The sequence below is a fragment of the Escherichia sp. TW14182 genome (genome assembly GCF_000208525.1).
GTDB lineage: Bacteria > Pseudomonadota > Gammaproteobacteria > Enterobacterales > Enterobacteriaceae > Escherichia > Escherichia ruysiae.
This window is the reverse complement of sequence record NZ_AEJZ01000094.1, coordinates 1-41,889: the sequence shown is the minus strand read 5'-3', so window position 1 is coordinate 41,889 and position 41,889 is coordinate 1. Positions and strand designations below refer to the sequence as shown.

The following is a 41,889-nucleotide window of genomic DNA, read 5'->3' as shown; positions in this document are numbered from 1 at the left end:
TCGCTTTCGGGACCAGGGTAAAGGTAAAGCGTGGCGTTTATCTGGTATTCAACAATGGCGGCAGACTGCACGGTCACGCGGTCGGCCACCGGCCTGACGTCCTCGCCATTAAGGGCGTTACGCACCACAGCCAGCAGGTCTTCGGATGCGACACCGTTATTTTCACGTGACAGCACAGAGATGGTGACGCAGGCCGGAGACGGACTGGTGACAGAAATATCCGCGACACGCCCGTCAGCACTGCGACCATGATACTGATAGGCTCCCACCGACCCGGCGACGCTTAAACCTTCAAACGCCTGCTGAATACGCAGACGATAATCGGTGTCAGATTCCATCACTGCCGGTGTCGGCGGGATGGTCGAATCATCTGCCGGGGTGATAGTCAGGCGCGTGGTGTTGTAATTGGCACCAATCACATCAAGGTCATTACCGGCAGCACAGGCCAGCATCACCGCCCGTGCGGCCTCATTCACACGCTGACGCCAGATAAGCTCACGATAAGCATTTTCCTCCAGCAGTTTGACGAGAGGCTCAGATTCCAGCATCAGGGTACGGGCGACCGCCTCCTGCTGGTCTTCCGGGTAAAGGGAAATCAGTGTCGCCTTGCGTTCGGCGAGAATGGTTTCAAAGTCCAGCTCCTCGACCACATCCGGTGCGGGTAGCTGGTTCAGGTCGATAATCGGCATGGTTTCAACTCACAGGGATGGTTAACGAAAGTGGCTGGCCGGTGTCGTTGTGCTGGCCGGTTAACGTGACCGTCATTCGCCCGTCAAAGCTGCGCGCCGTGGTGACAGATGACAGGGTGACGCGGGGTTCCCATTTCAGCACCGCCATGTAACAGGCGACCTTAATCTGCAACTCAAGCGCCGGGGTCTGCGGCTGGTCAATCATTGATGCCAGCAACGAGCCGTAATCACGACGCATCACCCGCGAGCCGACCGGTGTACGCAGGATATCGCCGATACTCTGGCTGATATGCTCAAGGTCAGTGACAGTCTGGCCATCACTGCGATTCATTCCGAGATAACGCGCTGTCATTTTGTCCCCTGTGTCCAGTTGTCTCCTGACTTAACACCACCGTGACCGTGGTCATCCACCTGAACGCCGTTAGACGTGAATTTCCCGTCGGTATGCTCGATGTTGCCGCACATCGTCCCGCCCTTCTGCACTTCCAGCGTGCCGGTAGTCAGTTTGTTGGTGCAGACCACTTCCGGTGTGTCCAGGGTGACACGGGTTGACGCTTTCACCGTGACCACCGGCACCGTGGCAGTAACAGAATCTGAAGCCGTCACGCTGGCCGTTTTAATTCCGCTTACCGTGAGTGCACTGGTTTCGGGTTCATACTCAATCACCGCCCCGTCAGGGAAACGGATATGCATGGCATCTGCCGACGCAGACGGCGGAGGGTTATCACCGGAATAAATCCCCGGCAGAACGAACGCCGTGTCGAGTTCACCGCCCACGGCCAGAATCAGCACCTGTTCCCCCACGGAAGGTGCCCACCATGTGCGCGAACGTCCGGCGCGATGGGTCAGCCACTGAAGCCAGTCAGTGCACATGCCGCCGGTCTGCACACGGCAGCGACCGACGTTAAGGTCGGTTTCGACGATAATGCCGGGGCGGATCATGTTGCGCAGTGCGCGCGCGAGTTCCTGAATATTTGCGAGAGTGTTCATAACGGGAAGGATGCCGCCGGGTCATACCGGCGGCAATGTGACGATGAGGTGTCGGGAATGGCACAACTAACGGTCGAGGTGAGCCAGGATAATCTCTTCAATCATCTGCACATCCTCACCGGTAAAGCCGAGCAGAGGACGCGCCGGATAATCAATTTTCTTACCGTCTTTCCGGGTTTCTTCCGACAGACCGAACTGATGCACACTGGCGATTTTCGGTGACTTCCCGCCGTAAAACTCCATTGATGCCTGTTCAGGGCTGGCGCGGATATGCAAAAAACGACTGGTGATAAGTTTCGCAAACATTTTTCGCTTAACGCGACCGGTCTTTTTTCTGGCGCTCTGCTGCTGGCGTGGCGCGTAGGGTGTGCCGTCCGGGGCTTTCTGTGCCATCACCCGACGCTGCTGACTCTGCCGCAGACGTTTCGCCAGTTCGGCACTCAGTCGCCGACGCCCTGACGGTGACAGCGATTCAATCAGTCCGGTCAGCCGGTCTTCAAAACGCTTAAACTCATTCATCCCACTTGCTCACCAGTTCGCCATTGATATAAAGCTCCATCGGGCGGGTGACCGGCTCCGGCGGCGGGGGTTCCGGGATATTATTCACATGCAGTGCGCCGTCAACCTCACTGACCAGCGTGCGCTCGGTCAGCATCAGGCTGATGCTGATATCAAAGCTGCTGTCATTGTTGATGTCTGCATAAAACGTGAAACCTTTTTTCTGGCCTTCGTCGGTGGTCATGATGTCGGGCTGATTTTCCCGCAGCCACGCCAGCACCGGCACGATGAGCAGGTCAAAATCACCGGTAAAGTCGGTCACAATCACATTGAGCGTGTAACGCTTTTCGAATGACAGCGACGTCGCCAGTGTGGAGGCAATACTCCCGTTATCCACGAATATCCGCAGCATCTCTGGACTGGTTTTCAGCACCGTGACGGCATCAGTCAGCGCCCTGCGCAGGCTGTCGGGTTTGAGCATCGTTTTCGTCCTGACAGTGTTTAATCATTTTTACCTGGCTGGCACAGCGTGCCAGCGCGTTCTCAAGCTGCCGGATATCGGCACTTAAATCGCCGTTCGTCTCCGGGTCACTGCCCGGCATCGGGCAAAGACTCACTTTCGGGCAGGCGTTGGCGACAATCACTGGCGTCGGTGCAGGCCGGGCGCTGGTGCAACCGGCGCACAGCATCAGGCAGGTCAGCACCGTACCAGCGGCGAAAATCTTCGTTTTCATTCAGTAACCTCGTGATGGTTTTCTCGCGCTGTGCTTCACGCTTCGCGGCGTTTTCCAGCTCCTGACGCAGTGCCACCTGCGCCAGCTCGTTTTTGTCTGCCCTGGTGAGGGCAACATGAAGCTGATTTTTCAGCATGGTGATGGTCGTCTGCTGTTCACTGGCGACGTTATTCGCCCTGTCCAGCGAGGCGCGCAGGCTGGCATTTTTGTGTTTCACCAGAAACAGACCGGACACCGCCAGCGATAACAACACGACCAGCACAATCATCAGCTTTGACATGGTTCCCGCTCCTCAAGACGCTGACGGCAGGCCGTACATATCAGCCGGAAGAACAGCGACGCCACGAGATAAATCAGCGCGGTAAAAATCCACCCGGCAGCGACCAGCGAGATAAACGTCGCCACCATCACCACCAGAGCCGCTGCCCGCCTGCGCCACGGCACCGGCTGCAAAAACAGCGACGTGACAATCTTCACGGCCAGCGATTCCGGCGGCAGCTCCCGCCCGTAGCGTTCCAGCACATACTCAGTGGCATACACGCCGACACCACCGGCAACCACACAGATAACCGTCGCCAGAATCGCCCAGGCAGCGACAAAACTGACGGCCACGCTCTGCGGATAAATCAGGGACAGTGCCAGCATCAGCGCCAGCGACACGTTCAGCATCAGTGAAAGGGATAATTTCTTCATGGTGTTTACTCCGTTTAAGCCGGTACGCCGCCAGCGGTACGCCAGACAGTGACCAGTTTTTCCAGTGAATGCTCACGCTGACCGTAACCGGCACCCGGCAGGGACGCCCAGATATTGCGACAGCGTGAAATGGCGCGCTCAATGCGTCCCGCCCGGATGTCATCCAGTGCACCGCGTTCGCGGATCAACTGAATGGCAAGTCTGTCCTGTGACAACGGACTGAAATCCGGCAGGGCAAGCTGTTTGCGGTAATGCGGCCAGAACAGGTAAAGCTGCTGATAGCGACCGGAGGCCGTGGATTTTTCACCGCGACGGTTAAACACCTTCGCCGGTCGGCCATGTGCGAACGGGTGGTCACTGTAGTCGGTGAAGATTTCCGGCTTCCCGTCCAGTCCGGTGACTATCACGTCATAGCCACGTTTTTTCGTCAGCGGATGGTTCGCCGTCCCTTCGGATACCGCCAGCATGTCGAGAAAGGCCGCGATATTCTGATGCGTGTTAATTACCGGCATTACTGTTTCCCCCTGCCCTTAAAACGGCGCTGAATGGCAATCTCAATCACCTGATAACCGGCGATACCCAGCATGGAGCCGATACCGCACACCGCAGGCAGTGACAGGTCAGGAAACTGCACCAGAACAACACCGGCAACCATCGAGACAAAACCACCGAGCAACATGCGCCCGATAAACAGACGCGGGGTGATGGGTTCACCACCGGCAAGCACCTTGCCGACAACAATCAGCACCCCAATCATGAAAAGCGACAGGACGCTTTTTTCTTCTGCTGTCATGCGTTACTCCCACAGATTGACAGTTTCAGCCACGGGCGCGGTCTGAACGTCGGGCAGTTCGACGGCGGTGCCGTGCGGCAGCACCGCACCCAGTTCAGCCAGTCCCGGATTTGCGGCGAGCACGGTCTCAACCACGCCCTCAGTGCGCCCGTAATACCGGACACAAATGGCGTCGAGCGTGTCGCCCTGTAGCGCAAAGGTCTTCATCAGATTTGACTCACGATGCAGCGCGGCTTGTCCTGGATGCGCGCCACTGCCCAGCGCATATCCCGCCACAGCTCATCAATGGTGCTGTCAATGCTGTCAGCCTTCTTGTCGCCTTTGGCACTGGCATCCACGCCGCGATAACGCTCATAAAGCGATGCGGTCGCCATCGCACACACGGCGCGCTCGTAGTAAAAAACTTTGATGCTTTCACCGTCGATGTCGTCCGCCGGGACGTCAGCCAGACGCGTAAAACCGGCGGCAATTTTCTGTTCGCGGTACTCGTACAGCTCCGCATTCGTTTCAGCCATGCCTGACTTGATGGCCTCACGCAGACGGGCAGGGGCGACGGTCTGCTCAAGGCGCATACGTTCCCGGACGCGCTTCGGGTCGATATCGGGGAAAAAGAACGTGTTTTTAATCACCGGCTCGTCGCCTGCCGGTTGCGGGATGACCACCGTACCCTCACCGGACACGGGAGCCTCCTTTCGCGGAATAATCAGCGTCATCATGACTACCTCTGAAAAGTCGGGCGGTGGACGCCGGTGCAGTGTCAGGTGATTCACCCTCACTGACCGGCGTGCCGCCCTGGCGCGGGGCGCATTCGGTTGTTAACTGGCTTTCTTTTTCGGGCGTCCACGTTTTGCCGGTGTCGCACTCCGGGTCTTACGCGGGGCGCGGGTGGCCGCTTTTGGCTGTGGCTCCGGCTTCGGTTTCAGTTCCCGCTCCAGTCGTTCAATCTCTTTTTTGACGCCTGCCTGACAGTCGAGCTGTGTCGCACGTTGCAGGTGCGCCAGCGCACCGGCGGCATCACCAGCGTCACGCAGAAACAGACCAGTGATTTTGTGCAGCTTTGCGCGCACTTCATCAGGCATGTCAGCCGTGGCGGTCAGTTCAAGGGTCTCCGTCAGCAGGCGGATATCCACGGATTCACCGGCAGCGTGAGCGCGCATGGCCGCGAGCGCCACCTCCTCGGTGAACATGTACGGCGGGGTGCGGCGGTGTTTACCCGGCATGGTCAGGCCGTACTTCAGGGCGTAACGGGCAATCTCCAGCGCACCGGCAATATCGCCGGTATCCAGACGCCACAGCATGACCGTCATCAGAATGTCATCCTGTGCACCTTTGCCCTGCTCCAGCACGCCGTTCACCCACGGCAACCAGAACGGCAGCAGTTCGCGTTTTTTTGCGGCCTTCAGCTCTTTTGAATAAATCGCTTTCAGTGTGCGCTGGTCTGCGGCGAGCTTAACCAGCATCTGCTCATAGACAGTTGCATGTCGCAGCGGGGCGGCTTCCCGCTGCGCGGTCATCGCTGCCGAGACCCGCATCATGTGGCGCTGTGCGGGACTCGTCATCGGTTACGCTCCCGGCTCTGCGGTCGCTTTAGCCGGTGTGGAGAAGTCATCGACCTTAATTTTTTCCACCAGACAACCGGCGGCGTAGTCTTCCACCACGTAATCAATGTTCATTGACTCGTAGTTCTCCACGCGGTCGAGTTTCGGGTTTTCCACAATCACGCGGCGATGGCTGTCATCCATGTAGTAGATGGACAGGTTTTCCAGCTTCGTAATGAGCATCGCATCCGCCGGGAAGTACGGGACGCGTACCGCCGGCAGGTTACCGATGCGTTTCTGACTGATGATGACGTCAGCGGCCAGCATTTCGCTGTTGTCCTGCTCTTTGTTGACGATGGGGAAATACTTGTCCGCCAGTAGCTGACGCCCCACAATCACCACAAGGTCAGGGTCTTCCTGATACCACGGTTCAATCAGGTTGTTGGTCGCATCCATCACCAGTGCATCGAGGCTTACATAATCACCGCCCTTACCCACGCGGATGACCTCAGAGGTGGTGCGGCCTTCCTCGTCAGTGACCTTGCTCATCACGCGCGCCGGGGCTTCATTGCGGTATTTCTGCAGCCAGCCGACCGCCACATCCTGCAGCATCGGATTGCTGCTGCGGTCAGAGGTTTCGGCACGCTTCACGCCGTTAAAACCGGCCATGATGAAATCAAGGGACTGGCGTTTGATAATGGCGTTACGGATACGGAGCTGGAAATCCTGATAACGCGCCCACAGGTCAAGCGTTTTGTAGCGGATATAAAAATCGAAGTTAATCTGGTCGCATTCGTACTTGTTTGACGCCAGCTTCGAGAAGTCCTTCGGCTGACGCTCGGTGCCACCGGCGGTGTCGGTGGTGCTGGCGATGGAGCCGGTGACACCAATACCAATTTTTTCCCCTTTCATTTCGCTGACCGGCACAATGTTGATGCGGGTCAGAAAGTCAGAGGACTCCTGCATGGTGTTCATCAGGGTCTGGGTGACCGAAGGTTCAACGGTGAATTTTTTCGACACATCACCGGCGTCGATGCCGTTCAGTTCGGCAACACGGGACAGGTAGGCATTAAATTTAAAGCGGGTTTCCTGGCGCATAGTTTTTCCTGAAATTAAGGGTTAATCGTGAAGGTTTTCCCGGACTGACTGACGCCGGTCAGCAGTTCGTCATCAGGGCGTCACCGCCACCACCGGTGGCCTTGCTGCGGCGCTGCTGGGTCAGACTTTCGGTGTTGTCGAGACTGTTTTTCAGGCGGGTGAATGCCAGGCTGGTTTCATCCGCCCTGTCAGTCACATCCTGCTTAAGTGCGGAAAAGGCGGTTTCCATCTCAGCAAGGCGTTGCTCAGTGGCGCTCAGTTTTTCCTGCACATGTTCAGCAACAGCGGTCACCGCTTCATGCACGTCATTCAGACGGGCATCATCGCTGGCCTGTTTGCGGCCAAAAATGGACTTCACCTTTTCGGTCAGGGCGGTGAACACGGTTTCAGGCAGGTCTTCAAATTCCAGCTCAACGGGCGTTGCCACTGAAATCAGGTTTTCAGGGCTTAATTTGAAGCGGTTCAGAGGGTTGTGTTTTGCCGTGCGGCAGAATTCCAGGTATTCCGTGCCGAGGCTCGCCGGGTCATCGGTGACGGCCAGACCCACCAGATAACATTTGCCGGTGTTGGCAAAGTTCGGCTGAATTTCCATTGAGGTGTAGACCTTCTGCGCGGCCTTGTTCATCGCGATAAGGTCATCGGTCGGGGTGATTTTCGCAAACAACGCCCATTTGCCCTTCAGCGCCGAATCATCGTCAATCTTTTCGGCCTTCAGTTCGGCCACATCGCCATAACGCTTAAAAATACCGTCAGGCAGGATGCCGCGCAGATGTTCCAGGTTAATGCGGCAACCATAGACTCGCGGGTCAAAGGTTTCGGCCATTTCCTGAATATCCTGCGCACTGATGACACGCCCGTCACAGGTGTCACCCTCAACGCCGATACGAAAGAATTTTGAGACTTTTTTTGCCATTGTCAGGAGTCCTGAATAGTGATTAGAGGAGTCACATGTCGGCATCAGTTTCCCGACGATGCGCATCCTCCGCCATCAGTCCCGGATGGCTTATCACTGACACAACAGCACCTTAGCGAATCGCGGGGCGCGACTCAGTAGCCTTGCCGTGTATTCATCACGGCGAGGTATTCATGACCATCACCACAGACACCACTCTTTTACACGACCCGCGTCGTCAGGCGGCGCTGCTGTACTGGCAGGGGTTTTCCGTGCCGCAGATTGCCGCCATGTTGCAGATGAAACGCCCGACGGTGCAGAGCTGGAAACAGCGCGACGGCTGGGACAGTGTTGCCCCCATCAGCCGTGTCGAAATGAGTCTGGAAGCGCGGCTGACCCAGCTCATCATCAAACCGCAGAAAACCGGCGGTGACTTCAAGGAAATTGACCTGCTGGGACGCCAGATTGAACGACTGGCACGGGTAAACCGTTACAGTCAGACCGGCAACGAGGCAGACCTTAATCCGAACGTCGCTAACCGCAACAAAGGCGCGCGTCGCAAACCGAAAAAGAATTTTTTCAGTGACGAGGCCATCGAAAAGCTGGAGCAGATTTTCTTTGAGCAGTCTTTCGACTATCAGTTGCACTGGTATCGCGCCGGGCTTGAGCACCGCATCCGCGATATCCTGAAATCCCGCCAGATTGGCGCGACGTTTTATTTTTCCCGCGAGGCGCTGCTGCGCGCCCTGAAAACCGGTCATAACCAGATTTTTCTGTCGGCCAGTAAAACGCAGGCGTATGTGTTCCGCGAATACATCATCGCCTTTGCCCGGCTGGTTGACGTTGACCTGACCGGTGACCCGATTGTCCTGGGCAATAACGGCGCAAAACTGATTTTTCTCGGCACCAACTCCAACACCGCACAGAGCCATAACGGCGACCTGTACGTCGATGAGATTTTCTGGATCCCGAATTTTCAGGTACTGCGTAAGGTGGCATCAGGTATGGCCTCACAGAGTCACCTGCGCTCGACCTATTTCTCCACCCCGTCCACGCTGGCGCACGACGCCTACCCGTTCTGGTCGGGTGAACTGTTCAACCGGGGACGCGCCAGCGCCGCCGAACGCGTGGAAATCGACGTCAGTCATAACGCCCTTGCCGGAGGTCTTCTCTGTGCGGACGGCCAGTGGCGGCAGATTGTCACCATTGAGGACGCCCTGAAAGGTGGCTGCACACTGTTCGACATTGAGCAGCTCAAACGCGAAAACAGCGCCGACGATTTTAAAAACCTGTTCATGTGTGAATTTGTTGACGACAAGGCGTCGGTATTCCCGTTCGAGGAGCTGCAACGCTGCATGGTCGACACACTGGAAGAATGGGAAGACTACGCACCGTTTGCCGCCAATCCGTTCGGCTCCCGTCCGGTATGGATTGGTTACGACCCGTCACACCGTGGCGACAGTGCCGGATGCGTGGTGCTGGCACCGCCGGTGGTGGCCGGTGGCAAATTCAGAATACTTGAGCGTCACCAGTGGAAAGGCATGGACTTTGCCACCCAGGCGGAATCCATCCGCAAACTCACCGAAAAATACAACGTTGAATACATCGGAATTGATGCCACCGGCCTCGGTGTCGGCGTGTTCCAGCTCGTGCGCTCGTTCTATCCCGCCGCGCGCGATATCCGCTACACGCCGGAAATGAAAACCGCAATGGTGCTCAAGGCAAAAGACGTTATCCGCCGTGGCTGTCTGGAATATGACGTCAGCGCCACCGACATCACCAGCTCGTTCATGGCTATCCGCAAGACCATGACCAGCAGCGGACGCAGCGCCACCTATGAGGCCAGCCGCAGCGAGGAAGCCAGCCACGCCGACCTCGCCTGGGCGACCATGCACGCCCTGTTAAATGAGCCACTCACCGCCGGTATCAGCACCCCGCTGACATCCACCATTCTGGAGTTTTACTGATGAGCAAGAAAAAAGGGAAAACACCGCAACCTGCGGCAAAAAAAATGACCGCCAGCGCCCCGAAAATGGAGGCATTCACCTTTGGTGAGCCGGTGCCGGTACTCGACCGCCGTGACATTCTGGATTACGTCGAGTGCATCAGTAACGGCAGATGGTATGAGCCACCGATCAGCTTTACCGGTCTGGCAAAAAGCCTGCGTGCTGCCGTACATCACAGCTCACCGATTTACGTCAAACGTAATATTCTGGCCTCGACATTTATCCCGCATCCGTGGCTTTCCCAGTAGGATTTCAGCCGCTTTGTGCTGGATTTTCTGGTGTTCGGTAATGCGTTTCTGGAAAAGCGTTACAGCACCACCGGTAAGGTCATCAGACTGGAAATCTCACCGGCAAAATATACCCGCCGTGGTGTGGAAGAGGATGTTTACTGGTGGGTGCCGTCCTTCAACGAGCCGACAGCCTTCGCGCCCGGTTCCGTGTTTCACCTGCTGGAGCCGGATATTAATCAGGAGCTGTACGGCCTGCCGGAATATCTCAGCGCCCTTAACTCTGCCTGGCTGAATGAATCAGCCACGCTGTTCCGCCGCAAGTATTACGAAAACGGCGCACATGCCGGATACATCATGTACGTCACCGATGCCGTGCAGGATCGCAACGATATCGAAATGCTCCGCGAAAACATGGTGAAGTCGAAAGGCCGCAATAACTTTAAAAATCTGTTTCTCTATGCCCCACAGGGGAAAGCCGACGGCATTAAAATTATCCCGCTCAGTGAAGTGGCAACGAAGGATGATTTTTTTAATATCAAAAAAGCCAGCGCCGCAGACCTGCTGGACGCGCACCGCATCCCCTTTCAGTTGATGGGCGGCAAGCCGGAGAACGTCGGGTCACTGGGCGATATTGAGAAAGTGGCAAAGGTCTTTGTCCGCAATGAGCTTATCCCGTTACAGGACAGGATTCGGGAAATAAACGGCTGGCTCGGTCAGGAGGTCATCCGCTTTAAAAACTACTCACTGGACACTGACAACGGCTGAACATCGCCGCCTGCGGGCGGCTTTTTTACATCCCGTCATCACGCCCTCACACGCTCACCACCGCACAAAATACCCCGCAGACACACCAACACCCCAACGGGCAGACTAAACGCTGCCACGACGCGCTCAGACGCTGAAAAAATAAAATCAGCACCACCGCCAGCGCGCAGTGCTTTCCCCGCCTCGCCCGCCCGCTTCGTGGGGCAATTTGAATGCAAATGCATTAGCATTCAAAAGCTATCCCCCAAGCAGCCTGTAAGAGTTTTTACCTCTACTTGTTTTGCATGCAAATTAATGCAATAGCATATACACCTACAGCATCTGACTACTTTGTAAAAAGAGGCCTATATTTTTCAAACAAGGAGGTTTCGGATGTATTAACATCAGTGACAGGCTGCATCTCAGCATGTTGCTTTTGTAAACGCTTAAATCTATCAATTGAATCTTTAATTAACCAAGACATTGACACCATTTCTAAAGGAGTGCGAAGCATCATTTGCCATGACACACCCCAAATCAATGAGCTACCAAATTCTTTAAATATCATCGAATAGTCTTCACCATCGACAAAAACAAGCTCAAACCCTTCATTCAAAGCTATTTGTTTAAAACAATCCAAATCAAGAACACAGAGAATAGTTAACTCCCCATTTATAAAGTCACACAAATCACGCGCATCATTTATAAGATTAACAAACGGAGTTAAAGGAACCCACAATTGATTATTTTTATATTCATTCAAAAATATAGGTGCAATTTTCCTCCCTCTAAGATCCAACTGTGATAATGCTATTTCCAGATCACAGCCACGATTAGATACCACATAAAATCCATCTTCTAGCCTTACCCATGAAATTCCTTTTTTCCTGCATACATTCAGATGCTCATTAAATTCTTTTTTATATGTAACTTCTGAAAAACACAGTTCTTTCCTTAACACTAATGGCATCCCTCTAAAATCTTCAGCTTTATCTTCTGCTAAAAATTCAGCTAGTCTATTAAGGTTATTTTTTTGACGTTCAACACGATCATTTTTATTTTGACTTGATTTCACCTCCACCAGTACTGGTGCACCTTCACCAAGTAAACAAACATCACCATGCCTCATACTCATTGTAATATCATTGAGTAACGTAGGAACACCAGCCTTGCAGGCCTTCTTCACCAATTCCCATTCTTCTTTTAAGCCATCCTTCCCTCCCATATAGCCCGCTGACTCCTTGGGACTGTAATCCACAACATTATAAAAAAAATGCTTAATATCAAACTTATCCAAATACAAAAAAGCAACACTATCACCAAACATTTTGAAGATATATATTTTAAATTTCACATCATCAATACCCTGCTCAACACTCTTAATATTTTCCTTAATAAGTTTAGATTGTTCTTTTTTTAAACCACCTTTTCTTTTTGTTGCCTTTAGTTCCCCTAAGAAAGACTTTAATTCTTTGATCATCCTTTCACTTCTAATTATATTCCTTATTATTTTGAACTGAAACGACAACAACAAATCTGTATTTTTTAGGTTTCCCTCTAATTTTACCAGGTCTTTTTTCAAATCAAACACTACCGAGTCATGCAATTTTCGACTCAATTCAGTCTTAAACTTCATAGTTCCCTCAATAAAAGCAACTTACAGTCAAGGTAATTACTCCTGTAGTGGAACAGACTATTACAGTCTCGTTCCACCACTAGTATAACAAGTGTCAATACGGCATCAACGATTAGTTATCTAATACTGAAACGACTTCGCCCGTTCGGATGTCGACACGCGCAGCAATAGTCTGTTTAACTACTCCTCCATAAGCATTAGTGCCACGAAATGTGGTTTTCACAATGGCGTGCGGGTCTTTATTCAAAACCAAATGATATACCGTTGACACATGTTTATAAGATGAATCATCGTTCATATTATCTTTAATTAGTTTTTCCAATGGACGATAAGAACCATCCCAACCACTAAAATTGCTCTGAAATGTATCAAGATTGATTTTATTGTTTAGTGAATTCGGGTCATTTTCATAATCATTAAAGCACCACCCAAGAACATCACCGAGTTTCAACTCATCATCTTTGGTAAATGTATACTCACTCATGCAGGCATAAAATGCATCTGATGCGGTGACTGGCACTTTCTTAAAGTTAATGTAACTATTCACAATATCGTGTCGAGTCTTCTTTGGCTCGTTCCGATATTCCTTGAGTGTTTTTTCAGTATATTCGAATGTTTTTTGAGCCTGGTGTTCTGCTACGGTTGCTGTTTCAGTTTTAGCAACTGGCTGGCTTTTTTCTGTTGGGTAGAGTATTGAACCAATTATGCTCAATGCAAAACCACCTCCGAGATAAACCGCACTTGCACGTTTACGGTTTGGCATCCGCACCAGTGATGGCTTGATTAACCCGATGAAAAAAGCAACGAAAAAAGCGAGTGATAGAAAAGCGATTACAATATCCATAGCTATCCTTTTTGCATCATCCACATAAAAAATCGACCTTATGTTAGCAACAGGAAGCTTACTTTTGAATATTTGTAAGTTGTTAGCTTTAGCTCTCCGAGCTAACTCCTTTCAACCGTCAAAAACCAGCACCAACGCAGTAAAAATATGACTGTCAACTAACGCCTCGCTTCGCTCGTTGTTCAACCCCGCCAGCCCTGAAAACAAGTTTCACGACTGGCGGCGTTCTCTATCGTCTGCGTGGTGGTGGCGTAACTCTTGATTGACCGATATGGTTAAACCGCCCGTAATTATCCCGGACTATTTCGGCACACCCGACTAGCTCATCTGGCGTCAGATTTTCGTTGACCATAATCCGCTGTAAACGCTGAACAATAGCCATCAGCTTGATATTTTTAGTTTTATGGTGCGGTATCTCGCCTGGTATTCTGTGCATTATCCAAGCCACCCGTTTTGCTGTGCACGCTCCATCTGTTCATCTGAATAGTTCCATGCTCCATCCATGGCAACCATTGCCCCGCCAGACATCCCCGTCTCTGGTTCATACATAACAGCAAGGCCGAGCTGATGCATAATTTCATGATTAATTCTGAATACCAGACCACGCTCACTAAGTTCTTTCCAGTTCACAATCTCATATGTGCCTGTATTAAGCAGCTCAATACTTAGCAATACATAATCTTCCAGCCAGTCTGACAGGTCAGTAACATCTGTTATCCGGGCTTCAACCTTTCGCCCCGTGTACACACCCTGCACCCATTCATGCAAAATCAACGTGTCCCCGCGCTCATAATTACGGTCATTTTTCCGAAACTCTGCGCGTTTCTTTCCTTCCAGCACAAGGTCGAAATATTTTGCGTGCAGCTTTACCTCGTGAATTTTTGCCATCATGTCCACTCCATTACTGTTGAGAATCCCGGCCACTCATCAGCGACCGGATACGTGAATTTTTTCCCGTCATAATTTACGGTCGCGCCACGCGCCAGCGCCTCAAGCTCCCATCGCTGCGGCCTGATACCGTTCTGAGCGAGGTCAACGCGAATACGGGTAATTTGCATTCGTTCCGACCGTGTCAGTCTGGCCGATGGTGCAATTTCATGCGGTTTTAACGGGCTTCCGTTTCTTTGCTGACGATTTGGCGTTCTCAGCCCGTGTTTTAATGCGCCCCTTAGCGCCTTCACGACCTCCTGGTCATTCCATTCGATAACACCGTCATCAACCAGATTAAGTACTGCTGCGGCGTGCTCAGAAGGTGTGGGAGCCGGTAACGAAGTATCACCACCGGTGAGCTTTCCACAGTTATTGACAGGACTCCGAGGCGCGGCGATGCCGCTTTTTAAAGTCAAAGGCTCAACGACCGGCACTTTCGGAACAATGCGCCAGTCCGTCGTTCTGGTGATATGAATATGACGCGCGCCGAGATGCGGCGCGTAAATGCCGACCACTCTCTCGACTTCTTCCTCGTACTCGTTAACGTCATCCGACGGGCTACGGGCGACCCTGACAGTCTGACAATCGCGCGGGACATTTGCCCCGCCCTGCGCGCTGATATACAACGCAAAATCACCACTGTCTGCAGCGGCGCGTGCAGCCTCGACGCGCTCGTCAAACTCATCAGCAATGCTGACGCCGCGAGGCAATTTGCGTAGTTCACGGTAAGCCCCCATTGTCGGCAGACCAACCGTTTTAAATTGCGGAATGCGCCACGTTGACGCCCATGCGGTAACAGCCGCCGCAGTATCTTTCAGCGGTCTGCCGGTATCGTTATCGAGCTGACCATCCAGTGCATAGCCGTCGATGTTTTTTGAGATGTATTTCGCGATATATCCCGCAGCACCGCCCCGGTTAAGGTGTTTTGCCTGAAAACGGTTTCGCGCGGCTCCTCTTTCGTCGCCATCCTCTTTGAGCGCATAGCGACGCATGATTTCAATAATCTGGTTACGCTGGCGTGGATTACAAAAAAGCATCATATGCCAGTGCGGCGTTCCGTCGTGGTGTGGCTCGACGACTCGCAAACCGTAGGCCTGTAAATCATTATCCTTGAATGCCGTGCGCATCAGGCTCCAGATACGGCAGAGATAACGCTGCGCATCCTTTGGATTAAATGCCTCATCGTTCCAGCCGTGATTTAGCTGGACGGTTTTACTTTCGCCTTTTCTGACCTGACGTGTCGGGTGATACTTTGACGGCGCGGTCAGCGTGATAAACATCCCCACATCACCCTCTGCGGCGGCGTAACGCTCAATACCGGCGATGGTGTTCATCAGCTCCATCCGGCGAATTTCTGGATTAGAAATACTGCCCATCACCTTACTGATAAGGTCGATGCGCTCGCCGGTTTCCTTGTTTTCAAGGTCACACGATTTAAGAAATTCCAGATTTGCCTGGCGGCGCGCACGCACATCACGAATGGCATGTTTACTGGCATAAGGAGAACGGTCTTTATTGACCTCCCCGACAGCAATCAGTAACGCCTCATGCCAGCGCATACGCTGGCCTTTAAGCTGATGAGTCCACCACTCATCGTTAAACAGGCGGGCAATGGCAGAATATGCCTGCCTCGTGGTCATCTGCCCTTTACGGTATTTTTTCCAGTAAAGCGGGGAAATATTGAAAGCACGTGCAGCGCCAGCAACATGACCATACAGATGTGCCTGCGCCTCATCCGTAAACAGCGATTCTTTTTCGCCATGCGCATCCACCCAGGCATCGCAGAGTTCCTCATACATCATGAAAAGCTGCGATGAGATATGGGCAGCAAACTTTTTCAGCTCCTTGTCATTCATTCCCGGCAGGCGCGCATAGTGGTCACGCTCTGCCAGAAACAGCAACGACGCGTCGGTGTTCATTTCATGGCGCTGATTCACACGCTCAATGCGCGGCCATAAACGACGCTGAAAAGTGGATGTGAGGAAATAAAACCCGTGCACCGGGCTTTTATTGCGCCGGATGTAGTCATAGCGTGAAGTAAACAGCGAGCGCAAAAAGTAAGGCAGGCGGTTAATCGTGGATAAAACACCTTGCACCTGACGCATCTCGTCACGTGTAAGGGGTCTTTCGCGCCCGACAGCCTCGCGTGGCGCGTTCCATGCATAAGCACCGGTAAACGCCTTACCGGTGCCTGCGGCAAATGCTGACGGAGGGACAAAACGCCCGGAGGCTTTAACGGCCATGTGAGCCAAAAGCCTCTGAACAACGCTTGCTGAGTTGCTCAACCTGCGCGTTTAAATCAGCAAAAGATTTTGCGCTTCCGGTCAGAATATCGTGATGCATCATGCCGGAAACGAGCTGGCTTAATTTCGGGTAATAACCAACCACCGCCAGCCATTCCTGGCCGGCGTTTTTACCGCTTTCCGCTCTCTTTTTCTCGTGGAGAATAAACTGAAAGCTGTCACTGGTAACGACATAACGTTCGCCAATTTCGATACGAATACTCATGCCATTCTCCGGTAATGCTTGTTTTTTGCTTCAAAGACTGACTGGCAGGAAACACAACGCGTGGCTGACGGATAAGCCGCACGACGGGCAGCAGGTATTGGCGCATCACACTCTTCGCAAACCAGCGCAGAAGCACAGCAATGTTTTACCCTTGCCGCGTTAATCTGGCGCTCCAGTAATTCAGCCTGTTGTTCCTGAATGAAATCTACGTTGTCCGGCATTACCAGTTCCTTTTGTCGTTCAGTTTCTTAAATTCATCAGCGCAATAGCTGGCGAGTTCTGTCGTTAATTTTGTCAGTTCATCCACTGAGGAAATTTGCTTGTGAAATACAGCGCGTTTCACAAGTAAATTGATCACATCAGACAGGAGGTTTAATTCGCTCTGATAAATCGCGATAACAGATTCAGTTATGTCGCGCTTTTCTTTATCAAGACCAAGTTGAATAAGAGACAAATCGCCATTTTCCATAACGGCGATTTTTAAGGCGTTATTCAGTAATACAATTGAACGAGAACAGGACATCAAAGCACCTCCCCACGAGACAATCCGATATTGTGAAATTTTTCCGACTCCTGACTGAGCAGCTCGACTATCTCCACGCGGGATAACTCCGCCTTTGTGATGTGGCGAATCATGGCGTCAAGATGAGAAGAAAAGCGCGTCGCAGCGTCGGCCTGTGCTTCGGTTCTGGCCTGTTGCAGCAGTAATGCGTATATACCGCACTGATTTTCAGAAACTGTATGCATGACTTTCTCCAGGCAAAAAGAAGCCCCGCACAATTAAGTGCGTTAAAAACTCTGGTTAATTACTTAATGCAGATATTGCTCTGGTTTTACCGACGTCAGAATTGTCGGTGCATACTCAAACAGACTGAATAATTCACGTAATGCACGGAATAAAGCATCACGCCAGTAACATGATTCTTCATTAATTCGCCAGTATGGCTGGTTAAATTCTTTTTCTGTCAGTCGTGCGTGCATAAATAAAGTGCGACGCTGACTGACTGTTAAAAAACTAATATATGCATACTCACTTGCGCCAACCTGACGGCGTTTTGAGAATGCCCCACGCAATTCATCAATTGCACATACCAGTCGTTCACGTTCGACGTCGTTCATTTCTTCAAAACGCATCGTTGCGTGACGCTGTTTTAACTGCGCATGGAAGCAAACCGTTAGCCGTTCACGTTCCATCATCTGATTATAATAATCGCATGTCTCCTGCCAGCGAGGGACGGCCAGATGCTTACCAATTATCCGGCGCATAGTTGCTGGCTGTTTTTCAACGAGATTGAGCGTCATCACTGTCATTTCCATACCCTCCGGCTTTTCAGAAAGGTCAGAGCCTTTTTTAACGGACTCTGTTTTTTGGTGCGGATAATGATTCCCTTACGCCCCTTACCGTGGGTGATGTTGAAGTCAATCGCCCTGGGGCTTTCGTTACGCAGTAACTGAGCAATACAACGAGGCTCATTCATACGGTTCTCCTTAACGTGGTTCACCGAGACCTAACCACATCAACCAGCCGTCACGAATCTCTTTAGGGCGGCTTTCATAAGCCAGTTTTAGTCCGTTATTCCATGCCGGAAGGTATACCCAATATTCACCTGCACGACCTGAAGCTGATTGTGGATCGGTCATATCAATTACAGGCAGCTTTCCTTTATCGATCATCCGACGAACCGCTCCTGTCGATTTTCCTATTAGTTTTGCGAACTCCTGATAAGGAATCGCATCAGTCATGAGTGTTACTTGCTTGCTCATGTCGTCCTCCAGCCCTCATGAATTGCGTTTAATGCCTTATAATGCCTTTTAGTGCCCACATCCAAGCACTAAACAATCTACATCTAAACTAAATACTATTGAGATCTAAACACCATGTCAAACACGATAAGCGAGAAGATAGTCTTAATGCGAAAATCAGAGTATTTGAGCAGACAACAACTTGCTGATTTAACAGGGGTTCCGTATGGCACGCTGAGTTACTATGAAAGTGGTCGTTCAACACCTCCAACAGATGTCATGATGAACATCCTGCAGACCCCACAATTCACCAAATACACTTTATGGTTCATGACCAATCAGATCGCTCCTGAGTCCGGGCAAATTGCGCCCGCTCTCGCACACTTTGGGCAAAACGAAACAACGTCGCCCCACTCCGGTCAAAAGACTGGTTAACAATTCATCGTGAATATATTCATCACAAGTGCCTACTATTGGTGGCTAAATTTCAGCCACCACGAAAAAAGCGATTAGTAGTCGCCAAAAAACACACCTCTCGGAGGGTTTTCTGATGGCAATCAAAAAACTCGATGATGGTCGATATGAAGTGGACATCCGCCCTACTGGACGTAATGGAAAACGCATCCGTAGGAAGTTTGATAAGAAAAGCGAAGCTGTCGCTTTCGAGAAATACACGTTGTACAACCACCACAATAAAGAATGGCTATCAAAACCAACAGACAAGCGACGTCTGTCGGAGCTGACACAGATCTGGTGGGATTTAAAGGGTAAACACGAAGAGCATGGGAAATCTAATCTTGGAAAAATTGAAATCTTCACAAAAATAACGAATGACCCATGCGCATTTCAAATTACGAAATCGCTTATCAGCCAGTACTGCGCCACCCGAAGAAGTCAGGGTATTAAACCTTCGAGTATCAATCGTGATTTAACATGTATTAGCGGCATGTTTACAGCCCTGATTGAAGCGGAGTTATTCTTTGGTGAGCACCCTATCAGAGGGACAAAAAGGCTTAAGGAGGAAAAACCAGACACAGGCTATCTCACGCAGGAAGAAATTGCCTTACTGCTTGCTGCTCTTGACGGCGACAATAAAAAGATTGCGATTCTTTGCCTGAGTACTGGAGCACGTTGGGGAGAAGCAGCTCGTTTGAAAGCAGAAAATATCATCCATAACCGCGTCACGTTTGTTAAAACGAAAACAAACAAACCACGCACCGTCCCGATCTCAGAGGCTGTTGCCAAAATGATCGCGGATAACAAACGAGGTTTTTTATTCCCTGATGCTGATTACCCTCGCTTCAGACGAACAATGAAAGCAATAAAACCGGATTTGCCAACGGGGCAAGCCACACATGCACTAAGGCACAGCTTTGCCACTCATTTCATGATTAATGGAGGAAGTATTATCACGCTACAACGGATACTAGGTCACACGCGGATTGAGCAAACTATGGTTTACGCTCATTTTGCGCCAGAGTACCTTCAGGACGCCATTTCTCTTAATCCGCTAAGAGGTGGTACTGAGGCCGAGAGTGTCCACACAGTGTCCACAGTAGAGTAACGTTTAAGGGCTTTCAGTGGTAATTTATGCCGCTCAAACCCGCATTGTACCGTTGAAAGCCCCTACTGGTGACACCCTAAATCTCCCTTACACGGGCTTATTTTTTTGTACCACGACTTTCATCCTGTTCTGACACCGCCTTTTCTTTTCTGCTCTACACTATCTACAGACCAATCATAAAGGCATACGATCATGGCAGATTTTCCCGCCAGCTTACTGATTCTTAACGGCAAAAGTGCTGACAATGAAACATTACGCGAAGCAATTATGCTGCTGCGTGTGGAAGGAATGACTATCCATGTGCGGGTTACCTGGGAGAAAGGTGATGCTGCGCGTTTTGTTGAGGAAGCCCGCCAGCTTGGCGTTGCAACGGTGATTGCCGGCGGTGGCGATGGCACTATTAATGAAGTCTCCACGGCGTTGATTCAGTGTGAGGGCAATGAAATTCCTGCGTTGGGGATATTGCCGCTAGGTACAGCGAACGATTTTGCCACCAGTGTGGGTATTCCTGAGGCGCTGGATAAGGCACTTAAACTGGCAATTGCTGGTAACGCTATTGCGATTGATATGGCGCAGGTCAACAAACAAACCTGTTTTATCAACATGGCGACGGGCGGATTTGGGACGCGCATCACCACAGAAACACCCGAGAAATTAAAAGCCGCGCTGGGTGGCGTCTCTTATATCATTCACGGCTTAATGCGCATGGATACCCTGCAACCGGATCGCTGTGAAATCCGTGGTGAAAATTTTCACTGGCAAGGCGATGCGCTGGTTATTGGTATTGGCAACGGGCGTCAAGCCGGTGGCGGTCAACAACTGTGCCCAAATGCGCTGATCAATGATGGTTTGTTACAACTGCGTATTTTCACCGGCGATGAAATTCTTCCAGCTCTCTTCTCAACCTTAAAACCTGACGAAGAAAACCCGAATATTATTGATGGCGCTTCGGCATGGTTCGATATACAAGCGCCGCATGAAATCACCTTTAATCTTGATGGCGAACCGTTAAGCGGACAACGTTTTCATATCGAAATACTTCCGGCAGCATTGCGTTGCCGGCTACCACCAGATTGCCCGCTGTTAAGGTAAGTACAAAGCAAGCGCAGAAGCAGGATCCGCAGACCGGCATCATCCCAGGATTCTTCTGCGCTCGCAATTTTTTCATGCGGCCACCGTTTCCAGTAACTGCTCAAGTGATGCATACCTGGCTACCGCAGAGTTAAAGCACGGCTGTTGAAAATCCTCGGCTACAACAACCGTTTTAATTCCCGCTGCCTGTGCAGCTTTAAAACCACTCAGGCTATCTTCTATAACCAGACAATCTGCGGCAGGCAGGCGTAATTTTCGTAGTGCGGAGAGGTAAACTGCCGGATGTGGTTTGCCGTGGCTTTCGTCGTCGGCACTGCAAATCACCGAAAAACAGTGTTCGATTTTGAGTTTTGTCAGCACCGCATCTATCACCTGATAAGATGAAGAGGTCGCCAGTGCCAGTTGGTATCCTGACTGGCATAAAAAGGTGAGCACATCCTTTACCCCCGGCATGGCTTCCCCTTTTTCAGCAATTAATGCAGTAATCAGGCGACGGATCTCCGCCTCCAGTTGCGTGGGCGTAACAGACAGATGACAGTATTCGCACCAGGTTCGGGCTATCTCATCAAGCCTTTTCCCTTTCGTCAGCCTGATACACTCTTCATCGCTAACGCTGGCACCCCATCGTGCCAGCGCCCCTTGTTGCGCCTGACGCCATAATCCTTCCGAATCAATAATGACGCCGTCCATATCAAAAATGACTGCTTTGCAATTAAACATCGTTCCTCACAATAAAGCCTGGCCTTACACCAGGCTGCCTCCATCAGGAAATAACGGCGGGTTCACCTTCACAGACTTGCTGGTTTGAGAATCCCGGTTGTTCGACGCGAATAAACGGACAAATGATAAACGCGATGATGTACAGGGTTGTATAAGCGATAACCACACCAATTGTACTGAAATAAGGTAACAGCACCACCGCTATCGCAGGGGCCAAAAAGTTAGACAGACCGGCAGAAAGGTTATAAACCGAAATCGCCGCGCCTTTGTGTTTTGGCTCCAGCGCCGGGAAAACCGCCGCCATCGGCACGAACGCTGCAACAAAGATCCCCAGCGCAACGGCGGGCACCATTGCCATCCAGTAGTTATGCCCGAAGTATTGCGGCATGTAGTAGAAAGCCAGACTGGAAAGCGCCATTCCCACACAGCCGAACCAGCGAACAACTTTCATCCAGCCAATTTTCTCTGCCAGTACGCCCCAGAAAATGTTGGTGAAAATCGTCGTGAAGAAGAAGACCGCCCACACCTGTAGCCACTCGGACGTGGTAAAGCCCAGCTCATCGACAAACATCATCGGCATAATCACCGCAAAGCCAAACAGTGACAATGTATTGATAATTCGCACAATACTGGAGAGCAAAATATTGCGGTTGGTATAGAGCAAGGTGACAGCACGGCCAAGCTCGCTGAACTTCTCTTTAGTCGTCAGAGCTTGCATATGATGCGGAGTCTGGATTTTACGCATTGAAACCAGCGCAAGAATACCGCCAGTTACGCAAAACGCCAGCGCCAACCATAGAGTACCCATTTCGCCGATAACCGGGATGGTAAAGCTGGGAATGTAACTACCGAAAACACCAATACCAATGGAATAAACGGCCCAGAACCAGCCCAGCGCGGCACTGGTACTGTCGCTGCGCACGTTATGCACAACGGCAACGATAAAGGCGTAAAGGAAGAGAGGATATGCCAGACCACGAATGCCGTAGAACAGCAGAATTAATGCATAGTTCGCCTGCCCCAGACCGAAGACCAGAAACAGCACATGGAAAATACACCACAGCACAAAACCGATGAACATGGTTTTTTGCGGCGTGATAATTTCCGCCACCACGCCGGATACCCATGCAGAGAGCGCCGCCGCCAGGCCATACAGCGTAAAAGCAAATGAGGCTTGTGCAGGCGTAAAGCCCAGCGCCTTAATATAGTGCGAGAGGAATGCCAGTTCAAAACCATCGCCGGTCATAAAGATAGCAATGGCAATATATCCCCAGACCAGATTTAAAGGTAATCCCAGCCATTGTTTATTCGTTAACGACATAGTGACCTCGTTTGTAGGGTACAAAACGCCGCTCCGGCGTCACCACCGGAGAGCATTAATGACAGTTGTTATTGGTTGCGATAGTTAAGATCGTTGCTGTATAGCGAGTTAAATTGTTGATAACGTTGCATCAAAGCCTGATGACGTTCAGCATCGCCGTGCCAGGTTTGGTAGACTTCCGGTTTTTCGCAGACCGCCGCCAGCGGTTTACCGGCGGCGAGACAAGCCAGACGCGCCGCGCCAAGCGCGCCACCGGTTTCCCCACCTTTATGCGTTACCACCGGCATGTTGAGAATATCCGCCAGCAGTTGCGCCCAGAACGGACTTCTCGCCCCGCCTCCCACCAGCGAACATTGTTCAATAGCCGTTCCACTCTCTTGCAAAACACGCAGCCCGTCAGCGATACCAAAACTCACGCCTTCCAGTACGGCATAGCCCATCAGTGCCCGCTGGCTGGAATGGGTCAGCCCCCAGAACATCCCTCTGGCATCAGGATCGTTATGTGGTGTCCGTTCTCCGGAAAGGTATGGCAGGAACATCGGGGCACTGGCTTTTTCTGCTGGTGAAAGCTGGGCTATCTCTTCGAGTAATTCTGTTTCAGTAACGCCCACCAGACGGCAAAACCATTGCAAACAACTGGCGGCGCTAAGCATAACGCTCATCTGATGCCATAAATTCGGCAGCACATGGCAAAATGCGTGAACGGCTGATTGCGGTGCCGGACGATAAGCATCAGTCACCACAAACAGAACGCCCGATGTCCCCAGAGAAATAAACGCATCGCCGGGAGATACTGCGCCCACACCGATGGCGCTGACCGCGTTATCCCCTCCGCCGCCTGCCACCACCACCGAAGGCGTCAGCCCCCAGCGTTCGGCTACGCGCGGATCGAGCGTGGCAGAGACATCACAACCTTCCACCAGTTCCGGCATATTTGCCCGCGTCAGGCCGCACTTTTGCAACAGCGTGTCTGACCAGTCACGTTTTGCCACGTCGAGCCACAACGTGCCCGCCGAATCCGACATATCGGAGATTTTTTTGCCGGTCATTTTGAAACGCAAGTAGTCTTTCGGCAGTAACACCGTCGCAATACGCGCAAAGTGCTGCGGTTCATGGCGCCGTACCCACAACAGTTTCGGCGCAGTAAATCCGGGCATCGCCAGATTGCCAGCCACCTGATGCAGCTCCGGTGCTATCTCTTCCAGCTCCGCACACTCAAGTGCACTGCGGGTATCGTTCCATAAAATCGCCGGACGAATCGCCTCCCCGGTAGCATCCAGCAGCACTGCGCCGTGCATCTGGCCAGAAAGGCCAATCGCTTTAATCGCCTGCCAGTGATGACCGCATTTTTCCCGTAGCGTTGACATCAGATATTCCGTCGCCTCCCACCAGGCCTGCGGCGATTGTTCTGACCAGTGTGGATGGGGCCGCTGAATAGTCAGTGGCGCGCTATGTGTGGCGACTATTTCATTATTTTCATCAATGACCAGCGCCTTAACTTCCGATGTTCCCAGATCGATGCCCAGATACATAACCGCCTCCAGGTTAATTAATCAGCGTGTAGACGTCAGCAATTTTTTCGCGCAGCAGCGCGGCAAAATCGGCACGGTCGGTTAAATCGCCGAACAGCGCCTTGTCACTGGCATAAACGGCTATCGGGTCGGCGGATTCGAACATCGCATGTACCGCAGGCGCATCAAGAATCCCGTCCTGGTATTCATACGGAAGTTTGCCGAGATGCCACTGCTGCATAAACACATAGAACAGTGCCGGTAACATGGCGGTAGCGTTCGGACGGACACCGCGCTGGTAACATTCGCGCAGAGTAGGCGCAATCATCGCCGGAATTTTTGAGAAGCCATCGGCGGCAACGCGCTGGTTGGTGTCCTGAATATGTGGATTGGTAAAACGTCTGAGCACCACATCACGATAAGTCGCAAGATCAATGCCGTTGTCACCCAGGCAAGGTATGACATCCTCCGTTACGTAGCGATCGGCAATCTGATAAATAAAATCAGTCAGCGTACTTTCGTGGATATATTTCTGACCAACCAGAGTACCTGCCCAGGCGATACAGCTATGAGAAGAGTTAAGAATACGAATTTTCGCTTCTTCATAAGGAATAACCGACTCCACCAGCTCCACGCCGACATTCTCCAGCGCCGGACGTACATCGCGGAAATTATCTTCCACTACCCACTGGATAAAGGTTTCGCCCATGACCGGGGCTTTATCACTCATCCCGGTTTGCGCTTTGATACGTGCCGGAAGTTCTGCCGACGGGCGTGGCGTAATACGATCCACCATGGTATTCGGGCAGGTCGCATTGGCGCTTAACCAGTCGATAACGGTCTGTTTACCCGTAAGTTGTAAGAACTCCACCAGGCCATCATGGAAACGCTCGCCGTTATGCCGCACGTTATCGCAGTTCAGCAGGGTCAGCGATCCGGCGTTATTTGCCATACGAGCTTCAAGAATGCGGGTAACAACACCATAAATGGTTTTGCATTCCCCCTTGAGGTCGGCAGCTAAATCAGAGTTTGTAACTTCCAGCTTATGGCTGGTATTGAGGTAGTAGCCCCCCTCAGTCACCGTAAAGGCAATCACTTTGGTTTTCGGGTCAGCGCCTTCGGTAATCAGCGGTTGTAAGTCGGCCTGCCAGGGCAACAATTTCTGAATTGAGGTGATCTCTTCATATTCGTTCTCCCCTTCCGGGCTAACCGTTTCCAGAACATAGCGGCCTTTTTGCGCCATCAACGCCTGCACAACGTGTTCGGCATCGTTACGAATATTGCCCGCCGCGATACTCCAGCGAGTATCCCCCGCCACCAACAGGCGATGCAGATACCACGCCTGGTGTGCGCGGTGGAAAGAACCTAAACCGATATGCAGCCATGTGTATTTTTCGTTCATTGTCTGTTCTCCATTGACGTTATGGCTGCACTGTAAATGAACATTTAGCTTAAATAAGAGCGTTAGATCACAAAAGAGCAAATGATCTTTAAAATTACAAATGACCAGATGCAGGTAAAAACTTGCCTCACGGCAGAGCTGTCGCCAGAATGACGCTATCTGTTGTGGGATTTTCTCTATCCCACACGCAATCTTGAGGCAGGGAAACGTGAACAAAGAAGATGACATCAGGCTCGATCAAAAAGTACGAGCAGCATGGATGTATTACATCGCCGGACTTAACCAAAGCGAAATCGCCAGTCAGTTAGGAACTTCTCGTCCGGTAGTCCAGCGGCTCATTGCCGCCGCTAAAGACGAAGGGATTGTGTCGATTGGATTGCATCATCCTGTGGCGAATTGTCTCGATTACGCGCAACTTTTAAAGGAAAAGTACCATTTAACCGACTGTAATATTGTGCCGGTATACAGTGTTGAAAGTACCCTCGATAGCGTGACATTTGGCTGTTATCAACTGATGGCGCGTTATTTACAAGGTGATAAACCGACTATTGTCGGTATCGGTTCTGGCTTAACCCTAAAGAAAACCATCAGACGGATTGATTTTGATAGCCAAAACACCCGTTGTGTTGCCCTGATCAGCGCCATGAACGAACACGGACAATGTAACTATTACGACGATGTACCACTACTGCTGGCGAGAAAGATTCAGGGCAAATATTATCAATGGCCTGCCCCGCGCTATGCCCAGTCGCGGGAAGAGCATCAAATGTGGTCAACCAACCGACTGTTTCGCAATGTCTCTGCGGTCGCCTGTAATTCCGATGTCATTTTTGTCGGTATTGGCGCATTAGGTCGGCAAAGCCCGATCTTCAAAGATGGCTTTATCAATGAACAGCAACTGGAAGAGTTAACGATGCTCGGCGGCGTTGGGGAAATTCTCGGGCGCTTTATCGACGCCGACGGCAACGTGGTGGAAAACCATATTAACCGGATGATCACCAGCTACGATATCCGCGAAAGTCAGTGCCCGCGCATCGCTGCCGCCTGCGGTGAAGATAAACGCCCGGCAATTCTCGCGGCGTTAAAAGGCGGATGGATCAACGGCCTGGTGACCGATGAACACACCGCACGTTGGTTATTGACTCGCTAGCCCCCGCCTGGAACTATTTCATCTTCTGCTTGCGAAATAAATCCCGATAGCACAGGTTATCGGGATTTTTATAAACTGAATGATCACCTTATTCGCTTTGCTCTACACCGTAATTAATTTCACCCGTGTATTCTGCAATGCCAGTTTATCCACCTCTGACACGGCATCATCAGTAATAATAATGTCAATTTTTTCGATTGGCAGTACCTGATTAAATCCACGGCGGTTAAATTTCGTTGAGTCCAGTACCGCAACCACTTTATTTGCTGCGGTGACCATAGCACCGCTAATCGAATAACCTTCATTAAAGGTGGTAATGCCATTTACCGCATCGATACCGTCAGCGCCGACAAACATTAAATCGGCATTGATATCCTGCAATGAACGCTCGGCAATAGAACCATGCATCGAGCGCGTTTTATGGCGTACCGTGCCACCACAAACCACCAGCGTAATATCTTTATTTTCAGAAAGGGCAAATGCCGCCGGGAGACTGTTGGTAATCACCGTGATATTTTTGGCAGTCATTAATCCTTCGGCGATAAGCATTGTCGTACTTCCGCTGTCGAGAATAACGGTCATCCCTTCGTGGATCATTTTTACTGCTGCCTGTGCAATTCTGTTTTTCGGCGCACTGGCGAGCTGAAAGCGATCTTTAAATCCTACTTCCTGTGTCTCGGTTTCGCTATTGCCGGACATTATTTTCGCCGCACCACCATGAAAGCGCGTGACCACGCCTTTTTGTTCGAGAAAGCGCAAATCGGCACGGATTGTCGCTTCCGAGGCAGCAAATATTCCCGCCAGATCCTGAACAAGCACGGTCCCCTGTTCATTCACTAATTGGATGATCTTATTCCTTCGCTCGAATGAATTCATCGTCATTTACCCATATTCAATTGCGCATAGTGTAAACGAAGGGGGGGCATTGGTGAATGATCTGTTTTTCACAACGGTGAGCCAGCATCACGCTGGCCCACGGTTTCAGGGAATGAGTAACACCTTACCCGGCATGGTATTGCGAGCGATGTCACGCACCGCCTGAGCGAAGCTTTCAAAACCGCCACGGTGAGCGATTAATGGCTCCAGGCTTAACTTACGTTCTGCCAGCAACCGGCTCGCTGTTTCCCACTCCTGCCCAGGCCACGGGCTGGAGTAGTTCATCCAACTGCCGATAACCGTCAGCTCTTTACGCAATATTTTGCCAAACGTCGCCGACGTTAAATGCAGATCCTGATGCAACGTGCCCACCAGCGCCAGTTGTGCATGAGGCCCGGCAATCTCTACCGCCAGTTCGACAGTTTGCGGTACGCCAGCCGTCTCAAGGATAAGCTGATTAAAACGCAGTTCGCGTAAAACAGCCTGCATATGTGGCGCACTCATTTCACTGCTGTTAAATGTTTGCGTGGCACCAAAGGATTTTGCCAGTGCCAGTTTTTCTGGGCTAATGTCGATAGCCGTCACACTCTTCGCCCCCAGCGCACTGGCGCACTGGATCGCCAGCAGGCCGATAGTTCCGGCACCAATAATAATGACGTTTTTATTTTCACAGCCTTGCGCCAAATGGAAAGCGTGCAGGCCGACGGTAATTGGTTCAATAAAAGCGCCATCCTGAATCGGCATTTCCTCCGGTAGTGCGAAGACATTTTTTCGATTCACCACAATATATTCTGTCAATCCCCCGTTGCGCCGTGATCCAATAAAATCATATTTCGCACACTGGGAATAAAAGCCTTTCAGACATTCCGGACATTGAAAACAGGGTAATAACGGCACACAGGCGACCGCATCGCCAGGTTGTAAATCATCAACACCGGATCCCACCGCATCAATATAGCCGCTAAATTCATGCCCTAATGTTATGGGGTAATAATGTGCACCATTTTTAAATATCCGGGGCAAATCGGAACCACATAATCCCGAACTGGCAATTTTAATTCGCACATCATCCTGATGATGAATTTCGGGTAACTCGTGCTCTTCCACGCGGACAATACCATCAGTATCATTAACAACTGATTTCATAAAAACTCCTGAGTGATAAAGGGGGATATTCTCCCCCTTGGGTATAATTTATTGTGCGACAGCAGCTTTATCTTTGTTAATAACACCGCGCGCCCGACGCCAGGTCATAAAAATACCGGTGAGATAAATAGCACCGATAATAATGAAACCGGGGATATTCTGCGGGGAGAAAACCTGAATCAGTAACCAGGTGATGGGTGAACCGCCCTGATCCATCGAGGCCACCATGCCTCCGGCTTTTAACGCGCCCGCATTGGCAGCCAGTTGGGTATGCAGGCCAATAGTTTGCGTCGCAATCCACAGGGTGATGCTCATAATGATGATGCCAGAGATCAGGGTGCGGAACAGGTTTCCACGATGCACCGCGACCGCCATCGCTACAAAGAAGCCGATGGTGGCAAGGTCGCCAAACGGCAGCACCTGATTACCCGGCACACAAACGGCAATCAATATAGTGAGCGGGATAAAAATCAGGCTTGCCGACACCACAGCCGTATGCCCCAGCAACAACGCCGGATCAAGTCCAATCAAAAATTCCTGACCGCCGAACTTCGCCTGTAAACGGCTACGCGCCTGCTTCGCGATGGGTGTTAAACCATCCATGATGGGCTTGATCACCCGTGGCATCAGCAGCATCACCGCTGCCGTTTTTACTGCCAGTTGCAATACACCTTTGACATCGTAACCGGCAAGAATGCCGATAATCAGTCCCATCACAAAACCCACGGTGACCGGTTCGCCAAAAGGGCCAAATTTGCGCTGAATATCGTCGGCGCTAAATTTAATCCGGTTAATACCAGGGATTTTTTCGATAATGGCATCGACCAGCACCGCAATCGGCCCCATATACGCCGATGTGCCGTGCGGAATGGCAATGCCTTCCAGCTCAAAGAAATCACGGGTATCGCGTGCAAACCAGTCGCCCAGCTTATAAACAAACGCTGCGTGAATCACCACACCCGCGATGCCAATCATCCATGAACCCGTCGCCAGATGCAGCAACGCGCCGGTGAAGGTCATATGCCAGATATTCCAGATATCGACATTCACTACCCGCGTCATACGCGTGAGCAGCATTGCCACGTTAACCAGAATCGCAATCGGAATAGCCACCAGCGCAATTTGCGACGCCCAGGTCATTGGAGATGATCCCGGCCAGCCGACATCGACCACATGCAGATTTAAGTCGAAATTTTCCGCCATCGCTTTCGCCGCCGGGCCAATGGAATCCAGCATTAAGCCAATCACCAGACCGATGCCAACAAAGCCAATCCCGATATGCAGACCCGCTTTAAAGCAATCGCCTGCTTTCATGCCTAATATTTTTGAAAAAATAATAATGACAATCGGCAACATGACCGTAGGGCCAAGGTCGAGAATATAACGCATGACTTCTGAAAACATAGGTCACCCCTGTAAGATAGTCAGAATTTTATTTTGTAATGCTTCGATCCCTACACCAGAAACAAAAGGCATACCGTGAACTAACGGAATATCACCAAAACTGCGGTCAACTTTGGCTGTCGTACAAATAAGATGGACACCATCCATATAAGTTTCTATTTCATTAACCCGACACTGGATTAATTCAACAGGGATATTATGGCTCTGACATAACTCTTTAATCTCTTCCGCCGCCATCGTAGAAGTCGCAACCGCGCCTCCGCAAGCGACAATAATCTTGCGTTTCATAAATAGTCCTTTTTATTAGTACAGAGGGATTTTATTCATTTGAATCTAAAACAGATGTTTTGAAATATTCCATTAATTGCACTTCAGGAATGCTGATAAGCGTTTCGACCACATCGGGTTGTTGCAGCTTGCCAAATAAACGGCGTAAAAGTTTCAGTTGCTGCTGTGGATTTTCTACAATCAGGGCGATGATTAATGAAACCGCCACTTCATTATCATCATCTGCTTGCTGAAAATTGATTTTATCCGCGAGTCTTAACAGATAAATGGCTGACGTTTTTGCATGAATCGCCTCGCAGTGCGGTATTGCAATGGCGTGCTGTTCCAGCATGATCCCGGTGGGGAACTCCGCTTCTCTGCCAATTAATGCCTGCGGCCAGGAGTCATGAACAACGCCTCGCGCGACCATTTCGTTGCCAATATGGGTTAGTGCTTCGCGGCGATTGGCAAAAGAAATTCCGCTACGAACAAATAACTTTGTCATATTACATCCTTATTATTTTGCACAACCGTAACGATAGGCGCGCAGAACATCAAAAATTTTATCCATAATAAGCTGATGTGGTATCGCCTTGAGTTCCTCGCTCTGGATGCGTTCAAATTGCTTTGGTAAATACTGACTAATTATACCCAGTGGAATTTCGACACCGTCAAGGTTCGCCATCATCATCTCGACGCTATTTTTAATTCGGCTATGCGGCCAGTAATAACGGATACGATCAGAAAGGCTATAACGAATATCCAGTAAAGAATCGTTAAATCCAGTACGGTAATATTTTTTCCAGTATTGCGGTTCGTCGAGCATGACTTCTTCAATCACGTCAAGACAACTGCTGCGATTTTCCGGCGCGATAAGTTCCCGCTCAATTTGCGCCAGAGCAAATATCGCCTCGCGTAAAGCAAAGGTTAATGCTGGCCCTACTTTCAAAATGGCAAAGTGATCGCGTACTAATTCCCGATACGCCGCCCGGGTCTGGTAATCGGTGGAATGTGCTTCATAAACCATTCTGGTGTTTTCTATCCATTGCGCCAGCGACTGCGCTTCTTGCGGCTGATAATGGATAATATTGCTGTGATCAAATTCCACGCCAGGCTGTACCACTATCGCAATCACGCGCGTTAACGCCTCTGTCAGGCCACGGGCAATAAACGCTTTTTGATGTGTACGTAAAGTATTGGCGGCATCTTCTACCCTTGTGATGTGCACCGACTGAATGGCGCTGGCCTCACCGCCCGGAACCGGAACTTCGGTGCCAATCACATAAGTCAGTTGTTCACGCTGGCAATCTGTCGCCACGCTTTCCGCAGCAAAGCAAAGTACAGCGGCACGTTCAGCAACCGTTTCTGGCACTAACGGTACAGGATCACCCGCACAGGACATTGACGCATCAAGATGAATTTTACTGAAACCGGCACGAACATATGCCTTTACCAGTTCGACGGATTTTTCCATCGCCGCATCCGCATTTTCTTGCTGCCAGCAGTTTGGCCCCAGATGATCACCGCCAAGAATAATGCGCTCGCGCGCAAACCCAACTCTATCGGCAATCGCAAAAACAAATTCGCGAAAATCTGCCGGTGTCATTCCGGTATAACCGCCAAATTGATTGACCTGGTTTGACGTTGCTTCAATCAGCACCTTGCGTGTGCTGTTGAGATCGAAAGCCAGCGCCGCTTCAATAACCAACGGATGCGCCGAACAGACTGAACAAATTCCGATATGTTCACCGGCTTTATGCCGGGCAATTAACGTTTTCATGGTTTTTCCTTGTTAAATGGCAGATGCGTTATGCCCTGCCTTCGCAGCCGCAATCGGCAATCACTTTGCGCACCACATCGCGCATTGCGAATTTTGCCGACTGTAAATAATCCCGGGGATCGGTCGCCTCTGGATGCTCCGTCAGATAACGTTTTAACGCCTGCGAGAAGGCATTTTTCAGCTCCGTCGCGACATTGATTTTGCAAATTCCCAGGTTAATGCTTTGACGAATGTCCGCAGAAGACAGTCCCGACGCACCATGCAGTACCAGCGGTAGCGCAACCTGCTGACGAATGGCCTCAAGGCGGGAGAAATCCAGCGCCGGAGCACTGGCATACATACCGTGAGCGGTGCCGATGGCGACCGCCAGGGAATCAATCCCGGTTGCCTCGGCATATTCACGCGCCTGTACGGGGTTGGTGTACAACGCATCGGCTTCATTGACTTGCACATCATCTTCCTGGCCGCCAAGTTGCCCCAGCTCCGCTTCGACGCTGACATCAAAGCGATGGCAAAAATCCACCACCTCTTTGACCCGTGAAATATTTTGCGCATAAGGCAAATGCGAGGCGTCAATCATTACTGAGCGCACGCCGGAGCGCACTTTCTGAGCGATATCTTCAAACTTTGTGTGATGGTCAAGGTGAATCGCCAGCGGATGGTGATACTGCTTCGCCATCGCGCTAACCAGCGCCAGTAAGTTTTCTGTTCCGGCATGGTTAAATGTACCTGGCGTTCCGGCGATGATGACCGGCGCATTCAGGCTGGCTGCGCTTTCCACCACCACCTGCATCGTTTCGAGATTGTGAATATTGAATGCCGGAACCGCGTAGCCGCCGCGCTGCGCGTTGTTCAGCATCTGCTTTGTCGATACCACGTACATTTTCATATCCTGTCGCTCTCTTTCGATTTCAAAATATAATGAAATTATTTGTTTTTAAATGTCGAGATAACGATCACAAAAACGACAAAATGAAAATTAATCCAGCAATAACAGACAAAAAAAAGGCCTCCCGTGGGGAAGCCGTAACAAAGTGCGAGTGGTTTTATGCCAGATGCGGCGTGAACGCCTTATCCGACCTACGGGGCAGTGCTGTTCGTTTAAAACGTATCAGGCGATAGTAATTTTGCTATCAAGATAAACGTCCTGCACGGCGTTAATCAGTTTCACGCCGTCGGCCATCGATTTCTTGAACGCTTTACGTCCGAGGATCAGCCCCATTCCGCCTGCGCGTTTGTTGATAACCGCAGTACGCACCGCATCGCTAAGGTCAGTTTCACCGCCCGCAGCACCACCGGAGTTAATCAACCCTGCGCGCCCCATATAGCAGTTAGCTAACTGATAACGCACCAGATCAATCGGGTTTTCGCTGGTCAGCTTGCTGTACACGCGATCGTCGGTGTAGCCGTAATTAATCGCTTTATAGCCACCGTTATTTTCCGCCATTTTCTGTTTGACGATGTCCGCGCCAATGGTCGCCGCCAGATGGTTCGCCTGACCGGTCAGGTCGGCGGAAACGTGGTAATCAACGCCCTCTTTCTTAAAGGCGGAATTACGCAAATAGGCCCACAGCACTGTCACCATGCCCAGTTCATGCGCACGTTCAAAGGCCGCAGAAATTTCTTCAATCTGGCGACGTGACTCTTCTGAGCCAAAATAAATGGTCGCACCAACCGCCACCGCGCCCATATTGAACGCCTGCTCTACGCTGGCATATAGCGTTTGATCGTAGGTGTTCGGGTAACTTAGCGTCTCGTTATGGTTGAGTTTGACGAGGAACGGAATGCGGTGCGCGTAACGCCGCGATACCGATGCCAGCACGCCGTAAGTTGACGCCACACAGTTACAGCCCGCTTCAATCGCCAGCTCAACAATATTTTTCGGATCAAAGTAGAGCGGGTTAGCGGCAAATGAAGCTCCGGCAGAGTGCTCGACGCCCTGATCAACCGGCAAAATGGAAAGGTATCCCGTTCCCGCCAGACGCCCGGTGTTGTACAGCGTCTGCATATTACGTAACACCGCTGGCGGGCGATTATTGTCAATCATCACGCGATCTACGTAGTCATGTCCGGGGAGATAAAGCTGGTCAGAAGGAATAGTCATACAACGATGCTGTAAAAGGTTGTCGGCATCTTTGCCAAGCAACTGCGCAATATCTGTCATTACTATGCTCCCGTAAATTCCGATTGGATATCGGCTATGGATTGTCCTGGCCCGCCTTTGCGGGCAATCATAATCCTGGTCGTTACAGGCTATTTTTTCCATTCTCAGGATGTTTTTTCAGCGTTTTCTGTTGGCTCGATTCATCAAAAAAAGTGTTACAGCGGTCAAGTTTTCATCGCAAAGGTATTTAAAAGGTATTATTAGATGGTATTGTCAGCGCGTACCTTACATTACCTGTCATGAAGGAATTAAAAGATGAAAACAACAGCAAAGCTGTCGTTCATGATGTTTGTTGAATGGTTTATCTGGGGCGCGTGGTTTGTGCCATTGTGGTTGTGGTTAAGTAAAAGTGGTTTTAGCGCCGGAGAGATTGGCTGGTCGTATGCCTGTACTGCCATTGCGGCGATCCTGTCGCCGATTCTGGTTGGCTCCATCACTGACCGCTTTTTCTCAGCGCAGAAAGTGCTGGCAGTATTGATGTTCGCTGGCGCAGTGCTGATGTATTTCGCCGCGCAACAGACCACTTTTGCCGGGTTCTTCCCGTTACTGCTGGCCTACTCGCTAACCTATATGCCGACCATTGCGCTGACTAACAGCATCGCTTTTGCCAACGTGCCGGATGTGGAGCGTGATTTCCCGCGCATTCGTGTGATGGGCACTATCGGCTGGATTGCCTCTGGTCTGGCATGTGGATTCTTGCCGCAAATGCTGGGGTATGCCGATATCTCACCGACTAACATCCCGCTGCTGATTACCGCCGGAAGTTCTGCTCTGCTCGGTGTGTTTGCGTTTTTACTGCCCGACACACCGCCAAAAAGCACCGGCAAAATGGACATTAAAGTCATGCTCGGCCTGGATGCGCTGATCCTGCTGCGCGATAAAAACTTCCTCGTCTTTTTCTTCTGTTCATTCCTGTTTGCGATGCCACTGGCGTTCTATTACATCTTTGCCAACGGTTATCTGACCGAAGTCGGCATGAAAAACGCCACCGGCTGGATGACGCTCGGCCAGTTCTCTGAAATCTTCTTTATGCTGGCATTGCCGTTTTTCACTAAACGCTTTGGTATCAAAAAGGTATTATTGCTTGGTCTGGTCACCGCTGCGATCCGCTATGGCTTCTTTATTTACGGTAGTGCGGATGAATATTTCACCTACGCGCTATTGTTCCTCGGCATTTTGCTGCACGGCGTAAGTTACGATTTTTACTACGTTACCGCCTACATCTATGTCGATAAAAAAGCCCCCGAGCATATGCGTACCGCTGCGCAGGGGCTGATCACGCTCTGCTGCCAGGGCTTCGGCAGTTTGCTCGGCTATCGTCTTGGCGGTGTGATGATGGAAAAGATGTTCGCTTATCCGGAACCGGTAAACGGACTGACTTTCAACTGGGCCGGGATGTGGACTTTTGGCGCGGTGATGATTGCCATTATCGCCGTGCTGTTCATGATTTTTTTCCGCGAATCAGACAACGAAATTACGGCAATCAAGGTCGATGATCGCGATATTGCGTTGACACAAGAGGAAGCAAAATGAAAACAGAACGTATTCTCGGTGCTCTTTACGGGCAGGCGTTAGGGGATGCGATAGGGATGCCCTCCGAGCTTTGGCCTCGTTCCCGCGTCAAAGCACACTTTGGCTGGATTGACCGATTTCTGCCTGGACCAAAGGAGAATAACGCGGCCTGTTATTTTAACCGCGCCGAATTCACCGATGATACCTCGATGGCGCTGTGTCTGGCGGATGCGCTGCTGGAACGTGAAGGCGAGATAGACCCGGATCTGATTGGGCGTAATATTCTCGACTGGGCGCTGCGTTTCGACGCTTTCAACAAAAACGTGCTTGGCCCGACCTCAAAAATTGCGCTTAACGCCATTCGCGACGGAAAGCCCGTTGCTGAACTGGAAAACAATGGCGTGACCAACGGTGCCGCGATGCGCGTCTCACCATTGGGTTGTTTACTTCCGGCGCGCAATGTTGATTCCTTTATTGATGATGTGGCGCTGGCATCCAGCCCGACCCACAAATCCGATCTGGCGGTTGCAGGCGCGGTAGTCATCGCATGGGCGATTTCTCGTGCCATTGACGGAGAAAGCTGGTCAGCGATTGTTGATTCACTGCCTTCGATTGCGCGACATGCTCAACAAAAACGCATCACCACGTTCAGCGCCTCACTGGCGGCGCGTCTGGAGATTGCGCTGAAGATTGTTCGTCACGCCGACGGCACCGAATCCGCCAGCGAACAGCTTTACCAGGTGGTTGGCGCGGGCACCAGCACTATCGAGTCCGTTCCATGCGCCATTGCGCTGGTTGAACTGGCACAAACCGATCCTAACCGCTGCGCCGTCCTGTGCGCCAATCTTGGCGGCGACACAGACACCATCGGTGCTATGGCGACGGCAATTTGCGGCGCGTTGCATGGTGTAAATGCTATCGATCCTGCGTTAAAGGCGGAACTGGATGCGGTAAATCAGCTTGATTTCAACCGCTATGCCACGGCGCTGGCGAAATATCGCCAACAACGGGAGGCGGTATGAGCGGCGCTCGATTACACACGCAGCTGCCTGAATTAACCACGCGTCAGCCGGTTATGGTAATTGGCGCGGCGGTCATTGATGTGATCGCCGACGCTTACGCCCTGCCCTGGCGCGGGTGCGATATCGAACTGAAACAGCAGAGCGTAAATGTTGGCGGCTGTGCGTTGAACATTGCCGTAGCGTTAAAGCGCCTCGGTATCGAAGCGGGTAACGCCCTGCCGCTCGGTCAGGGGGTGTGGGCGGAGATTATTCGCAACCGGATGGCAAAAGAGGGATTAATCAGCCTGATCGATAACGCCGAAGGTGATAACGGCTGGTGTCTGGCGCTGGTTGAGCCGGATGGCGAACGCACTTTTATGTCGTTCAGCGGTGTGGAAAATCAGTGGAATCACCAGTGGCTGGCGCGACTAACCGTTGCACCTGGTAGCCTGCTCTATTTTTCTGGTTATCAACTGGCCTCGCCCTGCGGCGAATTGTTAGTGGATTGGCTGGAGGGACTGCAAGACGTGACGCCGTTTATTGATTTTGGCCCTCGTATTGGCGATATCCCGGATGCATTACTGGCGCGGATCATGGCTTGTCGACCGCTGGTGTCGCTTAATCGCCAGGAGGCTGAGATTGCTGCCGAACGTTTTGCTTTATCCGCAGATATAACAACACTTGGCAAGCAGTGGCAGGAGAAATTTTCCGCGCCATTGATCGTTCGTCTGGATAAAGAAGGTGCCTGGTATTTCAGCAACGGCGCTTCTGGCTGCGTTCCGGCATTTCCCACGCAAATCGTTGATACGATTGGTGCAGGCGACAGTCATGCAGGTGGCGTACTTGCCGGGCTGGCCTCCGGTTTACCGCTGGCAGACGCAGTGCTGCTGGGTAATGCGGTGGCATCGTGGGTTGTCGGACATCGCGGCGGTGATTGCGCGCCAACGCGCGAGGAACTACTCCTCGCACACAAAAACGTATAGATCGCTGCGACAGTGACTGATGCTGTACTCAATAGGCCGTTGCTGTTGGTCAAGCGCCACTTGCTTGATCACCAGCACCGGTATTTTGCTATCTAACTGAATATGTGACTGAAACTCGGCATCCGGCATTCGGGCGCTAACGCGGGAACGGGTACGCTTTGGAAAAATATGCTGACTGCGAAAGTAGTCATAGAGAGAAATACCGATGGCATCAACATCATGAATTAAATGCGCAGGAACCCACGACTCCTCAATCGATACCGCTTCTTCATCCACGTAGCGAATGCGCTTAAGCAAGAAGACATCACTTCCTGCTTCAACCGCCAGCTGCTGCGCGACTTCTTCAGGGCACTCTACCACTCGCTTGTTAACCCACAGCGTGTCGGGCTTTTTACCGCGCAACACCACCTGCTGCGAAAAGCCTCGCGCTTCTTTTAACGAGTATTCGAAGATGTTGTTGATCTGCGTGCCGTAACCACGCGAACGCGTCACCACGCCCTCTTCTTCCAGCGCCTGCATCGCCTTGCGCACCGTAATGCGCGAAACGCCGGTTAACTGACTTAAATCGCGTTCGCCGGGCAAAATATTGCCATGCTCCAGCACCCCGCTACGCACGGCATTTTTTACCGTTTCGGCAAACTTAATATAAAGCGGCGTGTTGTCCGCCGCTAAAATACGTTCATTCAGTTGGGCAATAAGCTGGGTATGCGCTTGTTCCATTTGTCTTTTTCCTGCCGGGGAGTCTGGTGGGAGTATATCACTGCTTCTTATTTAAGGCGTTTCTTTAATCCCATGAACGAATGCCTGCAACTCCTCCGCCGTGCCATTAAACACATTAAAATCTACCGAACCATTAATGCCATCCACCTGTCCACGGTCGGAATGCTGCCAGAAACGCCAGGCCATTCCGTCATTGTCCGGACGACGTTGATAATAGTGAGCCACCCACCACGGATATTCATTGAAATGGCCCGCCAGATTCGTGTGATAAAACGTCGCGCCAGCATAAATAATCGGCTTTTTTCCCGTGCTTTTTTCGACCATTTTTAGCCACTGACTGACCCGATTGCGTAATTCTTTTGCCGATAATTTTCCTCGCTCTTCTACGTCCAGCACGGCAGGGAAATCGCCGTGGGCAAAATCCACCGTTTGCAGAAATAATCTGGCCTGAACTGAAGCGGATACCGACGGGGAAAAATAGTGATACGCCCCACGCAGCAGGCCATTTTCACGGCTTCTTTGCCAGTTGCGCGAAAAATACGGGTCCACCAGCTTTTCGCCTTCCGTCGCCTTGATAAAGGCAAATTGTAAGCGGATACCGTTATCGCGCATTTTTGCCACCCGCTGCCAGTCGATCCGCTCCTGCCAGCGCGAAACATCTATTCCGTGAATGGTATAACTGGCAGGAATGCGAATAGCAAAAGATTTAACCGGGCGATAACCGTAGAAGTGGATGTAGTCTTTGATCTGAATTGCTGTCGAATAGAAAAAATTCACCGTCTGGCGGGGATAAATCGCCACGATGGAAATTAGCCCCAAAGCGCATAACAAGGCGGTGAATTTTTTGCGACTGACGATTTTTAGCTGCATTGGTTTCATCCCTGAATTTCAGCACAAAAAAAGCTGACAATAACCAAAGCAGCTATAGTACGGCGCTTACCACCAGGCGTGGAAGTGGTGAACCGGACCAATCCCGTGACCGACTTCCAGCGTGTCGGCCTGGGCTAACGCTGCCGACAGCCAGCTTTTTGCCTCCTGTACGGTGTCGCCCCAGTTTGTATGGCGCGGACGCAACGCCGCCAGTGCCGCAGAGAGCGTACAACCGGTGCCGTGGGTGTTTTTGGTCATAATGCGCGGTGCGGTAAAACGTTGTTCACCGTCGCGGGTAAACAGCCAGTCCGGGCTTTGTTCATCATCCAGATGACCGCCTTTCATTAGCACAGCGCCACAGCCCATCGCCAATAATTCACGTCCCTGCTCCAGCATTTCCTGTTCATTACGCGCGTGTGGCGCATCGAGCAAAGCAGCTGCTTCCGGCAAGTTCGGTGTAATTAATGAAACCTGTGGCAATAATCGACTACGTAGCGTGGCTACCGCCGAAGGTGAAAGCAGCGGGTCGCCGCTTTTCGCCAGCATGACGGTATCCAGCACCACGTTTTGGATCTGATAACGTTGCAGCCGTTCCGCCACCGCTTCAACGATATCGGTTTCTGCCAACATGCCGATTTTGGTGGTGTCGATTCGCACATCACTGAACACCGAATCGAGCTGGGCGGCGACAAAATCAGGATCAATGCGATACACCGACTGTACGCCACGGGTATTTTGCGCCACCAGTGCAGTAATAACTGAGCAACCATAAGCGCCAAGTGCCGAGAAGGTTTTAAGATCGGCCTGAATCCCCGCACCACCGCTCGGATCTGTACCAGCAATGGTCAGAGCGTTAATCCGTTTCATGCCTGCACCTCCTGCGTCAGCTGCCAGAGCGCATCAAGGAAATGTGGAACAAAACTGCCCGGCCCTTCGCTTCTGACGACTGCGCGTTCTCCGGCTTGTTTCATCCAGTGACAGGCAGATGCAACATTTTCCAGCGTATCGCCTGGTAACGCACTACAGGCAGCGACAACTGCCGATAATGCGCAGCCAGTTCCCACCACTTTGGTCATTAACGGGTCACCGCCGTGAATACCAACGGTGCGACGACCATTAGTAACATAATCCACCTCGCCAGTGACCACGACGATTGCGCCGGTTTCCCGTGCCAGAGTTTGTGCGGCGGGCAACGCATTGGCTGCTGCGTCAGTGGTATCCACACCACGACCACCATTAGCGATGCCTGCTAATGCCATGATTTCCGAAGCATTACCGCGTATGGCGCTTGGTTTAAGAGACAGGAGTTTCAGACAAAAACGGCGGCGATAATCGAGTGCACCAACCGCGACCGGGTCAAGTGTCCAGGGTGTTTGGGAGCGTGTTGCCTGTTCTACGGCGGCACGCATCGCCTGTGCGCGTGGCTGCGTCAGTGTACCAACGTTAATCAGTAAAGCACTGGCAATTGCCGCAAACTGACTGGCCTCTTCGGTTTCGATAACCATCGCTGGCGATGCGCCGAGCGCCAGTAAAGTATTGGCAGTAAAGGTTTGCACCACATCATTAGTCATGCAATGCACAAGGGGGGAATATTGGTGAAAAAGGTGTAACACGGGCGCTGATTGCGCCGGACTCAGCAGGTCGACTTGCATAATTTGCTCCTGCCATAACGTGAAGAAGCAATGACCTGATGGTCTGTGACTTCCCTACGCTGGCATTATCCAGATCAGGTGGTACGGGTATTTCTTACTAATTTTTGTTATCAGTTGATAATTAATAAGTTTTTCAGCACACAATAATTAAAAACCTCAAAACTGACCACACAACTGACCACACATTT

At 51.2% G+C, this 41,889-nt stretch carries 52 protein-coding genes and 1 pseudogene; 9 read left to right on the top strand and 44 right to left on the bottom strand.

All coding sequences use genetic code 11. The annotated features are described in order from the left end of the window. The 15 genes from EQY_RS0109880 to EQY_RS0109810 form a co-directional block, all read right to left on the bottom strand. A partial coding sequence (locus tag EQY_RS0109880) for a baseplate J/gp47 family protein (protein WP_001121460.1) occupies positions 1–689 on the bottom strand: 689 nt, incomplete at its 3' end. Positions 690–693: 4 nt separating this feature from the next. Then, positions 694–1,041 carry a GPW/gp25 family protein gene (locus EQY_RS0109875; RefSeq protein ID WP_000127172.1) on the bottom strand — a complete coding sequence of 116 codons (348 nt, stop codon included), beginning with the start codon at positions 1,039–1,041 and terminating at the stop codon, positions 694–696. Continuing rightward, positions 1,038–1,679 carry a phage baseplate assembly protein V gene (locus EQY_RS0109870; RefSeq protein ID WP_001093694.1) on the bottom strand — a complete coding sequence of 214 codons (642 nt, stop codon included), beginning with the start codon at positions 1,677–1,679 and terminating at the stop codon, positions 1,038–1,040. Before EQY_RS0109870 ends, EQY_RS0109875 begins: the two co-directional genes overlap by 4 nt. A 66-nt stretch (positions 1,680–1,745) precedes the next feature. Then, positions 1,746–2,198 (bottom strand): phage virion morphogenesis protein, encoded by a 453-nt coding sequence (locus tag EQY_RS0109865; protein ID WP_001001786.1) that lies wholly within the window; start codon positions 2,196–2,198, stop codon positions 1,746–1,748. Then, on the bottom strand, positions 2,191–2,658 hold the full coding sequence (locus tag EQY_RS0109860) for a phage tail protein (protein WP_000917191.1): 468 nt from the start codon (positions 2,656–2,658) through the stop codon (positions 2,191–2,193). Before EQY_RS0109860 ends, EQY_RS0109865 begins: the two co-directional genes overlap by 8 nt. Further along, entirely contained in the window at positions 2,621–2,866 is a 246-nt protein-coding gene (gene lysC / locus EQY_RS26760) for an Rz1-like lysis system protein LysC (RefSeq protein ID WP_230041674.1), read from the bottom strand. The genes EQY_RS0109860 and lysC overlap by 38 nt, the downstream gene beginning before the upstream one ends. Then, positions 2,766–3,191 (bottom strand): Rz-like lysis system protein LysB, encoded by a 426-nt coding sequence (gene lysB, locus EQY_RS0109850; protein WP_000040672.1) that lies wholly within the window; start codon positions 3,189–3,191, stop codon positions 2,766–2,768. Before lysB ends, lysC begins: the two co-directional genes overlap by 101 nt. Beyond that, positions 3,179–3,604, bottom strand: coding sequence for a DNZ54_00345 family protein (locus EQY_RS0109845; protein ID WP_000736593.1), 426 nt, complete (start codon positions 3,602–3,604; stop codon positions 3,179–3,181). The genes lysB and EQY_RS0109845 overlap by 13 nt, the downstream gene beginning before the upstream one ends. 14 nt (positions 3,605–3,618) lie before the next feature. After that, positions 3,619–4,116, bottom strand: coding sequence for a glycoside hydrolase family 24 protein (locus tag EQY_RS0109840; RefSeq protein ID WP_001144091.1), 498 nt, complete (start codon positions 4,114–4,116; stop codon positions 3,619–3,621). Further along, a complete protein-coding gene (locus EQY_RS0109835; RefSeq protein WP_000123124.1) occupies positions 4,116–4,397 on the bottom strand; it encodes a phage holin family protein in 282 nt (93 codons plus the stop codon). The genes EQY_RS0109840 and EQY_RS0109835 overlap by 1 nt, the downstream gene beginning before the upstream one ends. Before the next feature lie 3 nt (positions 4,398–4,400). After that, the gene (locus EQY_RS0109830) at positions 4,401–4,604 is read right to left on the bottom strand and encodes a tail protein X (protein ID WP_000846409.1); all 204 of its coding nucleotides are present in this window, start codon (positions 4,602–4,604) and stop codon (positions 4,401–4,403) included. Then, on the bottom strand, positions 4,604–5,113 hold the full coding sequence (locus EQY_RS0109825) for a head completion/stabilization protein (RefSeq protein ID WP_000988633.1): 510 nt from the start codon (positions 5,111–5,113) through the stop codon (positions 4,604–4,606). Before EQY_RS0109825 ends, EQY_RS0109830 begins: the two co-directional genes overlap by 1 nt. A 99-nt stretch (positions 5,114–5,212) precedes the next feature. Further along, complete coding sequence (locus EQY_RS0109820) at positions 5,213–5,956, bottom strand: phage terminase small subunit (RefSeq protein ID WP_024212500.1); 744 nt, start codon at positions 5,954–5,956, stop codon at positions 5,213–5,215. A gap of 3 nt (positions 5,957–5,959) precedes the next feature. Next, positions 5,960–7,033 (bottom strand): phage major capsid protein, P2 family, encoded by a 1,074-nt coding sequence (locus tag EQY_RS0109815; RefSeq protein WP_001248562.1) that lies wholly within the window; start codon positions 7,031–7,033, stop codon positions 5,960–5,962. A 58-nt stretch (positions 7,034–7,091) separates the two neighbouring features. Next, positions 7,092–7,946, bottom strand: coding sequence for a GPO family capsid scaffolding protein (locus EQY_RS0109810; RefSeq protein ID WP_001085947.1), 855 nt, complete (start codon positions 7,944–7,946; stop codon positions 7,092–7,094). Positions 7,947–8,119: 173 nt separating this feature from the next. Here EQY_RS0109810 and EQY_RS0109805 point away from each other — a divergent pair, with 173 nt between their 5' ends. After that, the gene (locus EQY_RS0109805; RefSeq protein WP_000156849.1) at positions 8,120–9,892 is read left to right on the top strand and encodes a terminase ATPase subunit family protein; all 1,773 of its coding nucleotides are present in this window, start codon (positions 8,120–8,122) and stop codon (positions 9,890–9,892) included. Beyond that, positions 9,892–10,926 (top strand): annotated as a pseudogene (locus EQY_RS0109800) (phage portal protein). The gene EQY_RS0109805 and the pseudogene EQY_RS0109800 overlap by 1 nt, the downstream one beginning before the upstream one ends. Before the next feature lie 38 nt (positions 10,927–10,964). Here the strand turns inward: EQY_RS0109800 and EQY_RS26595 are convergent. From EQY_RS26595 to EQY_RS0109750, 13 genes are all read right to left on the bottom strand, one after another. Next, entirely contained in the window at positions 10,965–11,150 is a 186-nt protein-coding gene (locus tag EQY_RS26595) for a hypothetical protein (RefSeq protein ID WP_071987935.1), read from the bottom strand. A gap of 101 nt (positions 11,151–11,251) precedes the next feature. After that, on the bottom strand, positions 11,252–12,541 hold the full coding sequence (locus EQY_RS0109795; protein ID WP_000669738.1) for a hypothetical protein: 1,290 nt from the start codon (positions 12,539–12,541) through the stop codon (positions 11,252–11,254). 112 nt (positions 12,542–12,653) lie between these two features. Continuing rightward, the gene (locus EQY_RS0109790; protein ID WP_000355825.1) at positions 12,654–13,385 is read right to left on the bottom strand and encodes a hypothetical protein; all 732 of its coding nucleotides are present in this window, start codon (positions 13,383–13,385) and stop codon (positions 12,654–12,656) included. A 229-nt stretch (positions 13,386–13,614) separates the two neighbouring features. Then, positions 13,615–13,821, bottom strand: a complete 207-nt coding sequence (locus EQY_RS26755) for a hypothetical protein (protein ID WP_071987934.1) — start codon at positions 13,819–13,821, stop codon at positions 13,615–13,617. Beyond that, the gene (locus tag EQY_RS0109785) at positions 13,821–14,273 is read right to left on the bottom strand and encodes an ASCH domain-containing protein (RefSeq protein ID WP_038808940.1); all 453 of its coding nucleotides are present in this window, start codon (positions 14,271–14,273) and stop codon (positions 13,821–13,823) included. Before EQY_RS0109785 ends, EQY_RS26755 begins: the two co-directional genes overlap by 1 nt. Further along, entirely contained in the window at positions 14,273–16,558 is a 2,286-nt protein-coding gene (locus tag EQY_RS0109780) for a replication endonuclease (RefSeq protein WP_000268578.1), read from the bottom strand. The genes EQY_RS0109785 and EQY_RS0109780 overlap by 1 nt, the downstream gene beginning before the upstream one ends. Next, on the bottom strand, positions 16,548–16,823 hold the full coding sequence (locus EQY_RS0109775) for a DUF5405 family protein (RefSeq protein ID WP_000027670.1): 276 nt from the start codon (positions 16,821–16,823) through the stop codon (positions 16,548–16,550). The genes EQY_RS0109780 and EQY_RS0109775 overlap by 11 nt, the downstream gene beginning before the upstream one ends. Continuing rightward, positions 16,820–17,044 carry a TraR/DksA C4-type zinc finger protein gene (locus EQY_RS0109770; RefSeq protein ID WP_001113259.1) on the bottom strand — a complete coding sequence of 75 codons (225 nt, stop codon included), beginning with the start codon at positions 17,042–17,044 and terminating at the stop codon, positions 16,820–16,822. The genes EQY_RS0109775 and EQY_RS0109770 overlap by 4 nt, the downstream gene beginning before the upstream one ends. Continuing rightward, a complete protein-coding gene (locus tag EQY_RS0109765) occupies positions 17,044–17,346 on the bottom strand; it encodes a DUF5405 family protein (protein ID WP_001277944.1) in 303 nt (100 codons plus the stop codon). The genes EQY_RS0109770 and EQY_RS0109765 overlap by 1 nt, the downstream gene beginning before the upstream one ends. After that, the gene (locus EQY_RS0109760) at positions 17,346–17,570 is read right to left on the bottom strand and encodes a DUF2732 family protein (protein WP_000557701.1); all 225 of its coding nucleotides are present in this window, start codon (positions 17,568–17,570) and stop codon (positions 17,346–17,348) included. The genes EQY_RS0109765 and EQY_RS0109760 overlap by 1 nt, the downstream gene beginning before the upstream one ends. A 63-nt stretch (positions 17,571–17,633) precedes the next feature. Then, entirely contained in the window at positions 17,634–18,134 is a 501-nt protein-coding gene (repB, locus tag EQY_RS0109755; RefSeq protein WP_000217684.1) for a phage replication protein B, read from the bottom strand. Next, positions 18,131–18,301, bottom strand: a complete 171-nt coding sequence (locus EQY_RS26590) for a hypothetical protein (protein ID WP_001005161.1) — start codon at positions 18,299–18,301, stop codon at positions 18,131–18,133. Before EQY_RS26590 ends, repB begins: the two co-directional genes overlap by 4 nt. Positions 18,302–18,311: 10 nt before the next feature. After that, positions 18,312–18,587, bottom strand: a complete 276-nt coding sequence (locus tag EQY_RS0109750; RefSeq protein WP_000043869.1) for a regulatory phage cox family protein — start codon at positions 18,585–18,587, stop codon at positions 18,312–18,314. Between the two features lie 114 nt (positions 18,588–18,701). On the opposite strand from EQY_RS0109750, the gene EQY_RS0109745 reads away from it, so the two are divergent. The 3 genes from EQY_RS0109745 (at position 18,702) to yegS (ending at position 21,222) form a co-directional block, all read left to right on the top strand. After that, positions 18,702–19,001 carry a helix-turn-helix domain-containing protein gene (locus EQY_RS0109745; protein WP_001306384.1) on the top strand — a complete coding sequence of 100 codons (300 nt, stop codon included), beginning with the start codon at positions 18,702–18,704 and terminating at the stop codon, positions 18,999–19,001. Positions 19,002–19,116: 115 nt separating this feature from the next. Then, complete coding sequence (locus EQY_RS0109740; protein ID WP_000985258.1) at positions 19,117–20,130, top strand: site-specific integrase; 1,014 nt, start codon at positions 19,117–19,119, stop codon at positions 20,128–20,130. 192 nt (positions 20,131–20,322) lie between these two features. Then, complete coding sequence (yegS, locus tag EQY_RS0109735; protein ID WP_000753101.1) at positions 20,323–21,222, top strand: lipid kinase YegS; 900 nt, start codon at positions 20,323–20,325, stop codon at positions 21,220–21,222. Positions 21,223–21,294: 72 nt separating this feature from the next. Here yegS and EQY_RS0109730 read toward each other — a convergent pair whose 3' ends face one another. From EQY_RS0109730 to dalD, 4 genes are all read right to left on the bottom strand, one after another. Then, positions 21,295–21,942 carry an HAD family hydrolase gene (locus EQY_RS0109730; protein WP_000481299.1) on the bottom strand — a complete coding sequence of 216 codons (648 nt, stop codon included), beginning with the start codon at positions 21,940–21,942 and terminating at the stop codon, positions 21,295–21,297. A 43-nt stretch (positions 21,943–21,985) separates the two neighbouring features. Continuing rightward, on the bottom strand, positions 21,986–23,263 hold the full coding sequence (locus EQY_RS0109725; RefSeq protein WP_000060036.1) for an RbtT/DalT/CsbX family MFS transporter: 1,278 nt from the start codon (positions 23,261–23,263) through the stop codon (positions 21,986–21,988). Between the two features lie 68 nt (positions 23,264–23,331). Next, positions 23,332–24,795: a xylulokinase gene (xylB, locus tag EQY_RS0109720; protein ID WP_000280577.1), complete on the bottom strand. Its 1,464-nt coding sequence runs from the start codon at positions 24,793–24,795 to the stop codon at positions 23,332–23,334. A gap of 13 nt (positions 24,796–24,808) precedes the next feature. Then, positions 24,809–26,176, bottom strand: coding sequence for a D-arabinitol 4-dehydrogenase (dalD, locus tag EQY_RS0109715; protein ID WP_001003647.1), 1,368 nt, complete (start codon positions 26,174–26,176; stop codon positions 24,809–24,811). Positions 26,177–26,384: 208 nt separating this feature from the next. Here dalD and EQY_RS0109710 point away from each other — a divergent pair, with 208 nt between their 5' ends. Next, positions 26,385–27,326 carry a sugar-binding transcriptional regulator gene (locus EQY_RS0109710; protein WP_001030843.1) on the top strand — a complete coding sequence of 314 codons (942 nt, stop codon included), beginning with the start codon at positions 26,385–26,387 and terminating at the stop codon, positions 27,324–27,326. A 102-nt stretch (positions 27,327–27,428) separates the two neighbouring features. Here the strand turns inward: EQY_RS0109710 and EQY_RS0109705 are convergent, their stop codons facing one another. From EQY_RS0109705 to fbaB, 8 genes are all read right to left on the bottom strand, one after another. Further along, positions 27,429–28,202 carry a DeoR/GlpR family DNA-binding transcription regulator gene (locus tag EQY_RS0109705; RefSeq protein WP_010347143.1) on the bottom strand — a complete coding sequence of 258 codons (774 nt, stop codon included), beginning with the start codon at positions 28,200–28,202 and terminating at the stop codon, positions 27,429–27,431. Between the two features lie 105 nt (positions 28,203–28,307). Next, on the bottom strand, positions 28,308–29,348 hold the full coding sequence (gene gatD / locus EQY_RS0109700; RefSeq protein ID WP_000844259.1) for a galactitol-1-phosphate 5-dehydrogenase: 1,041 nt from the start codon (positions 29,346–29,348) through the stop codon (positions 28,308–28,310). A gap of 48 nt (positions 29,349–29,396) precedes the next feature. Beyond that, positions 29,397–30,752 carry a PTS galactitol transporter subunit IIC gene (locus EQY_RS0109695; protein ID WP_000490656.1) on the bottom strand — a complete coding sequence of 452 codons (1,356 nt, stop codon included), beginning with the start codon at positions 30,750–30,752 and terminating at the stop codon, positions 29,397–29,399. 3 nt (positions 30,753–30,755) lie between these two features. Further along, the gene (gatB, locus tag EQY_RS0109690) at positions 30,756–31,040 is read right to left on the bottom strand and encodes a PTS galactitol transporter subunit IIB (RefSeq protein WP_000823282.1); all 285 of its coding nucleotides are present in this window, start codon (positions 31,038–31,040) and stop codon (positions 30,756–30,758) included. A gap of 31 nt (positions 31,041–31,071) precedes the next feature. Next, the gene (gene gatA / locus EQY_RS0109685) at positions 31,072–31,524 is read right to left on the bottom strand and encodes a PTS galactitol transporter subunit IIA (RefSeq protein WP_000163641.1); all 453 of its coding nucleotides are present in this window, start codon (positions 31,522–31,524) and stop codon (positions 31,072–31,074) included. Positions 31,525–31,536: 12 nt separating this feature from the next. Further along, the gene (gene gatZ / locus EQY_RS0109680; protein ID WP_000853822.1) at positions 31,537–32,799 is read right to left on the bottom strand and encodes a tagatose-bisphosphate aldolase subunit GatZ; all 1,263 of its coding nucleotides are present in this window, start codon (positions 32,797–32,799) and stop codon (positions 31,537–31,539) included. A 28-nt stretch (positions 32,800–32,827) separates the two neighbouring features. After that, entirely contained in the window at positions 32,828–33,682 is an 855-nt protein-coding gene (locus tag EQY_RS0109675) for a tagatose bisphosphate family class II aldolase (protein WP_000289781.1), read from the bottom strand. A 228-nt stretch (positions 33,683–33,910) separates the two neighbouring features. Next, positions 33,911–34,963 (bottom strand): class I fructose-bisphosphate aldolase, encoded by a 1,053-nt coding sequence (gene fbaB / locus EQY_RS0109670; RefSeq protein WP_000129560.1) that lies wholly within the window; start codon positions 34,961–34,963, stop codon positions 33,911–33,913. A 255-nt stretch (positions 34,964–35,218) separates the two neighbouring features. On the opposite strand from fbaB, the gene EQY_RS0109665 reads away from it, so the two are divergent. From EQY_RS0109665 to EQY_RS0109655, 3 genes are read left to right on the top strand one after another with little or no spacing between them, the layout of a single operon-like run. Continuing rightward, positions 35,219–36,496 carry a nucleoside permease gene (locus tag EQY_RS0109665; RefSeq protein ID WP_000858526.1) on the top strand — a complete coding sequence of 426 codons (1,278 nt, stop codon included), beginning with the start codon at positions 35,219–35,221 and terminating at the stop codon, positions 36,494–36,496. Further along, positions 36,493–37,497 carry an ADP-ribosylglycohydrolase family protein gene (locus EQY_RS0109660; RefSeq protein ID WP_000846186.1) on the top strand — a complete coding sequence of 335 codons (1,005 nt, stop codon included), beginning with the start codon at positions 36,493–36,495 and terminating at the stop codon, positions 37,495–37,497. The genes EQY_RS0109665 and EQY_RS0109660 overlap by 4 nt, the downstream gene beginning before the upstream one ends. Further along, positions 37,494–38,459, top strand: a complete 966-nt coding sequence (locus EQY_RS0109655) for a carbohydrate kinase family protein (protein ID WP_000012010.1) — start codon at positions 37,494–37,496, stop codon at positions 38,457–38,459. Before EQY_RS0109660 ends, EQY_RS0109655 begins: the two co-directional genes overlap by 4 nt. Here the strand turns inward: EQY_RS0109655 and EQY_RS0109650 are convergent. The 4 genes from EQY_RS0109650 to thiM all read right to left on the bottom strand — a co-directional run bounded on the left by EQY_RS0109650 (position 38,433) and on the right by thiM (position 41,701). Further along, positions 38,433–39,179 (bottom strand): GntR family transcriptional regulator, encoded by a 747-nt coding sequence (locus EQY_RS0109650; protein ID WP_000434025.1) that lies wholly within the window; start codon positions 39,177–39,179, stop codon positions 38,433–38,435. The two genes, EQY_RS0109655 and EQY_RS0109650, sit on opposite strands and share 27 nt — an antisense overlap. A 51-nt stretch (positions 39,180–39,230) precedes the next feature. Continuing rightward, the gene (locus EQY_RS0109645; protein ID WP_010347161.1) at positions 39,231–40,049 is read right to left on the bottom strand and encodes a glycoside hydrolase family 25 protein; all 819 of its coding nucleotides are present in this window, start codon (positions 40,047–40,049) and stop codon (positions 39,231–39,233) included. Positions 40,050–40,115: 66 nt separating this feature from the next. Then, the gene (thiD, locus tag EQY_RS0109640) at positions 40,116–40,916 is read right to left on the bottom strand and encodes a bifunctional hydroxymethylpyrimidine kinase/phosphomethylpyrimidine kinase (RefSeq protein ID WP_000822251.1); all 801 of its coding nucleotides are present in this window, start codon (positions 40,914–40,916) and stop codon (positions 40,116–40,118) included. Continuing rightward, positions 40,913–41,701: a hydroxyethylthiazole kinase gene (gene thiM, locus EQY_RS0109635; RefSeq protein WP_001195574.1), complete on the bottom strand. Its 789-nt coding sequence runs from the start codon at positions 41,699–41,701 to the stop codon at positions 40,913–40,915. The genes thiD and thiM overlap by 4 nt, the downstream gene beginning before the upstream one ends. Positions 41,702–41,889 lie beyond the last annotated feature (188 nt).

Coding starts and splice junctions, on each gene's coding strand:
- EQY_RS0109875 (WP_000127172.1), bottom strand. CDS start 1,041: ATGACAGCGCGTTATCTCGGAATGAATCGCAGTGATGGCCAGACTGTC.
- EQY_RS0109870 (WP_001093694.1), bottom strand. CDS start 1,679: ATGAACACTCTCGCAAATATTCAGGAACTCGCGCGCGCACTGCGCAAC.
- EQY_RS0109865 (WP_001001786.1), bottom strand. CDS start 2,198: ATGAATGAGTTTAAGCGTTTTGAAGACCGGCTGACCGGACTGATTGAA.
- EQY_RS0109860 (WP_000917191.1), bottom strand. CDS start 2,658: ATGCTCAAACCCGACAGCCTGCGCAGGGCGCTGACTGATGCCGTCACG.
- lysC (WP_230041674.1), bottom strand. CDS start 2,866: ATGCTGTGCGCCGGTTGCACCAGCGCCCGGCCTGCACCGACGCCAGTG.
- lysB (WP_000040672.1), bottom strand. CDS start 3,191: ATGTCAAAGCTGATGATTGTGCTGGTCGTGTTGTTATCGCTGGCGGTG.
- EQY_RS0109845 (WP_000736593.1), bottom strand. CDS start 3,604: ATGAAGAAATTATCCCTTTCACTGATGCTGAACGTGTCGCTGGCGCTG.
- EQY_RS0109840 (WP_001144091.1), bottom strand. CDS start 4,116: ATGCCGGTAATTAACACGCATCAGAATATCGCGGCCTTTCTCGACATG.
- EQY_RS0109835 (WP_000123124.1), bottom strand. CDS start 4,397: ATGACAGCAGAAGAAAAAAGCGTCCTGTCGCTTTTCATGATTGGGGTG.
- EQY_RS0109830 (WP_000846409.1), bottom strand. CDS start 4,604: ATGAAGACCTTTGCGCTACAGGGCGACACGCTCGACGCCATTTGTGTC.
- EQY_RS0109825 (WP_000988633.1), bottom strand. CDS start 5,113: ATGATGACGCTGATTATTCCGCGAAAGGAGGCTCCCGTGTCCGGTGAG.
- EQY_RS0109820 (WP_024212500.1), bottom strand. CDS start 5,956: ATGACGAGTCCCGCACAGCGCCACATGATGCGGGTCTCGGCAGCGATG.
- EQY_RS0109815 (WP_001248562.1), bottom strand. CDS start 7,033: ATGCGCCAGGAAACCCGCTTTAAATTTAATGCCTACCTGTCCCGTGTT.
- EQY_RS0109810 (WP_001085947.1), bottom strand. CDS start 7,946: ATGGCAAAAAAAGTCTCAAAATTCTTTCGTATCGGCGTTGAGGGTGAC.
- EQY_RS0109805 (WP_000156849.1), top strand. CDS start 8,120: ATGACCATCACCACAGACACCACTCTTTTACACGACCCGCGTCGTCAG.
- EQY_RS26595 (WP_071987935.1), bottom strand. CDS start 11,150: ATGCATTTGCATTCAAATTGCCCCACGAAGCGGGCGGGCGAGGCGGGG.
- EQY_RS0109795 (WP_000669738.1), bottom strand. CDS start 12,541: ATGAAGTTTAAGACTGAATTGAGTCGAAAATTGCATGACTCGGTAGTG.
- EQY_RS0109790 (WP_000355825.1), bottom strand. CDS start 13,385: ATGGATATTGTAATCGCTTTTCTATCACTCGCTTTTTTCGTTGCTTTT.
- EQY_RS26755 (WP_071987934.1), bottom strand. CDS start 13,821: ATGCACAGAATACCAGGCGAGATACCGCACCATAAAACTAAAAATATC.
- EQY_RS0109785 (WP_038808940.1), bottom strand. CDS start 14,273: ATGGCAAAAATTCACGAGGTAAAGCTGCACGCAAAATATTTCGACCTT.
- EQY_RS0109780 (WP_000268578.1), bottom strand. CDS start 16,558: ATGGCCGTTAAAGCCTCCGGGCGTTTTGTCCCTCCGTCAGCATTTGCC.
- EQY_RS0109775 (WP_000027670.1), bottom strand. CDS start 16,823: ATGAGTATTCGTATCGAAATTGGCGAACGTTATGTCGTTACCAGTGAC.
- EQY_RS0109770 (WP_001113259.1), bottom strand. CDS start 17,044: ATGCCGGACAACGTAGATTTCATTCAGGAACAACAGGCTGAATTACTG.
- EQY_RS0109765 (WP_001277944.1), bottom strand. CDS start 17,346: ATGTCCTGTTCTCGTTCAATTGTATTACTGAATAACGCCTTAAAAATC.
- EQY_RS0109760 (WP_000557701.1), bottom strand. CDS start 17,570: ATGCATACAGTTTCTGAAAATCAGTGCGGTATATACGCATTACTGCTG.
- repB (WP_000217684.1), bottom strand. CDS start 18,134: ATGACAGTGATGACGCTCAATCTCGTTGAAAAACAGCCAGCAACTATG.
- EQY_RS26590 (WP_001005161.1), bottom strand. CDS start 18,301: ATGAATGAGCCTCGTTGTATTGCTCAGTTACTGCGTAACGAAAGCCCC.
- EQY_RS0109750 (WP_000043869.1), bottom strand. CDS start 18,587: ATGAGCAAGCAAGTAACACTCATGACTGATGCGATTCCTTATCAGGAG.
- EQY_RS0109745 (WP_001306384.1), top strand. CDS start 18,702: ATGTCAAACACGATAAGCGAGAAGATAGTCTTAATGCGAAAATCAGAG.
- EQY_RS0109740 (WP_000985258.1), top strand. CDS start 19,117: ATGGCAATCAAAAAACTCGATGATGGTCGATATGAAGTGGACATCCGC.
- yegS (WP_000753101.1), top strand. CDS start 20,323: ATGGCAGATTTTCCCGCCAGCTTACTGATTCTTAACGGCAAAAGTGCT.
- EQY_RS0109730 (WP_000481299.1), bottom strand. CDS start 21,942: ATGTTTAATTGCAAAGCAGTCATTTTTGATATGGACGGCGTCATTATT.
- EQY_RS0109725 (WP_000060036.1), bottom strand. CDS start 23,263: ATGTCGTTAACGAATAAACAATGGCTGGGATTACCTTTAAATCTGGTC.
- xylB (WP_000280577.1), bottom strand. CDS start 24,795: ATGTATCTGGGCATCGATCTGGGAACATCGGAAGTTAAGGCGCTGGTC.
- dalD (WP_001003647.1), bottom strand. CDS start 26,176: ATGAACGAAAAATACACATGGCTGCATATCGGTTTAGGTTCTTTCCAC.
- EQY_RS0109705 (WP_010347143.1), bottom strand. CDS start 28,202: ATGAATTCATTCGAGCGAAGGAATAAGATCATCCAATTAGTGAATGAA.
- gatD (WP_000844259.1), bottom strand. CDS start 29,348: ATGAAATCAGTTGTTAATGATACTGATGGTATTGTCCGCGTGGAAGAG.
- EQY_RS0109695 (WP_000490656.1), bottom strand. CDS start 30,752: ATGTTTTCAGAAGTCATGCGTTATATTCTCGACCTTGGCCCTACGGTC.
- gatB (WP_000823282.1), bottom strand. CDS start 31,040: ATGAAACGCAAGATTATTGTCGCTTGCGGAGGCGCGGTTGCGACTTCT.
- gatA (WP_000163641.1), bottom strand. CDS start 31,524: ATGACAAAGTTATTTGTTCGTAGCGGAATTTCTTTTGCCAATCGCCGC.
- gatZ (WP_000853822.1), bottom strand. CDS start 32,799: ATGAAAACGTTAATTGCCCGGCATAAAGCCGGTGAACATATCGGAATT.
- EQY_RS0109675 (WP_000289781.1), bottom strand. CDS start 33,682: ATGTACGTGGTATCGACAAAGCAGATGCTGAACAACGCGCAGCGCGGC.
- fbaB (WP_000129560.1), bottom strand. CDS start 34,963: ATGACAGATATTGCGCAGTTGCTTGGCAAAGATGCCGACAACCTTTTA.
- EQY_RS0109665 (WP_000858526.1), top strand. CDS start 35,219: ATGAAAACAACAGCAAAGCTGTCGTTCATGATGTTTGTTGAATGGTTT.
- EQY_RS0109660 (WP_000846186.1), top strand. CDS start 36,493: ATGAAAACAGAACGTATTCTCGGTGCTCTTTACGGGCAGGCGTTAGGG.
- EQY_RS0109655 (WP_000012010.1), top strand. CDS start 37,494: ATGAGCGGCGCTCGATTACACACGCAGCTGCCTGAATTAACCACGCGT.
- EQY_RS0109650 (WP_000434025.1), bottom strand. CDS start 39,179: ATGGAACAAGCGCATACCCAGCTTATTGCCCAACTGAATGAACGTATT.
- EQY_RS0109645 (WP_010347161.1), bottom strand. CDS start 40,049: ATGCAGCTAAAAATCGTCAGTCGCAAAAAATTCACCGCCTTGTTATGC.
- thiD (WP_000822251.1), bottom strand. CDS start 40,916: ATGAAACGGATTAACGCTCTGACCATTGCTGGTACAGATCCGAGCGGT.
- thiM (WP_001195574.1), bottom strand. CDS start 41,701: ATGCAAGTCGACCTGCTGAGTCCGGCGCAATCAGCGCCCGTGTTACAC.